The sequence below is a fragment of the Pseudoduganella sp. R-31 genome, assembly GCF_049913235.1.
Classification (GTDB): domain Bacteria; phylum Pseudomonadota; class Gammaproteobacteria; order Burkholderiales; family Burkholderiaceae_D; genus Rugamonas.
Window position 1 is genome coordinate 5,103,487 of sequence record NZ_CP183986.1, and the last position, 55,142, is coordinate 5,158,628.

57 protein-coding genes (1 of these 57 running past the window's edge) are annotated in these 55,142 nt (G+C 61.9%); 15 read left to right on the forward strand and 42 right to left on the reverse strand.

The features are described from left to right. Positions 1–57: 57 nt before the first annotated feature. The gene (locus tag ACN9MY_RS23200; protein WP_426163110.1) at positions 58–390 is read left to right on the forward strand and encodes a hypothetical protein; all 333 of its coding nucleotides are present in this window, start codon (positions 58–60) and stop codon (positions 388–390) included. A 3-nt stretch (positions 391–393) separates the two neighbouring features. Here ACN9MY_RS23200 and rlmD read toward each other — a convergent pair whose 3' ends face one another. The 7 genes from rlmD to ACN9MY_RS23235 form a co-directional block, all read right to left on the reverse strand. After that, complete coding sequence (gene rlmD / locus ACN9MY_RS23205) at positions 394–1,734, reverse strand: 23S rRNA (uracil(1939)-C(5))-methyltransferase RlmD (RefSeq protein ID WP_426336195.1); 1,341 nt, start codon at positions 1,732–1,734, stop codon at positions 394–396. Between the two features lie 156 nt (positions 1,735–1,890). Beyond that, a complete protein-coding gene (gene rpoS / locus ACN9MY_RS23210) occupies positions 1,891–2,904 on the reverse strand; it encodes an RNA polymerase sigma factor RpoS (protein WP_426163114.1) in 1,014 nt (337 codons plus the stop codon). Between the two features lie 10 nt (positions 2,905–2,914). Next, a complete protein-coding gene (locus ACN9MY_RS23215) occupies positions 2,915–3,811 on the reverse strand; it encodes a peptidoglycan DD-metalloendopeptidase family protein (RefSeq protein ID WP_426318753.1) in 897 nt (298 codons plus the stop codon). Between the two features lie 16 nt (positions 3,812–3,827). Then, positions 3,828–4,712: a protein-L-isoaspartate(D-aspartate) O-methyltransferase gene (locus ACN9MY_RS23220; protein ID WP_426318754.1), complete on the reverse strand. Its 885-nt coding sequence runs from the start codon at positions 4,710–4,712 to the stop codon at positions 3,828–3,830. Beyond that, a complete protein-coding gene (gene surE, locus ACN9MY_RS23225; protein WP_426318755.1) occupies positions 4,709–5,446 on the reverse strand; it encodes a 5'/3'-nucleotidase SurE in 738 nt (245 codons plus the stop codon). Before surE ends, ACN9MY_RS23220 begins: the two co-directional genes overlap by 4 nt. A gap of 54 nt (positions 5,447–5,500) precedes the next feature. After that, positions 5,501–6,553: a KGGVGR-motif variant AAA ATPase gene (locus tag ACN9MY_RS23230; protein WP_426163122.1), complete on the reverse strand. Its 1,053-nt coding sequence runs from the start codon at positions 6,551–6,553 to the stop codon at positions 5,501–5,503. A gap of 21 nt (positions 6,554–6,574) precedes the next feature. Further along, complete coding sequence (locus ACN9MY_RS23235) at positions 6,575–7,180, reverse strand: toll/interleukin-1 receptor domain-containing protein (RefSeq protein WP_426163124.1); 606 nt, start codon at positions 7,178–7,180, stop codon at positions 6,575–6,577. A 116-nt stretch (positions 7,181–7,296) separates the two neighbouring features. Between ACN9MY_RS23235 and ACN9MY_RS23240 the strand changes: the two genes are divergently transcribed. Continuing rightward, positions 7,297–8,271 carry an NADPH:quinone oxidoreductase family protein gene (locus tag ACN9MY_RS23240; RefSeq protein ID WP_426163126.1) on the forward strand — a complete coding sequence of 325 codons (975 nt, stop codon included), beginning with the start codon at positions 7,297–7,299 and terminating at the stop codon, positions 8,269–8,271. Here the strand turns inward: ACN9MY_RS23240 and ACN9MY_RS23245 are convergent. Genes ACN9MY_RS23245 through ACN9MY_RS23285 form a run of 9 tightly spaced genes read right to left on the reverse strand, consistent with a single transcriptional unit; the run spans position 8,261 to position 13,331 of the window. After that, entirely contained in the window at positions 8,261–8,668 is a 408-nt protein-coding gene (locus ACN9MY_RS23245; RefSeq protein ID WP_426318756.1) for a hypothetical protein, read from the reverse strand. The genes ACN9MY_RS23240 and ACN9MY_RS23245 overlap by 11 nt on opposite strands. A gap of 12 nt (positions 8,669–8,680) precedes the next feature. Beyond that, a complete protein-coding gene (locus ACN9MY_RS23250) occupies positions 8,681–9,412 on the reverse strand; it encodes a DUF899 domain-containing protein (RefSeq protein ID WP_426318757.1) in 732 nt (243 codons plus the stop codon). 2 nt (positions 9,413–9,414) lie between these two features. Next, on the reverse strand, positions 9,415–10,068 hold the full coding sequence (locus tag ACN9MY_RS23255; protein WP_426163132.1) for a glutaminyl-peptide cyclotransferase: 654 nt from the start codon (positions 10,066–10,068) through the stop codon (positions 9,415–9,417). Between the two features lie 48 nt (positions 10,069–10,116). Continuing rightward, the gene (locus ACN9MY_RS23260; protein ID WP_426163134.1) at positions 10,117–11,328 is read right to left on the reverse strand and encodes a helix-turn-helix domain-containing protein; all 1,212 of its coding nucleotides are present in this window, start codon (positions 11,326–11,328) and stop codon (positions 10,117–10,119) included. 6 nt (positions 11,329–11,334) lie between these two features. Further along, complete coding sequence (locus tag ACN9MY_RS23265; RefSeq protein ID WP_426318758.1) at positions 11,335–11,805, reverse strand: hypothetical protein; 471 nt, start codon at positions 11,803–11,805, stop codon at positions 11,335–11,337. Continuing rightward, positions 11,802–12,164: a GFA family protein gene (locus tag ACN9MY_RS23270; RefSeq protein WP_426163138.1), complete on the reverse strand. Its 363-nt coding sequence runs from the start codon at positions 12,162–12,164 to the stop codon at positions 11,802–11,804. Before ACN9MY_RS23270 ends, ACN9MY_RS23265 begins: the two co-directional genes overlap by 4 nt. Beyond that, positions 12,161–12,814 (reverse strand): DUF6683 family protein, encoded by a 654-nt coding sequence (locus ACN9MY_RS23275; RefSeq protein ID WP_426318759.1) that lies wholly within the window; start codon positions 12,812–12,814, stop codon positions 12,161–12,163. Before ACN9MY_RS23275 ends, ACN9MY_RS23270 begins: the two co-directional genes overlap by 4 nt. Further along, positions 12,811–13,194, reverse strand: a complete 384-nt coding sequence (locus ACN9MY_RS23280; RefSeq protein ID WP_426163142.1) for a hypothetical protein — start codon at positions 13,192–13,194, stop codon at positions 12,811–12,813. The genes ACN9MY_RS23275 and ACN9MY_RS23280 overlap by 4 nt, the downstream gene beginning before the upstream one ends. Then, a complete protein-coding gene (locus ACN9MY_RS23285; protein ID WP_426163144.1) occupies positions 13,191–13,331 on the reverse strand; it encodes a hypothetical protein in 141 nt (46 codons plus the stop codon). Before ACN9MY_RS23285 ends, ACN9MY_RS23280 begins: the two co-directional genes overlap by 4 nt. A 109-nt stretch (positions 13,332–13,440) precedes the next feature. On the opposite strand from ACN9MY_RS23285, the gene ACN9MY_RS23290 reads away from it, so the two are divergent. Then, positions 13,441–14,205 carry a hypothetical protein gene (locus tag ACN9MY_RS23290; protein WP_426163146.1) on the forward strand — a complete coding sequence of 255 codons (765 nt, stop codon included), beginning with the start codon at positions 13,441–13,443 and terminating at the stop codon, positions 14,203–14,205. 4 nt (positions 14,206–14,209) lie between these two features. Here ACN9MY_RS23290 and ACN9MY_RS23295 read toward each other — a convergent pair whose 3' ends face one another. The 3 genes from ACN9MY_RS23295 to ACN9MY_RS23305 are packed head-to-tail and all read right to left on the reverse strand — an operon-like array spanning position 14,210 to position 17,511. Beyond that, the gene (locus ACN9MY_RS23295) at positions 14,210–15,253 is read right to left on the reverse strand and encodes a DUF2157 domain-containing protein (RefSeq protein WP_426318760.1); all 1,044 of its coding nucleotides are present in this window, start codon (positions 15,251–15,253) and stop codon (positions 14,210–14,212) included. A 15-nt stretch (positions 15,254–15,268) separates the two neighbouring features. After that, a complete protein-coding gene (locus tag ACN9MY_RS23300) occupies positions 15,269–17,284 on the reverse strand; it encodes an ATP-dependent DNA helicase (RefSeq protein ID WP_426318761.1) in 2,016 nt (671 codons plus the stop codon). A 26-nt stretch (positions 17,285–17,310) separates the two neighbouring features. Next, positions 17,311–17,511, reverse strand: a complete 201-nt coding sequence (locus ACN9MY_RS23305) for a YdcH family protein (protein WP_055931517.1) — start codon at positions 17,509–17,511, stop codon at positions 17,311–17,313. 135 nt (positions 17,512–17,646) lie between these two features. Between ACN9MY_RS23305 and ACN9MY_RS23310 the strand changes: the two genes are divergently transcribed. Then, entirely contained in the window at positions 17,647–18,453 is an 807-nt protein-coding gene (locus tag ACN9MY_RS23310) for a PP2C family protein-serine/threonine phosphatase (protein WP_426163152.1), read from the forward strand. On the opposite strand, the gene ACN9MY_RS23315 is transcribed toward ACN9MY_RS23310, so the two are convergent. The 7 genes from ACN9MY_RS23315 to ACN9MY_RS23345 all read right to left on the reverse strand — a co-directional run bounded on the left by ACN9MY_RS23315 (position 18,450) and on the right by ACN9MY_RS23345 (position 27,513). Further along, positions 18,450–19,151 carry a hypothetical protein gene (locus ACN9MY_RS23315; protein ID WP_426336196.1) on the reverse strand — a complete coding sequence of 234 codons (702 nt, stop codon included), beginning with the start codon at positions 19,149–19,151 and terminating at the stop codon, positions 18,450–18,452. The two genes, ACN9MY_RS23310 and ACN9MY_RS23315, sit on opposite strands and share 4 nt — an antisense overlap. A 13-nt stretch (positions 19,152–19,164) precedes the next feature. Further along, positions 19,165–20,262, reverse strand: coding sequence for a cell division protein ZapE (gene zapE, locus ACN9MY_RS23320; RefSeq protein ID WP_426163157.1), 1,098 nt, complete (start codon positions 20,260–20,262; stop codon positions 19,165–19,167). A gap of 101 nt (positions 20,263–20,363) precedes the next feature. Next, positions 20,364–21,797 (reverse strand): dihydrolipoyl dehydrogenase, encoded by a 1,434-nt coding sequence (gene lpdA / locus ACN9MY_RS23325; protein WP_426163159.1) that lies wholly within the window; start codon positions 21,795–21,797, stop codon positions 20,364–20,366. 13 nt (positions 21,798–21,810) lie between these two features. Then, entirely contained in the window at positions 21,811–22,140 is a 330-nt protein-coding gene (locus ACN9MY_RS23330) for a PspC domain-containing protein (protein ID WP_426163161.1), read from the reverse strand. A 136-nt stretch (positions 22,141–22,276) separates the two neighbouring features. Then, the gene (gene odhB / locus ACN9MY_RS23335; protein WP_426318762.1) at positions 22,277–23,506 is read right to left on the reverse strand and encodes a 2-oxoglutarate dehydrogenase complex dihydrolipoyllysine-residue succinyltransferase; all 1,230 of its coding nucleotides are present in this window, start codon (positions 23,504–23,506) and stop codon (positions 22,277–22,279) included. Between the two features lie 76 nt (positions 23,507–23,582). Next, a complete protein-coding gene (locus ACN9MY_RS23340) occupies positions 23,583–26,438 on the reverse strand; it encodes a 2-oxoglutarate dehydrogenase E1 component (RefSeq protein WP_426163165.1) in 2,856 nt (951 codons plus the stop codon). 175 nt (positions 26,439–26,613) lie between these two features. Beyond that, the gene (locus ACN9MY_RS23345; protein ID WP_426336197.1) at positions 26,614–27,513 is read right to left on the reverse strand and encodes a LysR family transcriptional regulator; all 900 of its coding nucleotides are present in this window, start codon (positions 27,511–27,513) and stop codon (positions 26,614–26,616) included. A gap of 100 nt (positions 27,514–27,613) precedes the next feature. On the opposite strand from ACN9MY_RS23345, the gene ACN9MY_RS23350 reads away from it, so the two are divergent. The 3 genes from ACN9MY_RS23350 (at position 27,614) to ACN9MY_RS23360 (ending at position 30,338) form a co-directional block, all read left to right on the forward strand. Beyond that, positions 27,614–28,462 carry an MBL fold metallo-hydrolase gene (locus ACN9MY_RS23350; RefSeq protein WP_426336198.1) on the forward strand — a complete coding sequence of 283 codons (849 nt, stop codon included), beginning with the start codon at positions 27,614–27,616 and terminating at the stop codon, positions 28,460–28,462. A 192-nt stretch (positions 28,463–28,654) separates the two neighbouring features. Then, positions 28,655–29,026 carry a BlaI/MecI/CopY family transcriptional regulator gene (locus tag ACN9MY_RS23355; protein ID WP_426163171.1) on the forward strand — a complete coding sequence of 124 codons (372 nt, stop codon included), beginning with the start codon at positions 28,655–28,657 and terminating at the stop codon, positions 29,024–29,026. Between the two features lie 43 nt (positions 29,027–29,069). Next, positions 29,070–30,338 (forward strand): leucine-rich repeat-containing protein kinase family protein, encoded by a 1,269-nt coding sequence (locus tag ACN9MY_RS23360; protein WP_426318765.1) that lies wholly within the window; start codon positions 29,070–29,072, stop codon positions 30,336–30,338. A gap of 1 nt (position 30,339) precedes the next feature. On the opposite strand, the gene ACN9MY_RS23365 is transcribed toward ACN9MY_RS23360, so the two are convergent. Next, a complete protein-coding gene (locus tag ACN9MY_RS23365; RefSeq protein ID WP_426336199.1) occupies positions 30,340–33,681 on the reverse strand; it encodes a S41 family peptidase in 3,342 nt (1,113 codons plus the stop codon). A gap of 198 nt (positions 33,682–33,879) precedes the next feature. Here ACN9MY_RS23365 and ACN9MY_RS23370 point away from each other — a divergent pair, with 198 nt between their 5' ends. Both ACN9MY_RS23370 and ACN9MY_RS23375 read left to right on the forward strand, forming a co-directional pair. Next, positions 33,880–34,755, forward strand: coding sequence for a hypothetical protein (locus ACN9MY_RS23370; RefSeq protein WP_426318767.1), 876 nt, complete (start codon positions 33,880–33,882; stop codon positions 34,753–34,755). A gap of 13 nt (positions 34,756–34,768) precedes the next feature. Further along, positions 34,769–35,248 carry a hypothetical protein gene (locus ACN9MY_RS23375; RefSeq protein WP_426163180.1) on the forward strand — a complete coding sequence of 160 codons (480 nt, stop codon included), beginning with the start codon at positions 34,769–34,771 and terminating at the stop codon, positions 35,246–35,248. Here the strand turns inward: ACN9MY_RS23375 and ACN9MY_RS23380 are convergent. From ACN9MY_RS23380 to ACN9MY_RS23420, 9 genes are all read right to left on the reverse strand, one after another. After that, complete coding sequence (locus tag ACN9MY_RS23380) at positions 35,214–36,002, reverse strand: DUF6585 family protein (RefSeq protein WP_426163182.1); 789 nt, start codon at positions 36,000–36,002, stop codon at positions 35,214–35,216. The genes ACN9MY_RS23375 and ACN9MY_RS23380 overlap by 35 nt on opposite strands. A gap of 206 nt (positions 36,003–36,208) precedes the next feature. Beyond that, positions 36,209–36,769: a hypothetical protein gene (locus ACN9MY_RS23385; protein ID WP_426163184.1), complete on the reverse strand. Its 561-nt coding sequence runs from the start codon at positions 36,767–36,769 to the stop codon at positions 36,209–36,211. A gap of 106 nt (positions 36,770–36,875) precedes the next feature. Next, positions 36,876–38,180 (reverse strand): citrate synthase, encoded by a 1,305-nt coding sequence (gene gltA / locus ACN9MY_RS23390; RefSeq protein ID WP_426163186.1) that lies wholly within the window; start codon positions 38,178–38,180, stop codon positions 36,876–36,878. A 45-nt stretch (positions 38,181–38,225) separates the two neighbouring features. Next, a complete protein-coding gene (locus ACN9MY_RS23395; protein ID WP_057259569.1) occupies positions 38,226–38,507 on the reverse strand; it encodes a succinate dehydrogenase assembly factor 2 in 282 nt (93 codons plus the stop codon). A 7-nt stretch (positions 38,508–38,514) separates the two neighbouring features. Continuing rightward, positions 38,515–39,225 carry a succinate dehydrogenase iron-sulfur subunit gene (locus ACN9MY_RS23400; RefSeq protein ID WP_426163189.1) on the reverse strand — a complete coding sequence of 237 codons (711 nt, stop codon included), beginning with the start codon at positions 39,223–39,225 and terminating at the stop codon, positions 38,515–38,517. 16 nt (positions 39,226–39,241) lie between these two features. Beyond that, positions 39,242–41,020: a succinate dehydrogenase flavoprotein subunit gene (sdhA, locus tag ACN9MY_RS23405; RefSeq protein WP_426163191.1), complete on the reverse strand. Its 1,779-nt coding sequence runs from the start codon at positions 41,018–41,020 to the stop codon at positions 39,242–39,244. A 3-nt stretch (positions 41,021–41,023) separates the two neighbouring features. Next, positions 41,024–41,389 (reverse strand): succinate dehydrogenase, hydrophobic membrane anchor protein, encoded by a 366-nt coding sequence (gene sdhD, locus ACN9MY_RS23410; RefSeq protein WP_130311080.1) that lies wholly within the window; start codon positions 41,387–41,389, stop codon positions 41,024–41,026. Continuing rightward, complete coding sequence (gene sdhC, locus ACN9MY_RS23415) at positions 41,390–41,800, reverse strand: succinate dehydrogenase, cytochrome b556 subunit (RefSeq protein ID WP_426337656.1); 411 nt, start codon at positions 41,798–41,800, stop codon at positions 41,390–41,392. Positions 41,801–41,940: 140 nt separating this feature from the next. After that, the gene (locus ACN9MY_RS23420) at positions 41,941–42,717 is read right to left on the reverse strand and encodes a GntR family transcriptional regulator (RefSeq protein WP_426163196.1); all 777 of its coding nucleotides are present in this window, start codon (positions 42,715–42,717) and stop codon (positions 41,941–41,943) included. Positions 42,718–42,891: 174 nt separating this feature from the next. On the opposite strand from ACN9MY_RS23420, the gene ACN9MY_RS23425 reads away from it, so the two are divergent. The 5 genes from ACN9MY_RS23425 to ACN9MY_RS23445 all read left to right on the forward strand — a co-directional run bounded on the left by ACN9MY_RS23425 (position 42,892) and on the right by ACN9MY_RS23445 (position 49,571). After that, on the forward strand, positions 42,892–43,881 hold the full coding sequence (locus ACN9MY_RS23425; protein WP_426163200.1) for a malate dehydrogenase: 990 nt from the start codon (positions 42,892–42,894) through the stop codon (positions 43,879–43,881). A 93-nt stretch (positions 43,882–43,974) separates the two neighbouring features. Then, on the forward strand, positions 43,975–44,976 hold the full coding sequence (locus ACN9MY_RS23430) for an HpcH/HpaI aldolase/citrate lyase family protein (protein WP_426163202.1): 1,002 nt from the start codon (positions 43,975–43,977) through the stop codon (positions 44,974–44,976). Continuing rightward, positions 44,976–45,377, forward strand: coding sequence for a hypothetical protein (locus ACN9MY_RS23435; RefSeq protein WP_426163204.1), 402 nt, complete (start codon positions 44,976–44,978; stop codon positions 45,375–45,377). The genes ACN9MY_RS23430 and ACN9MY_RS23435 overlap by 1 nt, the downstream gene beginning before the upstream one ends. A 16-nt stretch (positions 45,378–45,393) precedes the next feature. Then, positions 45,394–48,102, forward strand: a complete 2,709-nt coding sequence (gene acnA / locus ACN9MY_RS23440; protein WP_426163206.1) for an aconitate hydratase AcnA — start codon at positions 45,394–45,396, stop codon at positions 48,100–48,102. Between the two features lie 203 nt (positions 48,103–48,305). Then, positions 48,306–49,571: a DUF2863 family protein gene (locus ACN9MY_RS23445; RefSeq protein WP_426336200.1), complete on the forward strand. Its 1,266-nt coding sequence runs from the start codon at positions 48,306–48,308 to the stop codon at positions 49,569–49,571. A gap of 16 nt (positions 49,572–49,587) precedes the next feature. Here the strand turns inward: ACN9MY_RS23445 and ACN9MY_RS23450 are convergent, their stop codons facing one another. The 6 genes from ACN9MY_RS23450 to ACN9MY_RS23475 form a co-directional block, all read right to left on the reverse strand. Further along, positions 49,588–49,863 (reverse strand): hypothetical protein, encoded by a 276-nt coding sequence (locus ACN9MY_RS23450; protein WP_426318769.1) that lies wholly within the window; start codon positions 49,861–49,863, stop codon positions 49,588–49,590. A 25-nt stretch (positions 49,864–49,888) separates the two neighbouring features. Then, a complete protein-coding gene (locus tag ACN9MY_RS23455) occupies positions 49,889–50,356 on the reverse strand; it encodes a CYTH domain-containing protein (protein WP_426336201.1) in 468 nt (155 codons plus the stop codon). Between the two features lie 4 nt (positions 50,357–50,360). Then, positions 50,361–51,485, reverse strand: coding sequence for a M14 family metallopeptidase (locus tag ACN9MY_RS23460; protein ID WP_426318771.1), 1,125 nt, complete (start codon positions 51,483–51,485; stop codon positions 50,361–50,363). 156 nt (positions 51,486–51,641) lie between these two features. Beyond that, positions 51,642–53,105 carry a catalase gene (locus tag ACN9MY_RS23465; RefSeq protein ID WP_426318772.1) on the reverse strand — a complete coding sequence of 488 codons (1,464 nt, stop codon included), beginning with the start codon at positions 53,103–53,105 and terminating at the stop codon, positions 51,642–51,644. An 86-nt stretch (positions 53,106–53,191) separates the two neighbouring features. Then, a complete protein-coding gene (locus ACN9MY_RS23470) occupies positions 53,192–54,253 on the reverse strand; it encodes a patatin-like phospholipase family protein (protein ID WP_426172277.1) in 1,062 nt (353 codons plus the stop codon). 8 nt (positions 54,254–54,261) lie between these two features. Next, positions 54,262–55,008 carry a transporter gene (locus ACN9MY_RS23475; RefSeq protein ID WP_426336202.1) on the reverse strand — a complete coding sequence of 249 codons (747 nt, stop codon included), beginning with the start codon at positions 55,006–55,008 and terminating at the stop codon, positions 54,262–54,264. Positions 55,009–55,070: 62 nt separating this feature from the next. Between ACN9MY_RS23475 and ACN9MY_RS23480 the strand changes: the two genes are divergently transcribed. Further along, positions 55,071–55,142, forward strand: the beginning of a protein-coding gene (locus tag ACN9MY_RS23480; RefSeq protein ID WP_426163220.1) for a VOC family protein. It continues 282 nt past the right edge of the window; 72 of the gene's 354 nt are visible here — the first part of the coding sequence; its start codon is at positions 55,071–55,073; the stop codon falls past the right edge of the window.

Here is a 55,142-nt window from a genome sequence, read left to right on the forward strand (position 1 = left end):
TCCGTACCCCACACGATTGGCAAACACTTATCGCATCGCCACCCGTGGGAGCCTATCATGGAAGCGGATTCCCCTGACCACGAAGAACGTATTCGCAAACTGGAGGAGAGAGTGCCTGACCTCGCCTGCGAAATCAAGCTTCTGAGTGAACGCCTGGACAAGTTCGCGATAGAGCTGCGGGCTGAGATCGCCAGTGCTGTCGCCGAGTCGGAAACGCGCATGCATGCCTATGTGGATGGGCGCCTGGCGGAACTGGAGCAGCGGCTGACCGCGCGCATTGTCGCGCTGGAGCAAGGGCAGCGCTGGATCATCGGACTCCTGGTCGCCATACTGCTCGGGATGGTCGGCCTGGCAAGCGGCATGGCGACCATCCTTTCCCGGCTGGCTTAGGCCTTACACGAGGTCGAACACCGCCATCGACTCCACGTGCGAGGTGTGCGGGAACATGTTCATCACGCCAGCTTGCGACATGCGATAGCCGGCGCGGTGCACCAGCACGCCGGCATCGCGCGCCAGGGTCGATGGCGAGCACGACACGTAGACGATACGCTTCGGCAGCATGTCCGGATTCGACTCCCTCAGCTCGGCCAGCGCCAGCGACAAGGCCATGGCGCCGTCGCGCGGCGGGTCGATCAGCATGCGGTCGAACTTGCCGAGGGCGATCAGGTCATCCTTGGTGATCTCGAACAGGTTACGGCACTGGAAAGTGGTGTGGCCGTCAACGCCGTTCACCTTGGCGTTCGACAGCGCGCGCTCAGTGAGCGCGGTGGAGCCTTCGATACCCACCACTTCGCGCGCCTGGGTCGCCAGCGGCAGCGTGAAGTTACCCAGGCCGCAGAACAGGTCGGCCACGCGCTCTTCCTTTTGCACGTCCAGCAGGCGCAGCGCCTTGTGCACCAGCACGCGGTTGATGTGGTGGTTCACCTGGGTGAAATCGGTCGGCTTGAACGGCATCTTGACGCCGAATTCCGGCAGCGTGTAATACAGCTCCTTGCCGGCCGGGTAGAACGGGTATGCCGTGTCCGGGCCTTTAGGTTGCAGCCACCACTGGATCTTGTATTCGTCGGCGAAGGCCTTCAGCTTGTCCTCGTCGCCTTCGCCCAGCGGTACCATATTGCGCATCACCAGCACGGTATTGTCTTCGCCGACGGCCAGTTCGATCTGCGGCACCTTGTCGAAGATGGTCAGCGAGTGGATCAGGGCGCGCAGCGGCATCATCATGTCCGACACGTGCTTCGGCAGGATCTGGCAGCTCTGGATATCGGCTACAAAGACCGATTTCTTTTCGTGGAAGCCGACCAGTACCGTGCCCTTCTTGGCCACGTAGCGCGAGGACAGGCGCGCACGATAGCGGTAGCTCCAGGTCGGTCCATACATCGGGCGCATCATGGTGTCGGACTTGACCTTGGACAGGTGCCACAGGTTATCTTCCAGCACGCGCTGCTTGATCGCCACCTGGGCCGACGCTTCCAGGTGCTGCATGGAGCAGCCGCCGCAAATGTCGAAGTGCTCGCACTTCGGCTTGACGCGCATCGACGATTCCTTGTGCAGCGCGGTCATGCGCCCCTGCTCCCAGTTCTTCTTCTTGCGCAGCAGCTCGAAGCTGACTTTTTCGCCCGGCAGCGCGCCTTCGATGAAGACCACCTTGCCCGGCGAGCCGTCTTCGTTCTCGATGTGGCCAACGCCACGGGCATCCATGTCCAGGGATTTGATTTCGACGATGTTGTCTTGCATAGCGATTAAGGTTGCAGCCGGCGCGTTGCGCGCCCAAAGCCCGCTATGATACCAAAAACCGGTACCCCGGTGTCAGACCCGCGGGGTCTGACACCAATCCACAGCAACTGCAGGCCAGGTGTCTGACCCTGCGGGTCAGACACCGCACTTCCGGTTTCAGAGAAGCGAATCGCGTACCACGCCGCGCGCCGCCATCGCCCGCTTCAGCTTGACCAGCGCTTCCTGCTGGATCTGGCGCACCCGCTCGCGCGTCACGCCCATTTCCTCGGCCAGGGTTTCCAGCGTCGCCGGATCGTCGTTATCGAGCCCGAAGCGGCGCATGATGACAATGCGCTGCTTGTCCGGCAGCTTGGTCAGCCAGTCGCGCACCAGCACCGTCATCTCATGGTGTTCGGCGCGCGCGTCGGGCGAATCCTCGGAATCGCCCGGCAGCATGTCCATCAGCGACGACTGGGGGTCGTTATCCAGCGGCGCATCGAGCGAGGTGGCATGCTCGGACAAGGCCAGGATATCCTGCACCTCTTCCACCGGCCGCCCCACCAGGTCGGCGATATCCTCCGCCGTGGCATCCTTGCCATTATGGTGCTGCGCCTCCAGGTGGTACTTGCCGCGCAGGATCTGGTTCAGTTCACGCACCATGTGCACCGGCAGGCGCACCGTGCGCGCCTGGTTCATGATGGCGCGCTCGATGCTCTGGCGAATCCACCAGGTGGCATAGGTAGAGAAGCGGAAGCCGCGCTCCGGCTCGAACTTGTCGATGGCGCGCATCAGGCCGATGTTGCCCTCTTCGATCATGTCGAGCAGCACCACGCCGCGATTGATGTAATGCTTGGCGATCGACACCACCAGCCGCAGGTTATGCTCGATCATGGTCTGGCGGGCGGCGAAATCGCCCTGCTTGGCCAGCGTGGCGAAATGCACCTCCTGCGGCGCCGTCAGCAGGGGACGGGTGCCGATCTGGTTCAGGTAGTGCTGGGTAGTGTCGGTGGAGAGCTCCGCCGCCAGCACCTTTTTCAGTTCGTCGACCGTTTCAAGGACGGCGCTGGCGCCTTCAACCGCAACCTCGCCGTCCGGTTCCATGGAATCGATGGCTACTTCATCGATCGGCTCGTCCGGGAATTCCTCAGGAATCGAGTCGTCTTCCAGTTGGTCATTCGGCGAGCGTGTCATGGGTGCTTATCTAGCGGTTAGGCAGGAATTTCGATGGATCCACCGGCTTGCCCTGCTGCCTTATCTCAAAGTGCAGCTTGACCGTGTCGGTATCGGAGTCCCCCATTTCAGCAATTGCCTGGCCCCTGCGCACTTCCTGCCCCTCCTTGACCAGGATGGAGCGGTTGTGGGCATAGGCCGACAACAGGCTGTTACTGTGCTTCACAATGACGAGATTACCATATCCGCGGATGCCGCTACCGGCATACATCACTTTTCCTCGTTCAGCAGCCAACACTTGTTGTCCGGCGCGCCCTGCGATGTCGATGCCCTTGTTCCTGCCCTCGTCGAACTGTGCCACCACGCGGCCATCGGAAGGCCAGGTCCACGACAGGTCGCGGTCTTCCGCGCTGACCGCAGCTGCCGGCGGCACGGCCGGCGCCGGGGTTGGGGCCAGGCTGGCCACCATGGCCGGCTTGTCGGCGCGTTCGTCGGATTTCTGCAAATCCGCCACCGCGGCATCGGAATACGGACGTTTCTCCCCCTTTGGCGTCGACTTGCGCGGCGGCGGCGGGGTCTTCTCGATCTGCGGCGGGGTCGGCACGGCCGCTACCTGCACGCCTTCGGGTTGGGTCAGGCGCAACACCTGGTCGACCTTGATGTCGTCCGGGTTCGACAAGTTGTTCCAGGCCGCCAGGTCGCGATAATTCAGGCCGCGGTCGAAGGCGATGCGGATCAGGGTGTCGCCCTTGTGGACGGTATAGTAGCCTTCCTTGTCTTTCGGCTCCTCCACCGGGGCCACTTTCGGCGCTGTGGTGGGGTGCGGTGTCGAACGATCTTCGACCGGGGCCTGGGTCGGCACGGTCGAACATGCGGTCAGCACGGCCAGCGAGGCCGCCATCAGGAAAAGGGAATAGTTCTTCGTCATTCTATTGATCTGTGTGTTAAACGGTGCCAGGGCGCAGCGGCACAAAATGGCAGTCTTCCAGCGTCTGGCGCACCCATTCGTTCTTGCTGACACGGGTCACCAGTTCGAGATGCTGGGTGCGAGCCCCGACCGGGGCGACCAGGCGGCCGCCGATATTCAGTTGATCCAGCAAGGCCTGCGGCACTTCCAGGCCAGCGGCGGCAAGGATGATGCCATCGAAAGGCGCCGCCTGCGGCAAGCCTAGCATACCATCTCCGTAGTGCAAACGCAGGTTCGGCACCCGCAGGGGCCGCAAGTTGGCCTTGGCCAGTTCATGCAGGGGCTTGATGCGTTCGATCGAAAACACCTCTTTCGCCACGCAGGCCAGCACCGCCGCCTGGTAGCCGCAGCCGGTGCCGATTTCCAGCACGCGGTGCAGATCCTGCCCGGCGCGCATCACCTCGATCATGCGCGCCACGATATAAGGCTGGGAAATGGTCTGGTGGTGGCCGATCGGCAGAGAAGCGTCGATATAGGCTTGCGGCGCCAGGCCCTCGTCCATGAACATATGGCGCGGCACGGTGTCGAGCGCGCCCAGCACTACCGGGTCGCTCACGCCCTGCTTCGCCACCCGCTGCACCATGGCGCGACGCACGCCGTCCGATACCAGGGCATTCTGGCGCGGCGCCGCCACGGGGCCAAGCTGCACCTGGGCGCGTTCCTGGGCATAGGAATGGGCGCGCGAGGGCGATGCCACCGGTTGCGGCGGGCGCCAGCCGCCCGGGCTGGCTGCGGCAGTGCGGGCGGCATTCTGGGTGGCGGTTTGGGGCGTGGCCACGGAGCTGTAGACCGGCTTTTTCGCCGGGCTCTTGTCGGTAACAGAAGACAGGGGCAGCGGGAAAGTGCGGGTCTTTTCGCTCATTCGATGGCCTTTGCCAGGGTAGCGAGTTGTTGGCGATGGGTCAGGTCGATCTGCAATGGCGTCAGCGAAACGCGGCCATTGGCGACGGCATGGAAGTCGGTGCCCTCGCCGGCATCCTTGCAGGCGCCGGGCGGGCCAATCCAGTAGATCTCCCGGCCGCGCGGGTCAAGCGCCTTGACCACGGGTTCGGCCTGGTGGCGGCGGCCGAGGCGGGTCGGGGTCAGTGGACCCAGCTGCTCATACGGCAGGTTCGGGATGTTCACGTTCAGCAGGTAGGGCCGCTCCAGCAGTCCCAGGTAGCGCTGCACCAGGTCGCGCGCCACGCGCGCCGCGGCATCGACATTCGCCCAACCGTAGGAACCCTGCGAAAAAGCCATCGCCGGCACGCCGAACAGGTAGCCCTCGGTGGCGGCGGCCACCGTGCCCGAGTACAGCGTGTCATCGCCCATGTTCGGGCCGTTGTTAATGCCCGACACCACCAGGTCCGGCACGTGGTCCAGCAGGCCGGTCAGCGCCACGTGCACGCAATCGGTCGGCGTTCCATTGACAAAATAGAAACCATTGGCCGCCTGCTGAACCGACAAAGGACGGTCCAGCGTGAGGGAATTGGAAGCGCCGGAACGGTTGCTGTCGGGCGCCACAACCACGATATCGGCAATTGGCTGCAGGGCTTCCGCCAGCGCATTGATGCCAGGCGCCAGGTAGCCGTCGTCGTTACTGATAAGGATTCTCATACAGGGAATTTTACCTGAAGCAACGACTGGCGCAGCGCGCCGGCGGCGACAAATTTACATTGCCGCCGGCATCGGCCAGTACCCTGCGCGCTCTTGCTCGAGCGGCAAGGCATGGTGGTTGTTCAGGGTGGCCGGCCCGGCAGCGGGCAGGCGCTGCCAGGGGCAGAGCCCATCGCCAAACCATTGCATAAATGCATAATAGCCTTGCTGCAGCGCCAGCGCCGGCAGCGGTTCGCCACTGGCCAGGCTGGCGCAGTGCGGCAATTGCACCGCATCGAAGTACTCTTCCAGCGACAGCCAGGGCAAACCGTAGGCCTGGCCCAGCATGCCTTCGAACAGGGGCTGGTAGCCGCCCTCCCCATCCTCGCCGCGGCGCCAGAACCTGCATTGCGCCTCGTCCGAGGTATCGATGCGCGATGGCAGCGGGTAGACCAGCAACTGGCGCTGTTCGTCCTCATGGCAACTGCGATAGCCGGTGGCGCGCGCCACCAGGTCCCGCAGGCCGTCCAGGTTTTGCCGGTTCGGCGCGAACACCAGCACCAGCCGTGTCGGCAGCAAGGTTGTGCAGATGGCGGCGCAGTCGGCGCGACCGCTGCGCGCATCGACCAGCACATGGCCGAAATGGCGCGCCAACCGCGCGGCAAAGGTGCGGAACAGCGCGGGGCAAGCGTCGAACAAGCTTTGCCAGTCCAGCATCGCCGCGCGTTCCGCATGGCTGCCATCGCACCGCCCAGCGCGCAGCAGCCAGAGCGGCCGGTCATCGCATGCCCTGATCAGGTACTGCTCCCAGCGTACCGCGTCGAACACCGCCTCGGCCAGCGCCTGCTCGCTGGCGTAGCGGCCGGCGCGCTCCTGGAGCTGCTCGCGGCATTCTTCGAACAGGTCCAGCACTCCCGGCGCCTCCGCCGCGCCGGGAAAGTAGTAATGCAGCCCCGGAGCCTCCAGGTCCCAGTCGACCAGCAACACCGGCGCCGTGCGGCGGCTTGCCAGGATGTGCCCAAGATTGGCCAGCGCCATGGTACGGCCTACGCCGCCCTTGTAGGAATAGAAAGTGGTGACTTCGCCGGCTGCGGGCAGCTCTGGCAGGTGCAGGCGTAGGTGTTCCATGGCGCTCTTTCAGAGGTTTTTCTAGCGAGGAAAGTGAGGCGGGGCCGGCGGGCGCCATTCCGGCGGCACCGGCGGCAGCACGAACTGCCTGCAGTCGTGGTCGGGCGGAATGCTCGCCTTCAGGCAGTGGTAGTGCATCGTGATGCGCTCGACGATGCGCCGGATATCGGGCAGGAAATCGGGATTGGTCTTCAGATCCCCGGTTGCCAGCGTATAGCGCGAAAAATCGACATACATGCCAGGCTCGCTGATCTGGCGCGGCAGGTTCAGCGGATGGCGGGTCATGATGACGGGGATGATCAGGTGGCTTGGCAGCTCGTACCAGCCGCTGCGCTCGGCCTCGATCATCTGCATGGCGGCGAATTCGCGCCGGGTATATGGGTGGGCTTCGTACTTGGGCGTGTAGATCACGATCATGGTGGCGCTCTGGCACATGGCCAGCGCAAGCCGGCGGTCGATATCGTCCCCGCCACCCAGTTGCTCGCTATCGACAAACAGCTCGGTCTCGTTGTCGAAGTGGGGCTCAAGATAGCACTTCAGGGCATCGACCAGGTCGTCCTTGAAGTGGCTCATATATGCGTGCTGGCCATGCGCGTAACTGAAAAAGCAGCCGTACCGGATACTCATGGCAATCGCCTCCCCTGCCTGCCAAATGTATTCCCCTCCCGCGCGATAAACTTTGTGCCGGCGCAAAGTGTTCTCGGGCATAATCGCACGATCGTTCCAAAAATGATGGAGACCATATGAAGGCTATCGTTTGCAAGGAGTGGGGCCTGCCCGACACGCTGGTGCTGGAAGATGTGCCCGACCCGCAGCCTGGCCCCGGCCAGGTGGTGTTGCAGGTAAAGGCGGCAGCAGTCAACTTTCCGGATGTACTGATCATCCAGGGCAAGTACCAATACAAGCCTGCCCTGCCCTTCACGCCGGGGAATGAAGTCTCGGGCGTGGTGCTGTCGGTGGGCGAAGGGGTGCAGGGCTTCAAGCCGGGCGACAAGGCGATTGCCTTCTCCGCGCATGGCGGCTTTGCCGAACAACTGCTGGTGCCCGCCGCTTCGCTGATGCCGATGCCGCCGGGGATGGATTTCGACACCGCCGCCGCGATCACCCTCACCTACGGCACCTCGCACCACGCCGTGGTGGACCGCGCCCGGTTGAAGGCCGGCGAAACCATGCTGGTGCTGGGCGCCGCCGGCGGCGTCGGTCTGGCGGCCATCGAGATCGGCAAGGCGCTCGGCGCGCGGGTGATTGCCGCCGCTTCCAGCGAGGAAAAGCTGGCCGTCTGCAAGGAGCATGGCGCCGACGTCCTGGTCAACTACAGCAGCAACGACCTGCGCGAAGCCATCAAGGCCGCTACCGACGGCAAGGGCCCGGACGTGATATACGACCCGGTCGGCGGTGAATACGCCGAGCCGGCCTTCCGCTCGATCGGCTGGCGCGGCCGCTACCTGGTGGTGGGCTTTGCCAACGGCGAGATACCGAAGCTGCCCCTGAACCTGACGCTGCTCAAGGGCGCTTCGCTAATGGGCGTGTTCTGGGGCGAGTTCGTCAAGCGCGAGCCGAAAGCCAACCTGGCCGGCATGATGCAGCTCCTGGGCTGGCTGGCCGAAGGCAAGATCCGCCCGCACATCTCGGCACGCTACGCCCTGGCCGACACGCCGCGCGCGCTCGAAGCGATGGCAGCACGCAAGGTCACCGGCAAGGTGATTGTCAAGCCTTAAGCCACTGCACGAAGCGAACGGCGAGATAAAGCATCGCGCCGTTCGCGGCAAGCATCGCCGCCAGGTGCAGCGCCATCGCCGCCAGCGTTTGCAGCAACGGCCCTGCGGCGCCACTGCCGCTGCCGCAGATCGTCATCAGCGCCGGCACGAGGATGAAGCCTGCGCCGTGCGCCGTGGATGTGATGAAAGTCCACAGCGCCATTCCCGCCTGGCCCGCCAAGGCGTGGCCTTTGCCGATGCGGCAGGCCAAAGCAACCAGCAGCAGCACGCCTGCGCCCCACTGCAGGGCCGGGCGGTCCAGCGGCAGCCGGAATGCCACCGCCGCCGCCACCGCCATCGACGCCGCATGGCCGCAGGCGATCGCCGTCACGGCCCGCCAGGGCCGGAAGATCGACATGGCATCCCCGCATCACGCCTGGGAGCCGCAGCATGACGCCGCCGGTTGCGCGTAGCGGTCATGATGCCTGACCCACGCCATCGTGTACGGCAAATCATCCTCGTGCCGCCCGAACGGCGTGAGATCGAGGAAGCGATAGGTATGCATCATCACTTCCACCCCGCGGCCGTAGGTCGAATAAGTGTGGTAGACCGTGCCCGCGTCGTCCTTGTAGAAAACGCTGACGCCGGGCGCATCTTCGTGCGGGAAAGCCTGGCCGGTGTAGTTGTAATAGACTTCGCCTGCAGCCATTTCTTCCGGCGCGAAACTGACGTGGAAGTCGTAATTGAAATCGCTGTCACCCGACGACACCCATTTGAACCGCCAGCCCATTTCCTTGCGCATGCGCTCCAGGCTGGCCAGCGGTGCGCGCGATACCGCCACCACGCTCACGTCGCGCTGCGCCAGGTGCGCCAGCGCGCCATCCGTATGGTCGGCCATGTAGGAGCAGTGCGCGCAGCCGCGCTCCTGCCCGGGCGCAAACATGAAATGCTGCACCACTAGCTGGCTGCGCCCTTCGAACAGGTCGGACAAGGAACGCTTGCCCTGCGGCGTGTCGAACACGTACTGCTTGTCAACGCGCACCCACGGCAGCGCGCGGCGGGCGCTGGCCAATTGGTCCTGCTGGCGCATCAACTCCTTTTCGCGCACCAGCAACGCCTTGCGCTGCGCTACCCATTGCTCCTGATTGACGATGGCGTTCATGATTACTCCCCTCGTGGGCGGCGCACTGCACGCACCTTGCCGCTATTCTCGCCGCCGGCATAGAACAAGCCGGCGCCATCGGATTCCAGGCCGCTGACGAAGACGCCCGGCGGCATTTCCAGCCGTTCCAGCACGGCCCCGCTGTGCGGATCGACATGGCGGATGTCGCTCTGGTCGCCCTCCCAGGTGCCATGCCAAAGCTCGCCGTCCACCCATGTCACGCCGGTGACGAAGCGGTTCGATTCGATGGTGCGCAGCACGGCGCCGGTCTCCGGATTGACCTGATGGATCTTGCGTTCGCGGTACTGCCCCACCCACAGGCTGCCTTCCGCCCACGCCAGGCCGGAATCCGCGCCTTTGCCGGGCGCAGGAATAGACGACACCACCGCTCCGCTGGATGGGTCGATCTTGTTGATCCGTTCTGCCGCGATCTGGTACAGGAACTTGCCGTCGAATGCCGTGCCGGCATCGGCGGCCACCTCCAGCGAGCGCGCCTGCTTGCCGCTCTCGGGATCAATGCCGATCAGGCGGGCGCCTGTTGCCGCCCATACCAGATGGCCGTCGTAAGTAACCCCGCCGACTTTGGTAACGCCGTCGAACGGGCCGTATTCGCGCAGGATTTCAGCCGTGCGCACCTTGCTTGAATTGTGTGTCATTGCCTGGCTCCTTATGAGGCGCGCCTCGATTGGCGCCGCAAATGAACTTTATTCCAACGGCAGTGCAGCAGGGAGTAACAAGATTGTCGTGAATCCGGCCAGCGGCGGCGACAGCCAGCGCCGCGTGCGGGCACTGCCGATCGAGCGCACCCGTCCCTCCGCCTCCAGTTCAGCCAGGGCGCGCTGGACGGTGCGCTGGCTGGCATCAAGCGCCAGGGCCAAGGCCGAAGTCGACCAGGCAGCGCCCTCGGACAAGAGCGCCAGCAACGCAGCCTGCTCGCCATCGATCGGCGGCTCCAGCATGGCCAGGCTGCGCCCATCACCAGGCCGGATCGCAAAGCCGAGCGGCGTTGCCTCGATGCCGGCCAGTCCCTTGAGGAGCGCGCGAAGGCGGCCGATCTCCACCCGCAACCGCGCGCGGTGGGTTTCGTCGGGGCGACGCGTGTTGAAGGCCCGTTCGATCAGCAGGTCTCGCCCGGCATCGCCCGGCCAGGCCTCAGCCAGGATGCGGGCCAGCGCAAACAATACCGGCCTGCGGGCCAGGGAACGCCAGGCCGCGCCGCAGCCCAGGCCTCGCCGGCAGGCATCCAGTACCAGTGTGCCCGATGCCAGCAGAGCTGCCACTTCGTCGAGCGACAGCGCGCCGCCACCGTGCAGGCGCGCGGCGGGACGATGCAGCGCAGCGCTGGCCTCCACTACCTCTGCCAGAAGCTCCGGCACGCCCGAGCGGGTGGCCGCCGCATGCGCGTGCGCAAGCGCGGCCCTTGCCTGCGCCGGGCGTAGCGTTCGCATTGCCAGTTCGGCCGCGGCCAGTTGCGCAACTGCCGCCAGAGACGGCGTCAGGGCACGGATATCGAGGCGCGACAGTTCAGTTGCAGCGGCTTCGAGGCGTCCAAGCAGGAGGAATTTACGGGCGGCGATCAAGCGCGCCTGCAAGGCATTGCCATAGTCGCCGTGCGCTTCCAGCACCGCCAGCGCGGCCGCCAGCGCGCGCGGCGGGGCTGCAAAATCACGCATGGCCATCGCCACTTCCGCTTCCGCGACAAGGCAGCGCGCGCGGGCCAGTTCTTCATGCGAGCCAAAGCCACGCGCGGCACGCCGCAGCAACTCGCGCGCCCTGGGAAAGTCGCCCAGCCGCGCCATGGCGATGCCGCGCAGGGCCAGCGCCGGTGGGTCGTCGCGCAGTGCCACATGTTTCAGGGCGCCCAGCACGTCACCGCTGGCAAGGGAACGGGCCGACGCGGTAATCAGGGAATCCATCGCGCTTCAGCCGGCCCTGCGCACGCGCGAGGCAGCGGCGCGCAACAGGATGCGTGAATAGAGCTGATGGAAGCCAAGCAGCGCGCGGAACAGGCCTCCCTGCCGCGAGTGCACGACTGCGGAGCCAAAATACAGCCGCGTGCCCTGCCCGGCCGGCGCCGCCATCAACCATGAACGCGTGCTGCCTGCGACATCGCACATCAGCAACTGATCCGGCGCCCGCCCTTCCACCGACCACGCGGAGAAATGCTGGCGCTGGCCGCGCGCCAGCTCACGCGCTTCCACATCGCGCGAAGGCCGCGCAACGAACAGCGCCAGCAGCAACCGTTCCAGCTTGAAGACGGCGGTGGTGTAGAAAGCCTCGACATAGGCTGCATGCGCGACCTGTTCCGGCACGTCGATGGCGAAACAATCGGTGTAAGCCCCCTGCTCGCGGTAACGCTGCAACAAGGCGTCCTCGGGCAGGTCGGCGATCACAAGTAGGTCCAGGTGTCGGCGCCGTCGAACTTGCGGACTTCCATTTCCGCCACGGCTTCCGGCGCGAAATTGGCCATGTTCACGCCCATGCGGCCATCGTCATTGGGCTTTAGCGACTTCCAGTGCGTGACACAGCCGCAGGTCCGGCAGCGCACCGTGCGCAGTGACTTGTCGCCCCAGACGTAATCCTCGGCATGCGCCGGATCGCCCTCGATGCGGACCCCGTCTTCGGGATAGAACGCCCACAGCGCCCGCGTGCGGCGGCAAATCGAGCAGTTGCAGTCGATCAGGTAGGCCGGCGCGGCCGGCACCTCGATCGTGATTGCGCCGCAGTGGCAGGAACCGGCAAGGATGGTCATTTGACAAGCATAACACCTCGCTCGTCGATCTGCAGGCGCTCGGGGTCGGCCCCCAACACCAGCTTCAAATTTTCTCGAGCGCTGTTGCGCAGGTTGGCAGCCGCGTGCTCCGGCTGCGCCTTTTGCTGCTGTGACTTGTAAGCCAGCGCCATGAAAGCGCCGACCATGGCGCTTTTCTCGTACAGGTTGCGGATTGTTTCCGCGCTTTGCTTCTCGGCCACCGCCGCGAATTCCTCGTCCGGCACCTCGCGGTTGGCGAAGACCATGTAATTGCCAACGATGAAGGCCGCCATTGCGCCGTCCAGGTCATCGCGCTGCCATCCCATTTTGGCAGCCACCTGCTGGTAGACGTCCATGCTCTGCTGGAAGGCTTGTGCCATCGCTGCCTGGCTCGACGCCGGAAACACCTTTGCCAGCTCCCGCGCGTTGCGCTGCACCGCCGGCGGCGCCTCCATGCGCGCCGCCTTGCCGCGTGAGTGGAGCCCGGTGTTCATGGAATTGTTGTTCATCACCGCCATGTTGGCGAAGTTGATCAGCGGCGCCGTCGTCATGGAGTAATCCAGCCCCAGGCCGACATAGCCCTGCGCGCGGGCCGCAGGCGCAGCGAGCAGCGCGGCGTACAGCATCAGGTGCGGCAGCAGCCGGTTCATGCGCTCATCACCTGGCTAGGCAGCAGGTCGCTCATATTGTCCGCCACATTGCGTGCATTGAAGCAGCGGAAACGGAACTCGCCGCCATCCTCCAGCTCGACTACCACGATGCCGGTCAGGATGCCGAACTCGCGCCGCACGGAACGCACTTCACGCAGCGGGATGTGCACCGGCTGCAAATCATCGTGCACGGCCTTGTTCATGATGTTCGGCACCCAGTCCAGCGCGTCGGCCGATACAGTGACGATGCCGCCCACCCACAATCCGCCAATGACGGCGCCGATCGCTTCCACGTTGCGCGCGGCCGCCCCGCCGAAACGGCGATTGACTACTGCATCGGTAATGAAGGCATTGCACAATTTCTTGATAAAGATCGTCATTGGAACCTCATGCCGTGTTTGTCGAGGAATAGGTTGGCGGGATCGCCCTTCAGCACCAGCTGCAGGTTTTCGCGGGCGGCGTTGCGCATGTTCTCGTACACGTCAGGCGGGGCACTCAGGATCAACTTGCACTTCATCGCGTCACCTCGACATTGCACAAAACGTTGTCTGAGAATATACAATTTTGCACAACGCGCCAACCGAATCGAGGTGCGTGAAAGTCACTCAGGGCGGGAGGTATCGGAAATGAAGATTCGCACGCTGGCCTGGCTGGCCATCGCACTGCACGGCTCCGTGCAGGCAGGCGAAGTACTGCTTGATATTCCCACGCGGCCAGGCGCCACCGTGCGCGTGCTCGAGATGACAGGCGAGCGCACCCCCAGCCATGTGGTGCTTTACCTCGCAGGCGGTTCAGGCCAGCGCGGTTTGCAAGGCGTATGGCCAGGCAGCCTGCCGGCCGATCCGGACACCTTGTTCGGCGCACAGCGCCAGATGGCGGACCAGGTGGGCGCCATGGTGGCGCTGGACACCGCCAGCGATCACGAAGTACTGGATATCGCCAGCCGTCAGGGATCCGCGCACGGCCAGGACGTCGCCGCTGTCGTCGATTTCATGCGCAAGCGCCACCCGCAGGCGCGCCTTGTCCTGATGGGGAGCAGCGACGGCGCCTTTTCCGCCGCCTTTCTTGCCAACCGCTTGCCGGCCGTGGATGCAGTGGTGCTGGTCAATGGCAGCGCCGACGCCTGGGCCGAAGCACCGCACCTGAAGCGCCCCGTGCTCGGCGTACACCACCGGCGCGACGCCTGCCTGCCCTTCCGCGACAGCTATCCGAAGGCGCGCTTCTTCCCGCTGATCGCAGTCGACAGCGAAGCCTTCCCGCAGGTCTTCGCCGGCACACGCCGTGACTGCAGCCGCGAAAGCGCGCACGGTCTGCAAGGCCAGCGCTCGCAAGTCTACCGGGCGATCGGCAACTGGCTGCAGAGCGGCGAGGCGCCGCCGGAACTGCGCTAGCGATTCATGCCGCCCGGCGTTCGACCAGCAGGCGCACAGGGCCGGGCAGCCATTGGCGCAGGCTGGCGCCGATCGCGGCTTCCCGCCGCTGCCAGAACACGCCGGCGGCGATAATGGCGATGCCGATAGCCGTCAGGGCTACCGGGAACAGCAAGCTGTCGCGGAAAACGGTGTATGACAGGTGGCCCAGGTAGCCAGCCAGGCCAAAACCGCCAAACACCGCGAACACGCGGCGCGACAAGGCGGCGCCGATGCCGATCATCAGGACGTTGATCAAGCAGTAGACCAGTTTGCCCAATTCGCTGCCCGAATCCATCGACGACAGGGCGCCCCAGAACGTCAGCACGCCCCAGATGTACAGCCAGAACGCATAGTCCTTGTCGCTGCGGTTGCGCAGGTCGATCCACAGCGCGAGCAGCGTCATGGCAATGCCGAATAGCGCCGAAATCACTTTGCCTTCGTGGGAAAACAGGCTGTAATGGCCAAGCAGCATTTCCGTCACGTCCATGCTCATGTACCACAGGGTCACCGCCAGCGGCATCACGGTAAATGGCATGCGGTAGCGCCATAGCACCACGGCGCCGGCGCCCAGCGTGGCCAGCTCCATGAGAATCCAGCGCCAGTCGATGAAGTAGTGATAGTTGCGATAAGTGCTGCCGGCGCCGCCGTCCGCCCACAGGCCGAGCATATGCTGCAGGCCGTATACTGCCACCGGCACCAGCACCACCGCGAAAGCGGCCAACACACCGGCCGGCAGCATCATGCCGCGGGCGCGCAGCCACTCGACCGCTCCCAGTGCGGCCACCATATAGCAAATCGAAATGAACAGCAGGCCGGTGCCGCCAAACGACTCCCAGCCCAGCGTCATGAACAGCGACATGGCGCCGATGGCGACCAGGCCGCCCAGGTAGTACAGGATGTGCGCCGGTTTGAAGCCGGGCGTATGCTGCTCACGCTCCACCAGGAACTGCCACAACCGCCCTGCCTGGCCTTCGTCCAGCAGGCCCTGGCCTGCTGCTTCGTCCAACATCGCGCGTGTCAGTTTCATGACGTCTCCCTGGGGTTAATGGCCTTTGAAGAATTCGATGACTTCCGCCGCTTCGCGCGTACGCTTGAAAGGCGGCAGGCTTTGCCAGATGCGGCGGCCATACGGCTTGGAAATCACGCGCGGGTCGCACAGCATCAGCACGCCGCGGTCGCCTTCATCGCGAATCAGGCGGCCGGCCCCCTGCTTCAGGTTGATGATTGCTTCCGGCAGGGTATGGCCCATGAAGCCGTTCAGGCCCTGGCGCTCCATCACCTCGATGCGGGCGGCCAGCACAGGATCGTCCGGCGGCGCGAATGGCAGCTTGTCGATGATTACCAGCGACAGCGCTTCGCCGCGCACGTCCACGCCTTCCCAGAAGCTCTGGGAGCCGATCAGCACGCCGTTGCCGGCCTTGCGGAACTGGTCGAGCAGTTCGGTGCGGCCACGGTCGCCCTGCACGAACAGCGGGAACTTCAGGCCGCGCTTGTCGAATTCGTCGCGCAGGCGGTCGGCGGCGCGCTTGACGGCGCGCAGCGTGGTGCACAGCAGGAAGGTGCGGCCGCCGGCCGCCTCGATCACCGGCAGCGCCGCATCCAGCACGGCGTCGGTATAGCCCATCGAATTCGGGTCCGGCAAGCCTTGAGGCACATACAGGATGCCCTGCTCCTCGTAGTTGAACGGGCTTGGCCAGTTGCGCGCGACTTCATTCTCCAGGCCCAGTTGCTGGGCGAAGTGGGTGAAGTCGTTTTTCACCGCCAGCGTGGCGGAAGTGAAAATCCAGCTGCGCGGCACGCCTTCGCGCTGGCCGTTGAAGATCGGCGCTATCGACAGCGGCGTTTTATGCAGTTGCAGTGAGCTTTGGAAGGCCTCCACCCAGAACACCGCTTCTTCGCCGGCAGCCACCTTGGCCTTCGGATCGAACTTCCAGGCTTCCAGGCGGGCCGACAGCTCGTTGCCGCGCACGCGGCATTGTTCTATGGTCTCGGCGCGCTCGGCATTCTTTTCCAGCACGGCCACCATGTCGTTCAGTTCATCCTTCAGCGTCTGCAGCGCCGGGAAGAAATCGCTGGAGGGGGCGATCTGCGGCAGCGACATGCGCACGATGTCTTGCGAGAACGTCAGGCGCAGGTCGCGCGCTGCTTTTTCCACCGGCGTGACCACCTTGGCCCACTCGGCGCCGTCGCGCGCATGGGCCAGGCCCTCGGCCAGCACATCGCGGCACAGTTCAAGGATCTGCGAGGTGGATACGCTGTCGCCGAAGAACAGCGTGGCAGTATCGGGCAACTGGTGCGCCTCGTCGAAGATCACGGTGTTCGCGGAAGGCAGCAGTTCGGCCACACCGGTATCCTTCAGCGCAACGTCGGCGAAGAACAGGTGGTGGTTGACTACCACCACGTCGGCCTGCTGCGCCTCGCGGCGCGCCTTCATCACGAAGCAGTCCTGGTAGTACTGGCACTCCTGCCCCATGCAATTCTCGCGGGTCGACGTCACCAGGTTCCACACCAGGGCGTTTTCCGGCACGCGCGCCAGTTCGGCCTTGTCGCCGGTGCTGGTCATTTTCAGGAAGCGCGAAATCTCGCGCAGGTAGCCAACGTCCTCGCGCGAAGTCATGCGGCCGTTTTGCAGCGTGCGTTCCAGGTGGTAGTGGCACAGGTAGTTGGAGCGCCCTTTCAGCAGCGCGACCGAGACCGGTGCCTGCAGCGCGGCGCGAATGGTCGGAATATCGCGCAGGAACAACTGGTCCTGCAGGTTCTTGGTACCGGTGGAGACGATGGTCTTGCCGCCCCACAGCAGCGCCGGTACCAGGTAGGCAAAGGTCTTGCCGGTGCCGGTACCGGCTTCGGCGATCAGGGTCTGCTGCTTGGCGATGGCATCGGCGATCGCCTTGGCCATCTCGGTCTGCGATTTGCGTGGACGAAAGCCACCCACCGCCGGGCCGAGGGGGCCGCCGGGTCCAAACAGGCGCTCAATATCGGCGTCGTGCGCCCCCGGAGGAAAAACCGGATCGCTCGGCGCGCCGGAAGCGGCGGTCGGCTGTTGTGTATCAGTCAAGTTATTCGAAGAATGAGTGGCCCTGCTCAGGCCGGTACGTCGGGCACCAATTGCATTTTCAGCAGGGTGATATAGTCTTTCAATTGCAGCTTACGCTTCTTGAGGCGGCGCAACTGAAGTTGATCGTGGTGACCATCCAGGGTCAACATTTCAATGACTGCATCCAGGTCGCGGTGCTCGACGTCGAGCTCAACGATGCGACGCTGGATTTCTTCTTTGTTGATCATAAATGGGAAGTCTGCACGATTTCGATTAACGTTTGCTTACAGTTTCGTAGGGACAACAGGCTATACTTGCAACAAAACTGCATACTGTGCATAGTTTAACTCAGGTAGTCATTGGAAAGAAGCTGTCAAGTCCCTATGAGCACGTACAAGATCGAGGCTGGAACCGCCCAACATATCGGTAGCCGGCCCCTACAAAATGACCGTGTCGCGCTGTTTACAGCGCAGAAAGCACCCGGCTATGTGCTGGCCGTGCTGGCCGATGGCATCAGTGGTGGCGCTACTGGCGCTGAACAGGTGCTGCATACGGCCAAACAATTGTTTGACGATTACCGGGCGTCGGAGACCGTCCACCTGGGGCGTCTGGAGGAATTGCTGCGAGAAATAGCGCACGATGTCCACCAGATCCTCGTCATGGACCCGCGAACGGGCGCCAGCGAGCCCCAATCGAGCATGGTGCTGATGGTGCTGACGCCGGAGCGCCAGGCCGTCTGGGCCGTGGTTGGCGACTCGCGTCTGTATCGTTTTGACAACAAGGAGTGCCTGGCCCGCACCAGCGACGCCGAGTATGTCGCCCACCTGATGGAGAAGGAAAACTTGCCGGAAGAAGCGGCGCGCAAGCATCGCCAGGCCAAGCTGCTCAGCAACGCCCTGGGCAACAAGCATAGGGAACCGTTTGTCACGTTCGGGGTACAGCACGACCTGAAGGCAGGCAACTCATTCCTGCTCTGCTCGGACGGGCTGTGGTCGTATTTTGCGGATGTGGAACTGGCGAGCGCGATCGCCAAGAAGTCGCCGCGCGAAGCGGCGGAACTGCTGATCAACAAGGCCCGCGAACGTGCCCAGGGCAAGGGCGACAACTGCTCGATGGCGATCATCAAGCTGGTGGCCCCGCCAAAGGAAAAGGTCAATTACACGGTGCAGAAGCTGCGTAAAGCTGTTTAAGGCTTTTTCGAGGCTGCAACCTTGGCTGCGGCCTCGGCTTTTGCTGCTTCGGCCTTCTGCGCTTCCGCAGCACGGCGCTTCTTCTCTTCCTTCTCGGCCATCTTGGCCTTGACTTCCGCCTGCCGCTTCTCCGACTCGGCTTTCTTGCGTTCGAATTGCGCCGCCTTGGCAGCGCGTTTCGGCGCGTCGGCAGCTTCCTGGGCGACGCGGGCCTGTTCGCGGGCATCATGCTCCGCCTGGCGCTGCTGCACCGAGACCGCAGCCGGCTTCGGTGCCGGCTTCGAAGCAGGGTCGACTTTTGGCGGCTTGGGATGGGCGGCGTTGTAGGCCGCTTCCGCGGCATCCTTCTGGGCGCGGTCTTCCAGTTCTCGGTCGCGCGCTTCCACCGCATTACGGCGCTTGAAGTAATTGGCTTCCACTTCCACCGCGCGCAGTTCGGCCAGGCGCAAGCGGCGCTGTTCCTTGGCTTTGTCGATACAGGCATTGACGAAGAACTTGTCGTAGCAAAGCGCTTCGCTGGCGCTGAACTCCGCCTCCACCGCTTCGCGGTCCTTCTTCACTTGCGCCAGGCGCGCGTCAGCCTGCTCGACCGAATGGGTTTCCGGGATGCCAGGAGCACCAGTCGTTGCCGGACGGCCGATGTCCTGCGCCAGCACGGCGCTTGGCAGCATCACGGCCAGCCAGATCCAGTTCTTCAAATTATTCTCCTTGTCAGGACAGCTTTTCGGCAGCGCCGCGCTGTTCCTTTTCCATATATTCGCGCGATTGCATCTCGACGATACGCGACACGGTGCGGTGGAATTCATTGGACAGCACACCGGACGTGTACAGCTCCTCCGGCTCCACTTCGGCCGACATGATCAGCTTGACCTTCTGGTCGTAGAACACGTCGATCAGCCAGGTGAAGCGGCGCGCTTCGGACGATTGCCCGGCCGACATCATCGGAATACCGGACAATATCACGGTATGGAAGCGGCTGGCGATTTCCAGATAGTCATTCTGCGAGCGCGGGCCGCCGCACAGCGTGGCGAAATCGAACCAGATGATGGTGCCGGCGCGGCGCAAGGCTTTCAGCTCACGGCCTTCCACATGGATGCGAGGGTCTTCGTCTGAAGTTTCGGCCACGCGCGCGAAGGCTTCGCGCAACTGGTGGTCGGTATTGGCGTTGAGCGGCGTGTAGTAGGCATCCACCTGCTCCAGCGCCCGCCCGCGGTAGTCGACGCCCGCATCCACGTTCAGCACGTCCATCTTTTCCTTCAGCAGGGCGATGGTGGGCAGGATGCGGTCGCGGTGCAGGCCGTCGGGATACAGGGTGGACGGCTCGTAGTTCGAGGTCATGATGAAGGACACGCCGTTGTCGTACAACGCCTTCATCAGGTTATACAGGATCATGGCATCCGCCACGTCCGATACGTGGAATTCATCGAAGCAGATCAGGCGGTATTTTTTCGCGATCCGTTTTGCCACTTCGTCCAGCGGGTCTTCCACGCCGCGCAGTTCGTCCAGCTGCATGTGGACGTCGCGCATGAATTCGTGGAAGTGCAGGCGCGTCTTGCGCACCAGCGGGATCACCGAATAGAACGAATCCATCAGGAAGGACTTGCCGCGCCCTACCCCGCCCCACATGTACACGCCGCGCGGAGGCGTTGGACGGTTGATCAGGCGTTTGAAGGAATTGGAGCGCTGGGCCTTGTAGGCGACCCATTCGTCGTAGCACTGCTGCAGGCGGTCGACGGCGCGCTGCTGGGCGGCGTCGGCTTTGAAGTCGCGCTGCGTGAGCGCGTGCTGGTAAAACTCTTGGACGTTCATTTTCTTAAACCGGTAGACCGGTGTCTGACCCACAGGGTCAGACACCTGCAGGCCTGGTGTCTGACCCTGCGGGTCAGACACCGCTTTGCCGGTTTTCCGGTTTAGAAGTTCAGCGTACGCTTATCAACAGCCAGCGCCGCTTCCTTGGTCGCTTCGGACAGCGATGGGTGTGCGTGGCAGATGCGCGCGATGTCTTCGGCCGAAGCCTTGAACTCCATCGCCACCACGGCTTCGGAGATCAGCTCGGAAGCCATTGGACCCACGATGTGCACGCCCAGGATCTCGTCGGTGGTTGCATCGGCCAGGAACTTCACCATGCCGTTGGTATCGCCCAGCGCGCGTGCGCGGCCGTTAGCCAGGAACGGGAAGGTGCCGGCCTTGTATGCCACGCCTTCGGCCTTCAGCTGCTGCTCGGTCTTGCCCACGGAAGCGATTTCCGGATGGGTGTAGATGACGGATGGCAGGGTGTTGAAGTTGGTGTGGCCATGCTGGCCGGCGATGCGCTCAGCCACGGCTACCGCTTCTTCTTCCGCCTTGTGCGCCAGCATCGGGCCGCGCACCACGTCGCCGATCGCCCATACGTTCGGCAGGTTGGTCTTGCAATCTTCGTCCACGGTGATCATGCCGCGCTCGTCGACAGCCAGGCCCACTTTGTCGGCGCCCAGGCCGATGGTGTTGGCGGTACGGCCGATCGACACGATCAGCTTGTCGAAGGTCGCCTTCTGCGCTTCGCCCTTGGCGTCGGTGTATTCAACGGTGACGTTGTTCTTGCCGGCTTCGACCTTGGTGATCTTGCAGGACAGGTTGATCGACAGGCCCTGCTTGGTCAGCAGCTTCTGTGCTTCCTTGGCGATCTGCTCGTCGACTGCGCCCAGGAAGGTCGGCAGGCCTTCCAGCACGGTCACTTCCGAACCCAGGCGGCGCCACACGGAGCCCAGTTCCAGGCCGATCACGCCGGCACCGATCACGCCCAGCTTGGCCGGCACGGTTTCGATGTTCAGGGCGCCGGTGTTCGACAGGATCAGTTTCTCGTCGAATGGTGCGCCTGGCAGTGCACGCGGGTTGGAGCCGGTAGCAACGATGATCTGCTTGCCGGTGATGGTTTCGGTGGTAGGACCGGAGATGGCGATCGGGTAGCCTTCGGCACCAGCGGCGCCGGCGAATGCGCCGCGGCCGTGGAAGAAGGTCACCTTGTTCTTCTTGAACAGGAACAGGATGCCGTCGTTGTTTTGCTTGACCACGGTGTTCTTGCGCTTCAGCATCTGGGCCACGTCGAAGGACAGGCCTTCCACATTGATGCCGTGCTCTTTGAAGCCGTGCGATGCGTGTTCGAAGTGCTCGGACGATTGCAGCAGCGCTTTGGATGGAATGCAGCCTACGTTGGTGCAGGTGCCGCCTGGGGCTGGCTTGCCGGCGTCGTTGCTCCACTCGTCGATACAGGCTACGGAGAAGCCCAGCTGCGCTGCGCGGATGGCCGCGATGTAACCGCCAGGACCGGCGCCGATAACTACTACGTCAAATTGTTTGTTGCTCATGTCTTTTCCCAAATCATTGGTCGTCCGTGGGGACGAAAATCCACATAAGGATGTAAATCAGCCCGCCGAAGCCGAGGCATGTTGCGACCAGGACGAAGATCAGGCGCCAGATCCAGGACTCGATGCCGGATTGTTTGGCGATGCCGCCGCACACGCCGCCTAGCCAGCGGTCGGTGGTGGAGCGGCGCAGCTTGCCCACTTCGGTGGCGAAATCGCCGCCGGGCTGCTGGCTGGTACCGCCGCTTTGCAGCAGCTTTTCCTTGGCACGGGCGAATTCTTCATCGCTCAGGGCACCGGCCTGGTGCAGTTCGTGCAGGCGCTTCAGTTCTTCGGAGACGCTCATGTGACTCCCTTCGTGTTTTCTAAACCGGTAAACCGGTGTCAGACCCGCAGGGTCAGACACCAGCCGGTAACAGTCGCTGACTTGCAGTGAGGGACGGGGGCTGGACCTAGGGCCAGTCCCCGCCGCTTTACCGGTTTTACAGGTCCAGCAGCAGGCGCGCAGGATCTTCCAGCGCTTCCTTCATTGCCACCAGGCCCAGGACAGCTTCGCGGCCGTCGATGATACGGTGGTCGTAGGACATCGCCAGGTAGTTCATCGGGCGAATCACGATCTGGCCGTCAACGACAACAGCGCGGTCCTTGGTGGCGTGCACGCCCAGGATTGCGGATTGTGGCGGGTTGATGATCGGGGTCGACAGCATGGAGCCGAAGGTACCGCCGTTCGAGATGGAGAAGGTGCCGCCGGTCAGGTCTTCCAGGGTCAGCTTGCCTTCCTTGGCTTTCGCGCCGAACTCGCCGATCTTTTTCTCGATCTCGGCGATGCTCATCTGGTCTGCGTTGCGCAGGATAGGCACCACCAGGCCGCGCGGGGAACCCACGGCGATACCGATGTCGAAGTAGCCGTGGTAGACGATGTCGTTGCCGTCAACCGAAGCGTTCAGGATCGGGTACTTCTTCAGTGCGTGCACAGCGGCCTTCACGAAGAAGGACATGAAGCCCAGCTTCACGCCGTGTTCTTTCTCGAACTTGTCCTTGTACTTGTTGCGCAGGTCCATGACCGGCTTCATGTCCACTTCATTGAAGGTGGTCAGGATCGCGTTGGTGGACTGGGACTCAACCAGGCGCTCGGCGATACGTGCACGCAGGCGGCTCATTGGCACGCGCTCTTCCGGACGGTCGCCCAGGTTGGCAACGGCTGGAGCAGCAACCTTCTGCAGTTGCGCTTTAGGAGCGGCTGGCGCCAGCGGTGCTGGAGCGGCTGGCTTCGGTGCAGCGGCAGCGGCCAGGGCGTCGCCCTTGGTCACGCGGCCGTCCTTGCCGGAACCGGCAACGTCGGAAGCGGCGATGCCGGCTTCGGAAAGGATCTTGGCAGCGGCTGGCATGGCAACGCCGGACTTGTCGGCGGCAGCGGCTGGGGCGGCAGGAGCGGCGGCGGCAGGAGCCGATGGGGTCGCGCCGGCAGCGGCTTCGGTATCGATGATGGCGATCACTTCGCCGGCAACCACGGTGGCGCCGTCGGCCTTGATCACTTGCACAACCACGCCTGCGGCTGGTGCTGGCAGTTCCAGGACAACCTTGTCGGTCTCGATGTCGATCATGTTTTCGTCGCGGGCCACTGCCTCGCCGACTTTCTTGTGCCAGGACAGCAGGGTCGCTTCAGCGACGGATTCCGACAGTTGAGGAACTTTGACTTCGATTTGTGCCATTTGTTTTTTACTCCGAATTTTGTGTGTTTTTCGCGCCGCCCGCTTGACGCGGGCGGCTCACCCGCTAATGCGTGAATTACTTGGTCAGGATGAAGCCCTTCAGCTTCGAGAACGCGGTTTCCAGCAGGTCTTTCTGCTGCGCGTAGTGCTTGTCGTAGTAACCCACGGCAGGCGAAGCGGAAGCAGGACGGCCGGCGTATGCCAGCTTCTGGCCCGATTCCATGGCCTCGAAGATGTTGTGCTGGATCTGGAACCAAGGACCCTGGTTCTGCGGCTCGTCCTGCGCCCACACCACTTCGGTCAGGTTCGGGAACTTCTTCAGTTCAGCAGCGAATGCCTTGTGCGGGAATGGGTACAGCTGCTCGATACGCACGATGGCGGTATCGGTCACGCCGCGGGTCTTGCGGGTGTTCACGATGTCGTAATACACCTTGCCGGAGCAGGCGATCACGCGCTTGACCTTCTTGGCGTCGATGGACTCGTCCACTTCGCCGATCACGGTCTGGAACGCGCCCTTGGCCAGTTGCTCCAGCGGGGAACCTGCATCCTTGTTACGCAGCAGCGACTTAGGAGTCAGGATCACCAGCGGCTTGCGGAACTGGCGCACCATCTGGCGGCGCAGCACGTGGAAGATCTGCGATGCGGTGGTCGGCTGCACCACTTGCATATTGTTGTCAGCGCACAGCTGCAGGAAACGCTCTGGGCGGCACGACGAGTGTTCTGGGCCCTGGCCTTCGTAGCCGTGCGGCAGCATCATGACCAGGCCGGAAGCGCGGCCCCACTTCACTTCGCCGGAGCTGATGAACTGGTCGATCACAACCTGGGCACCGTTGACGAAGTCACCGAACTGGGCTTCCCAGATGGTCAGGGTGTTAGGCTCGGCGGTCGAGTAGCCGTATTCGAAGCCCAGCACTGCCTCTTCGGACAGCACGGAGTCGATCACGGTGAACGGTGCCTGGCCTTCTGCGATGTTCTGCAGCGGAATGTAGGTGCCGGCATCCCAACGCTCGCGGTTCTGGTCGTGCAGCACGGCGTGACGGTGGGTGAAGGTGCCGCGGCCGGCGTCCTGGCCGGTCAGGCGCACTGCGTAGCCGGAGGAAACCAGGGACGCGAAGGCCAGGTGTTCGCCCATGCCCCAGTCCAGGTTCATCTCGCCCTTGCCCATGGCAGCGCGGTCAGCCAGCACTTTCTCGACCAGCGAGTGCACCTTGAACGATTCAGGCACGGTGGTGATGGCGGTCGCCAGGCGCTTCAGCTCAGTCATCGGCACGGCGGTATCGGCCGCGTCGGTCCACTTGCGGTTCAGGAACGGCAGCCAGTCAACGGCGTACTTGTTCTTGAAGTTGGAGATCACCGGATCGATGGTGTGCTTGCCCTGGTCCATCGCAGCGCGGTAAGCGGCCACCATGGCGTCGCCGCCGTCGGCCGGGATCACGCCCTGGGTAATCAGCTTGTCCGCGTACAGCTTGCGGGTGCCTGGGTGCTTGGCGATCTTCTTGTACATCAGCGGCTGGGTCAGCGCCGGGGTATCCTGCTCGTTATGGCCCAGTTTGCGGTAGCAAATGATGTCGACAACGATGTCTTTCTTGAACTGCAGGCGGTAGTCCAGGGCGATCTGGGAAGCCAGTACCACGGCTTCAGGATCGTCGGCATTCACGTGCAGCACAGGCGCTTCGATCATCTTCACGACGTCGGAGCAGTAGATGGTGGAACGTGCATCGCGCGGATCGGAAGTGGTGAAGCCGATCTGGTTGTTGATCACGATGTGCACGGTGCCGCCGGTGCCGTAGCCGCGGGTCTGCGCCAGGTTCAGGGTTTCCATCACAACGCCCTGGCCGGCGAATGCCGCGTCGCCGTGCACCAGGATCGGCAGCACCTGCGCGCCGTGCGCGTCGCCGCGGCGGTCCATGCGGGCCTTCACGGAACCTTCAACCACCGGGTTGACGATTTCCAGGTGGGACGGGTTGAACGCCAGCGACAGGTGGACCGGGCCGCCTGCGGTGGAGATGTCGGAAGAGAAGCCCTGGTGGTATTTCACGTCGCCGGCCGGCAGGTCGTCGGCGTGCTTGCCTTCGAATTCTTCGAACAGGTCCTTAGGCGCCTTGCCCAGGGTGTTTACCAGCACGTTCAGGCGGCCGCGGTGGGCCATGCCGATCACGATTTCCTGCACGCCTTTTTCGCCGGCGCGCTGGATGATTTCGTCAATCGACGCGATGAAGGTCTCGCCGCCTTCCAGTGAGAAGCGCTTCTGGCCGACGTACTTGGTGTGGAGGTAGCGTTCCAGGCCTTCAGCGGCGGTCAGGCGCTCCAGGATGTGCTTTTTCTTTTCGGCGGTGAAGTTCGGGGTCGAACGGATCGACTCCAGGCGCTCCTGCAGCCAGCGCTTTTCGGCCGGGTCGGAGATGTACATGTATTCCGCGCCGACGGAACGGGTGTAGGTGTCCTTCAGCAGGTTGGTCAGGTCGCGCAGGGTCGCGGTCTCTGGGCCGAAGTAGGTGTTGCTGATGTTGAAGACAGTGTCCTGGTCGGCATCGGTGAAACCGTAGAAAGATGGCTCCAGTTCAGGGATGCTCGGACGTTCCTGGCGCTGCAGCGGGTCCAGGTTTGCCCAGCGAGAGCCCAGGTAGCGGTAGGCTGCGATCAGCTGGGTGGCGGCCACGCGCTTGCGGCCCATTTCGGCGTCGGACGAAGCGACGATGGTGCGGATCGGACCTGCTTTCGCGCGTTCGGCGAAGGAGGCGATGACGGACGAGTGAACGACGTCTGGCTTGGCGCTGCCGTCGACTGCCGGCACGTTCTGCATGGCGTCGAAGTACTGGCGCCAGTTGTCTGGCACGGAGCCAGGATTTTCGAGGTACGCCTCGTACAGTTCTTCTACGTACGGCGCGTTCCCACCAAACAGGTAGGAATTGGACGTCTGTTGTTGCATCATTTCTTTGCTCACCTTTCTTCGCGCTTCGCGAGGAATTAGCGGGTTGTTCAAACCTTCCGCGACACGGCCTGACCGGTTAGCGGATTGCACATCAAGTTGTGGGGGAAGGGCTCTGTTGTTTCCAGATTTTCCAAAAACGGTCGCCTAGCATAGCACTGTCATTGAACTGAAACAACTAAAACTCCGATCCGTGCCGGGCGAACCAGTCGGCCAGATAGTCCAGCAAGGCCCGCAGCGCAGGCGGCATGTGCTGGCGCGATGTATAAATGGCATGCATTCCCAGCGCCTGCGGTTGCCAATCCGGCAAGACTTCCACCAGCCGGCCCGCCGCCACTTCCGGCATGACCACAAAACGCGGCTGCATGGCGATGCCGGCCCCCTGCCCGGCGGCCGCCAGCAGCGCCATCGATTCGTTCGACGACAGGTTGCCGCCGACCGGCACCTCCACCAACGCCGCGCCGGCGCCGGCCAGGGTCCACACGCTCTTGCCAAAGTAGCTATAAGCCAGGCAGTTATGCCGCGCCAGATCCTGCGGGTCGGCGGGCGTGCCATGCTGCGCCAGGTAGGCCGGCGCCGCGGCCAGCATCGAACGGCATTCACCAAGCTTGCGCGCGATCTGGTTCGGCTCCAGCGCATTGGTGATCCGGATGGCAAGGTCGATGCGCTGCTCGACCAGGTTGACGGCACGGTTATCGACCTGCAGGTCCACCGTCACCTGAGGGTAGCGGCGCAGGAAGCCCGCCAGCGCATCGGCCAGCGCCGTCTGCGCCAGGAACTGCGCGCAGGCCACGCGCAGCAAGCCGCGCGGCGCGCCAGCTCCGGCATCGCCCGCAGCCGGAATCGCCCCGGCCAGCGCCAGCAATTCGCGGCAACGCGCCAGCGTCACCTCCCCCGCCGCAGTCAGCCCCAGGCGGCGCGTAGTCCGGTGCAGCAGGCGTGCCCCCGCCCACTCCTCCATTTCCGCCAGGTAGCGCGTCACCATGGCGCGCGACATATCCAGTGCTTCAGCCGCAGCGGCCAGGCTGCCGCGTTCGGCAATGGTGACAAAGACGTTGGCAGAGGCAATACGGTCCATATGAGCGATTTAAGCAATAAACAGTTTCAATATAACCTATTTTTCGAACATCTCCAGCGTCCTACACTGGCGTCATCTACTCACCGAAAGGAATTCAGACATGATCAAGCACACCCTCGCCGCAGCCGCCCTCGCAGCAAGCACCGCCGGCGCCATTGCTGCCCCGCTGACACTGGAAGTCTTCAATCCAGGCGAAGCCGCCATCTTCCCGGTTGCCTCCGTGCTGGTGAAAGGCGAAAAAGACGCCGTGCTGGTCGACGCCCAGTTCTCGCGCGCCGAGGCCGAAAAGCTCGCCGCCCAGATCAAGGCCAGCGGCAAGCGCCTGACGACTATTTATGTGAGCCACGGCGACCCGGACTTCTACTTCGGCCTGGACGTACTGAAAGCAGCCTTCCCGACAGCCCGCATCGTGGCACGCGGCACCACGATCGCTGCCATGGAAAAGAAAGGGCAAGCCAAAGTGGCCTACTGGGGCCCGATCCTCGGCGCCAACGCCCCAAGTGGCGTAGTGATGCCGGAACTGCTGCAAGGCGATATCCAGCTCGAAGGCAAGAAGCTGGAAATCAAAGGCCAGGGCGACCGTAGTTATGTGTGGATTCCATCGATCAAAGCCGTGGTCGGCGGCGTGGTGCTGTTCAAAGGCCTGCACGTCTGGGTTGCCGACACCCAGACACCCGAATCGCGCGCCCAATGGCTGTCGGTACTCGACGACATGGCCAAGCTGAAGCCGGTCACCGTGGTGCCCGGCCACTTCGCCCCCGGCGCCGCCCTCACCCCGGACGCCATCAGCTACACCGCCGACTACCTGCGCCGCTTCGAGGCCGCCACCCCAGCCGCCGCAGACAGCGCAGCCCTGATCGCAGCAATGAAGTCCGCCTACCCGCAAGCCGGCCTCGAAAGCGCCCTGCAACTAAGCGCCAAAGTCGCCAAAGGCGAGATGAAGTGGTAATACAGCCCAGCCCGTGTCACACCTTGGGGTCACACCCGAAGTGTGACACGGGCTCGACTGCGCGACGCTTGAGCCCGTGTCACGTTTGGGGTGTGACCCCAAGGTGTGACACGAGGCCAGCAGTTTGCGGGTGTAGACTTTTCTGTCTAGATCATTTATTCTAGATCCATCAACGCTCTTCCTGGATCTATCATGGCCTTGCCGAAACCTACTCCTAGCGAACTGGAAATGCTGCGCCTTTTGTTTGCACTAGGTCCGGCGACCGCGCGGCAAGTGCATGAGGCGGCCATGCAGACGCGGCCGGATATGCAGTACGCGACCGTGCTTCGCCTGCTGCAAGTGATGCACACCAAGGGTTTGCTGAACCGCGACGAAAGCCAGCGCGCCCACATTTATTCGCCTGTAGAGCAGCAAGACTCGATCCAGACTTCCTTGCTGAAGGACTTGATCCACAAGGCTTTCGCCGGTTCCGGCAAGGCCCTGGTGATGGCGGCCCTGCGCGGCGGCCACGTCTCGCCCAAGGAGCGCGCCGAGATCCAGAAAATGCTGGACGAGGAAAGCTAGCCGCAAGCTATACTGCGCCCGCCAAAACTCTTCATGTAAATCGATGCAAACGCTTCAACAACTGCGCTCCGGCGAGCTGGCCGGCGCAGTGCGGCTGCAGTTGCGCTGCGGCCTGACTGAATTCCCACGCGAGATCTTCGGCCTGGCCGACACGCTGGAGATCCTGGACCTTACCGGCAACGCCCTGTCCTCCCTGCCGGACGATCTTCCACGCCTGCATCGCCTGCGCATCATCTTCTGTTCCGAAAACCAGTTCACGGAACTGCCGCCAGTGCTGGGCCGCTGCGCTTCGCTGACCATGATCGGTTTCAAGGCGAACCGCATTGCGAGCGTGCCCGCTGACGCCCTGCCCGCCCGGCTGCGCTGGCTGATCCTGACGGACAACAGCTTCGAACAGCTTCCTGCCGAACTTGGCCGCTGCACCGACATGCAAAAGCTGATGTTATCGGGGAACCGCTTGCGCGCATTGCCTCCGGCGCTGGCAAATTGCAGCAAGTTGGAACTGCTGCGCATTTCGGCCAACCGTCTTCCGCAACTGCCAGCCTGGCTGACCTCGATGCCGCGGCTTGCCTGGCTGGCTTTCGCCGGCAACCCTTTCAGCGAGGCGCCATTGCCGCCTGCGGCCAGCATTTCCTGGAACGCGCTGCAAATCCAGGACAAGCTGGGCGAAGGCGCGTCCGGCGTGATCCACCAGGCCACGCTCGATGGCAAGCCGGTGGCGGTCAAGGTGTACAAAGGGGCCATGACCAGCGATGGCTTGCCAACGCAGGAAATGGCCGCCTGCATTGGCGCCGGCACGCACCCCAACCTGATCCCCGTACTCGGCACGATCCCCGATCATCCCTCACAGCTGCCCGCCCTGGTCATGCCCCTGGTCGACCCCGGCTTGCGCAACCTGGCCGGCCCGCCAAGCTTTGCAAGCTGCACCCGGGACGTTTATGCCGAGGGCCAGTTTTTCAGCACAGAAGCCCTGCTGGGCATCGCACGCGGCATTGCCTCTGCCGCCGCGCACCTGCATGCGCGGGGCATCATGCATGGCGACCTTTATGCGCACAATGTACTGAACTGCGGCAAAGGGAATGCAGTGCTGGGCGATTTCGGCGGGGCCTCGCGCTTCGAACCAGGCACCGCGCTCGCATCTGCGCTGGAGCGCCTGGAAGTGCGGGCCTTCGGCTATCTGCTGGAAGAACTGCTCGAGCGCTGCGAAGAAGAACTGCCTCACGTGCGGTCACTGGCAATTGATTGCCTGCGCCCGGCACCTGGAACCCGCCCTGCATTTGCCGAAGCGGTGGCAAGGCTGGCTGCAGCTTGAGCTAGCGGCTCTTGTCCGGATAGGCCGGACGCGCCGGTCGGCTTGGCGGCGACTTCGCCAGTTCGGCCTTGATCACCTCAATCGCCTTCTCCAGCTGCGGATCGCGGCCCGCAATCACATCCGCCGGATTCTGGTCTACTTCAATATCCGGCGGCACGCCCTCGTTCTCGACACCCCAACCACCTTCGCGGGTCCAGAAAGCCAGGTTCGGCGCGGTGATCGTGCCGCCATCCAGCAGCACCGGGAAACCAAGAATGCCAACCAGTCCGCCCCAGGTCCGCTTGCCAATCAGCGGACCAAGCTTATTCTTGCGGAACATCCACGGCAGCAAGTCGCCTCCCGAGCCTGCGGTTTCATCGATCAGCATCGCCCGCGGCCCCTGGATCGAGGCGGAAGGCGTCTTCATATCCGCGCCATAGCGCATGGCCCACCAGGCGATCTCCTGCTTTTGCAGCAGCTCGATATAGTAGTCGGCCAGGCTGCCGCCGCCATTGAAGCGTTCATCGATGATGATCGCGTCCTTGTAGGCTTGCGGGTAGAAATAGCGCTTGAAATAGGTATGCCCCAGCCCCGCTGTATTCGGCACGTAGACATAGGCGACGCGCCCGCCGGTTGCAGCGTCGACTTTGCGGATATTCCCTTCCACCCAATCGCGGTTGCGCAGCGCATCTTCGCTCGCCACCGGCACCACCGTGATATGGCGCGCGCCCTTGCCATCTGCGTTCGGCCCGACCGTGATTTCAATCGAGCGGTTGGCGGTATTTTCGAACGCGCTGTACAGGTTGGTCGGCGGCGTCAGCGGACGTCCGTCGACGGCCAGCAGGTATTCGCCCGCTTTCACATTCAGCCCTGGTTCGGTCAATGGCGCACGCAGCGTCGGGTTCCAGTTCAGGCCGCCGTAGATTTTCTTGAAGCGATAGTGGCCGTTGGCGACCTCGTAGTCAGCGCCCAGCAAGCCGCCCGGCACCGGCTTGACATCGATGAAGTTGTCACCACCACCACCGCGATGGTGGCCAACCGCCAGCTCGCTGCACAGCCACTGGATCACGCGATTCAGGTCACTGCGCGTAGCGACGTCGGGCAGGAACTGGGCATATTTATCGCGCATCGCTTTCCAGTTCACGCCATGCATGTGCGGGTCGTAGAAATAGTCGCGATTGATGCGCCAGACTTCGTCGTAGATCTGCTTCCACTCCACGCGCGGATCGGCCCTGGTTTCGATGGCTTCCACACGCAGCTTGCCTTCCGAGGGCGACAGCAGCTTGCCGGTGGCGGAGCCGGTATTCCACTGCTCCTTCAGGCGCCAGGCGATCTTCTTGCCGTCAGCGCTGATTTCAAAGTCATCCGCGTCGGCGACGATGGTTTCGGTCTTGCGGTCTTTCAGGTCGAAGCGCTGGACCTGGCGTTTGCCGTCCACCTCGCGCAGGAAGAAGATCTGGCCTTCCGCACCTGCCTCCAGGTCGAAGTATGGCGAAACCGGCGGCGGCATGTCGATCACGCGGGTCGATATGCCATCCCAGTCGATGCGCATCGGCACAGGCGGCTTGGCCGTGGCAGCGGCGGCTTTCGCTTTGGCGTCCGCACCGCGGCTGGTCGAGGTATCGGCCACTACGCGTTCCTCGCTCTTGTCGCCGGCGGCGCCTTCCTTGGGCGGCTCCTTTGGCGCAGGGGGTGCAGTTGGCGCCCCTTTCTCCTCATCGCTTTCGCGCACCAGTGGCGACGGGACATCATTACGCAGCACCATCAGCCAGAGCGAGCGAGTTGGGCGGTTGTCCTGGTTCTGCAGCGAGAACCAGTTGTTGCTCGGCCCCGCGTCGGTGGATGCGAAGAAGTAAAGGTATTTGCCGTTGCGATCAAAGACCGGATTGGCGACGTCGGACAGGCCATCTGTCACCGCATGCGATTTATCCTCGTCCAGGGCGTAGATATACGCCGTGCGCGTATAGCTCAGCGAATTGAGCGTATAAGCGATAAAGCGCGAGTCCGGCGACCAGACGCCACGCAGCGACTTGTCGATACCGTACATTGGCTCGGTGGCCACTTTCTTTTGCACACCAGTCGCCAGGTCGATGTAGTACAGCGTCCAGGAGTTGTCGATGAAAGCGATTTTCTTGCTGTCCGGCGACCACGCTGCACGTTCAAAGAATCCGGAACCGTTCAGCTTGAACTTGCGCAATTCGCCCTTGCCGTCCTGTTGCCTGACATGCAAGGCGTATTCACCGCTTTCATCGGAGAAGTAGGCGACTTGCCGGCCGTCCGGCGACCAGGCTGGGCCGCGTTCATGGGCGCCAGGCGTTTGCGTCAGGTGACGAATATCCCCCTTCTCTGCCGGGAGTGTAACGATATCGCCGCGGAACTCGAACGCCACGCGCGCCCCCGATGGCGATAGTGACGAATTGCGAATATATTTTGCCCCGCGCACCCAGCGCTCACGCGACAGTCCCAGGTCGGCACTGACGCCAATCGCCAGCCTCCTGCCAACAGTCGCGCCGGTATCAAGGTTGAGCATATGAAGGTAACCGGCTTGTTCGTACAGAATCTGTCCGCCGGATAAAGCCGCATTCAGCACAGGAAAATCCGAATGACGGGTCAACTGCTTAATGGCCTTGCTGCGGGTGTCGTACACATACAGATTAAACTCGCCATCGCGATCAGAGCGGAAATAAACCTGATCGCCAACCCACATTGGATCGACATCATTCACCCGGCTTGGCGGTTGTGGAATACGTTCGACAGCTTGCGTGTCGCGATTGAACAGCCAGATAATCGAATTCAAACCGCCGCGATAACGCTTCCATTGCAGGAAAGCCGGCGAAGTCGGGTTATAGGCGATTTTCCGGCCATCCGGCGAGAAAGTCGCACGCGCGGCATTCGGGATTTCCAGCCGGGTTTCAACACCACCACCCACCGGCACCGTGAACAGGTTGCGATAGCGGTTATTCGACGCCACGCGTGGAGAGGTGAATAAAACCTGCGCGCCGTCGGGCGTAAAGCCTTGCACGAGATCCTGGCCCGGATGCCAGGTCAGGCGGCGCGGAATGCCGCCTGAAATCGGCAGGATAAATACATCGATATTGCCATCGATATTCGCGCTGTAGGCAATCGACTTGCCATCGGGCGAAAAGAACGGATTCGATTTCTCTCCCAAATCCGAAGTCAAGCGCCGGGCATCCTGGCCATCCTGGCCGGCCAGCCAAACATCGCCGGCATAAATTAACGCAATGTGGTCTTTGGAAATTGCCGGCTCGCTGAGCAGGCGGGTGTCGGCAGTATTTGGTATGGCATGTGCTGCAATGGGGAGCAGCAATGCAGTGGCGAGAATAAGGTTAGGGCTGGTGAACAAGCAGGACTCCTTGAAAGGAAAGCACTCGTGTCTTCACTGACTCATAAACACGATATCAGAACTTCATCTCCGGCGGGGCATCTGAATGTCCGTCAAGCCAATTTATAGCGCGTTCATGCCGATATTTAGCTCAACGCCGGGCTTGTCTTCGTCGTCCAGCAAGCCCATACTTGCTCCCGATGGGCGATAACACTAAAGGTGACTCAAATAGCACTCCAGGATTATTCGGACGACGACGATTTTTACGGCCAGGGCTTTCAGCGACAAAACAAAGTTTCGGTCTGGGTTGGCCTTGATGGCAGCCGGGGCGAACCGGAACTCGATGTCCTCCAAGATTTATGTGGCGTCGGCTATTACAGGCTGAGCGACCAGGAACATTACAACTTCGATTTCGCAGCCGTCGATTTGCGTGACTTAATCGCCCCCCTCTCGTATTCGGCCACTTTTATTGGCGCCGCTATTGCTACGGCACGCAAGCGGGGCCTGGAGAAAGCGCGCTGGGTTACCGTGCAATACGATTTCGAATACGATCCGTTAAAGGTGACACGGCAGATTTCCAGCGATCCAATATTCGTTGGCAGCTTTTTCTATACAGCCGACAGCGTGGAATCCTTGACCCACATTCGCCAGGACGGCAACAGGATTGAAGAAGGCATGGGTGTGGGAGCGCTCCTTGAAAAGGGATGGGAGCCTCAGCCCGTCGTGCGGATTGAATGGAAATCAAATGGCCATTTTTATGGCCTCGATTTTCCCGATGGGGTTCTGGCAATAGTACTTCCCGGCCGCAGCCGAATTGCATCTTTCGAGCCGGCAGTGCAAGGCGGGCCACTGCGCAATCGCCTGGTTGTTAGAAGCGCGCAAGGCGAACAGCTTTATGTTATCGATGGCCGGCTGCCATTTGAAGGCATTCCGCCGAATGGAAAATTCGTCTGGTTCGAGCCATCGCCACAGCAACCCGAACAGTGGTTCGGTGCCGTCCTGGAGGCGAATGGCCGGGATGGCATGGAGCAGTTCCTGCTCAGCTTCGAGATCGAAACTGGCGAGTTGAGAAGCGTGCAGCCCTTGCAACGCTAACCAAACATTAATAATGACAGCACAAATAGCCGACCGACTGATCAATGCCTGCCCGGACCTGAAGCTACCCGGATACCAGCTTTTTGGTATATTCACCGGCGCATTCGCAGGGGCGCCATCAGTGTCGTCCAGGGACTTGATGAGAGAACGCGCCGCACAACGTGAGTTCGCTCGCAGCGCGACTGTCCGAGTGCTGTGCGCGGAAGATGCGCTATTTGGCCTCTCGAAATTCAGCATCTATATCGATGGCAACGGCCACCGAACACCGCCGCGGCTCAAGCACCTGGCTTCGCCAAGCCTTGAAATCATCCCCGTCGAGCCGGGCAAACATCGCATCGTCGTCCGCGAAGCTGACGTACGCAAGCCCGACCGGGCCGAATCGAACACAGAACACTTCGAGCTCGCTTCAGGCGAAGAGGCGATATTTGCCTTGCAACTGGACGGCGAGGCCCTCCTTCTCAAGCCATTGCAACCATTTGTTGCGGCACCTTAGTCGCCCCAACATCAATCTGAGTGAAGTGTTCGAGCACGGCCAGAAACACGAAGAGATTCTTGATCTGGAAGGAGTGAGGCCTTCCCCAAGGAATCCGGCGCCCCTTTCTCTTGATAATGACTTGCCCCGACCTGAGTTCGGCATCACCGACTTCCGACCAGGGAAGCTTGGCGAAACGCCTGTTAAGCCCGGCCCGGCTGACCTCGATTGCACCAAAATCCACAGTTTCACCACGCTCCAGTTTGGCAATCACGAGCGGAACCATCTCCGCCGCAGTCAGCGTCAATAAATTGATGCCGAGGGAGAAAACCTCCTTATAGTTGTCGGTGAATTTCAACGTCGTTTTCGGCGCCAGTTTTATCTTCACCCATGTACTTCGAATCAGGAAGTTATGCATTCTTGTAGCGCGAACAGTCACATCCTGCACCTCGCGCCAGCGGAAGAAAGTGGTTCTCCCCCTCATCCGATGGGCAATTCCCTTCTCGAAGACCGTCAGGCTTGAGCCTTTGAGCCTATACCAGCGAATGACAACGACTATTCCGAGCAAACAGGATATTCCAGCAGCTATGGCCAAGAATACAAACAGGTTCGTACCCATCACCGCCACCTGAACGTCAGCGACGATGAAGGCCAGTGTAGTAGCTGCGGCAATCAGCGCGATCGCAAGCACAGGATAGAGCAAGCCCAGCCCTCTGATCGGATGGGTACTGACAATTTTCCCGCACTGGCTCACTGAACGAACTTTCGCAGACAAAATGATTCCTTAAACACAGAGCAAAACCAAACAAGCAATATTTTCGATAGTATTATTGAAATCTTTCGACTTGGCAACTTTCTGTCTTCATCGGGAATAAAAAAACGAGCCCGCGAAGCTCGCTTTTTGTATGAGGCGCGCCGTCTGAAATGGTTGGACACTTTGAGAACCACCACCGAAGCGCCACCGCCCACTAATTGAACAAGCTACAAAAGCATGAATTCTTTCGAACAGTAGCTCGAATAGCTAAGAATCTGCCGCTCAGCGCAGTAAGGACTACCCATCACTCGGAGCGCCTTACCTTGCTCATCAAGCAGAATCCGCGTTTGCAAATCCAGTCCTGCCAGTATGGTCTTTGCCCTCAGTCGTCTTCGCTTCGTTTTCATTGTTCCAGTTACCGCATGTCTCAACGTCAACGTGCTTCCATCAAGCGGCCGATATGGGATTTCGGAACTCGACAAGAAGGTCTTGAACATATTTACATCGTCAAAGACGGAGGTATCCAAGTCCCCAACATCAAACCACCAGCCATGCTCTTCTAACTCACTGACCGCACAAGTTACAGCGTCCAAAGCCCCCCCCACGAACCATAGAGTCCAGATTCCATATCCCCATAAGTCGGCGTCCATGTAATTTTGAACTTCATCGGGCGTGGCAGTGCTGGCCCAACCGGCTGGCTCAGCAAGTGCCCTGAGTATGGTCACTTTATTGCTCCCCAAACTGGCCAGACCAAGTTTTCCCGTCTTGATCCAAGATGCAACATCCACTTTCGACCTTACGCCCATTCCTAATACTCTCTTTTAAAGCGACATGCGGTCGTACTGTTCGAAAAAAAAGCGAGCCGAAGCTCGCTTTTTCGTGCATCAGCAAGGATTACTTGCGGTCTTTCAGCGGAGGAACGTCGCGCACTGCCGAGCCAACGAACAGCTGGCGTGGGCGGCCAATCTTCTGCTCTGGGTCGGCGATCATTTCGTTCCACTGGGCGATCCAGCCGATGGTACGGGCCATGGCGAAGATACCAGTGAACAGGGACACCGGGATGCCCAGGGCCGACTGCACGATGCCGGAGTAGAAGTCCACGTTCGGGTACAGCTTGCGGGACACGAAGTACTCGTCGTTCAGCGCAATCTTTTCCAGTTCCATGGCCAGCTTGAACAGCGGGTCGTCTTGCAGGCCCAGTTCGTTCAGCACTTCGTGGCAGGTTTCGCGCATCAGCTTCGCACGCGGGTCGAAGTTTTTGTACACGCGGTGACCGAAGCCCATCAGCTTCACGCCGGAGTTCTTGTCTTTCACCTGGGCGATGAACGCAGGGATGTTGTCGACGGTGCCGATTTCCTTCAGCATGTTCAGCGCAGCTTCGTTAGCGCCGCCGTGGGCAGGGCCCCACAGGCAGGCGATACCGGCAGCGATACAGGCGAACGGATTGGCGCCGGACGAACCGGCCAGGCGGACGGTCGAGGTCGAAGCGTTCTGCTCGTGGTCTGCGTGCAGGATCAGGATGCGGTCCAGGGCGCGCACCAGCACTTCGTTGACCTTGTACTCTTCGCATGGATTGCCGAACATCATGCGCATGAAGTTGGCGGAGTACGACAGGTCGTTGCGCGGGTACACGAACGGCTGGCCGATCGAGTACTTGTATGCCATGGCGACCAGGGTCGGCAGCTTGGCGATCAGGCGGATTGCCGAGATTTCACGCTGCTTGGCGTCGTTGATGTCCAGCGAGTCGTGGTAGAACGATGCCAGCGCGCCGACGGTACCAACCAGTACCGACATCGGGTGCGCATCGCGGCGGAAGCCGCGGAAGAAGAATTGCATCTGCTCGTGCACCATGGTGTGCTTGGTCACGGTGTCGACGAACTTCTGCTTGTCCACGGCGTTCGGCAGTTCGCCGTTCAGCAGCAGGTAGCAGGTTTCCATGAAGTCGGCGTTCACGGCCAGTTGCTCGATCGGGTAGCCGCGGTATTGCAGCTCGCCCTTGTCACCGTCGATGTAGGTGATCGAGGAGTTGCACGACGCAGTGGACATGAAGCCTGGGTCGTAGGTGAATTTGCCGGTGGCGCCGTACAGCTTGCGGATGTCGATGACGTCCGGGCCCACGGTGCCCTTGTAGATCGGCATTTCTACCGATGGGCTGCCGTCGGAGAACGATAGCGTTGCTTTGGTATCAGAGATGTTCATGGACTCTTCCTTTGGGAGAGATGCAGCAAATAAAAAAACTTAAACTCAGGCTTGGCGCAGGCGTGCCAGTAACGCATGTACATGCGGCAGGTCTATTTCGCCTTCCGGCTCCTTACGGGCCAAGACCAGATCCATCAGTGCATTGTCCGACAAATCGAGGAGCCGCGTGAACGCGTCCACTTCTTCGTCGGTCAATTCAGCCTCGTGCGCATCAAGGAAACGAGTCAGGATAATGTCGTTTTCCAACAGGCCCCGGCGTGCGCGCCAGCGTAGGCGCGCACGGTTGGTGGGATCAGCCTGGTGCGCTCGTTTTTCGAGTTCCGCCATTTTTGTATTAAATCGCGCGGCGAACCATCAGTTCCTTGATCTTGCCGATTGCCTTGTTTGGATTCAGGCCTTTCGGGCACACATCGACGCAGTTCATGATCGAGTGGCAGCGGAACAGACGATATGGGTCTTCCAGGTTATCCAGGCGCTGGCCGGTGGCTTCGTCGCGCGAGTCGGCGATGAAGCGGTAGGCTTGCAGCAGACCGGCTGGGCCGACGAACTTGTCCGGGTTCCACCAGAACGATGGGCAGGAAGTCGAGCAGCAGGCGCACAGGATGCACTCGTACAGGCCGTCCAGTTCTTCGCGTTCCGCAGGCGACTGCAGGCGCTCTTTCTCCGGAGGGATCGAGTCGTTGATCAGGAACGGCTTGATCGAGTGGTATTGCTTGAAGAACTGGGTCATGTCGACGATCAGGTCGCGCACCACCGGCAGGCCTGGCAGCGGACGCAGCGTGATTGGCTCGGTCAACTCGTTCAGGTTGGTGGTGCAGGCCAGGCCGTTCTTGCCGTTGATGTTCATCGCGTCGGAACCGCACACGCCTTCGCGGCAGGAGCGGCGCAGCGACAGCGAATCATCCACGTCGGACTTGATGCGCTGCAGTGCGTCCAGCAGCATCTTGTCGGTGTCTTTCAGCTCGACCGTCAGGTCTTGCATGTACGGCTTGGCGTCCTTGTCCGGATCGTAACGGTAAATCTTGAATTTGAGAGTGCGTGCCATGTTGTGAGGCCCTTGCTTAGAAAGTACGTGCTTTTGGCTTGAAGGTTTCGACCGTCAGCGGCTTGGTGACGACTGCCTTGTATTCCAGGCGGTTGCCTTCGGAGAACCACAGGGTGTGCTTCATCCAGTTTTCGTCGTCGCGCTTCGGATGGTCGTCCTGTGCGTGTGCACCGCGCGATTCCTTGCGCGCGTTGGCCGACACGATGGTCGCTTTTGCGGTTTCGATCAGGTTGTCCAGTTCCAGCGCTTCCACGCGGGCGGTGTTGAACACCTTGGACTTGTCCTTGAAGGAGACGTGCTTGCGGCGCTCATCCAGCTGCATGATCGCTTCCACGCCCTTGGCCAGCATCTCGTCGGTACGGAACACGCCGCAGTATTTCTGCATGCTGGCGCGGATGTCGTTGGCGACGTCCTGCACGCGCTCGGAACCGGTGGAGGTTTCCAGCTTGTTCAGGCGGTTCATTGCGAAGTCGGCGGCGTCCTTCGGCAGCGGCTTGTTTTCCTTCTGCTTCAGGTTCTGCGCCACCACGTGGTTGCCGGCTGCGCGGCCGAACACCACCAGGTCCAGCAGGGAGTTGGTGCCCAGGCGGTTGGCGCCGTGCACGGAGACGCAGGCACATTCGCCGATGGCGTACAGGCCGTTCACCACCTTCTGGCTGCCGTCGCCGGCAGGCACGACCACCTGGCCGTGGATATTGGTCGGGATACCGCCCATCTGGTAGTGGATGGTCGGCACGACAGGGATCGGTTCCTTGGTCGCATCGACGTTGGCGAACTTGTGGCCGATTTCCAGGATGGACGGCAGGCGCTTCTGGATGGTCTCGGAGCCGATGTGGCGCAGGTCCAGCAGCACGTGGTCTTTATTAGGACCGCAGCCGCGGCCTTCCTTGATTTCCTGGTCCATGGAACGGGACACGAAGTCGCGCGGCGCCAGGTCTTTCAGGGTCGGAGCGTAGCGCTCCATGAAGCGTTCGCCGTTCGAGTTGATCAGGATGCCGCCTTCGCCGCGCACGCCTTCGGTGATCAGCACGCCCGCGCCGGACACGCCGGTCGGGTGGAACTGCCAGAATTCCATGTCCTGCAGCGGCAGGCCGGCGCGTGCCGCCATGCCCATGCCGTCGCCGGTGTTGATGAAGGCGTTGGTCGATGCTGCGAAGATACGGCCTGCGCCGCCGGTTGCGAAGATGGTGGTCTTCGCTTCCAGGATCATGACTTCGCCGGTTTCCATTTCCAGTGCAACCACGCCAACGACGTCGCCGTCGGCATCGCGCACCAGGTCCAGGGCCATCCACTCAACGAAGAAGTGGGTACGGGCGCGCACGTTGCGCTGGTACAGGGTGTGCAGCAGTGCATGGCCGGTACGGTCAGCCGCGGCGCAGGCGCGCTGCACAGGCTTCTCGCCCAGGTTGGCGGTGTGGCCGCCGAACGGACGCTGGTAGATGGTGCCGTCAGGGTTACGGTCGAAAGGCATGCCGAAGTGTTCCAGCTCGTACACGACCTTAGGTGCTTCGCGGCACATGAATTCGATTGCATCCTGGTCGCCCAGGTAGTCGCCACCCTTGACGGTGTCGAACATATGCCAGTACCAGTTGTCTTCCGACATATTGCCCAGCGAGGCGCCGATGCCGCCCTGCGCTGCCACGGTGTGGGAGCGGGTCGGGAACACCTTGGACAGCACGGCCACGTTCAGGCCGGCTTCCGCCAGTTGCAGGGAGGCGCGCATGCCGGAACCGCCGGCGCCAACGATCACCGCGTCAAAGCGGCGGGTAGGGATTGCAGATTTGATAGCTGCCACGATTTACACACTCCACAGAATTTGCAGCGACCAGGCGGCGCAGGCGATCAGCCAGCCAATGGTTGCGATTTGCAGGAACAGGCGCAGGCCGACCGGCTTGATGTAGTCCATCCAGATGTCACGCACGCCAACCCAGGCGTGGTAGAACAGGGCCAGCAGGGTCACGGCGCTGAACAGCTTGAACCACTGCTTGGCGAACAGGGCCGCCCAGCCTTCGTACGACGGCGTCGACGAGGTGAAAATCATGAAGAACAGGACGGCGGTGTACACCACCATCAGGACAGCGGTCACGCGCTGAACCAGCCAATCCTTGACGCCGTAGTGGGCGCCGACAACCAGGCGTTTTGGGCCGATGTTATTGTTAGCCATTTAGAACACTCCAAACAATTTCAGTGCAACCAGCACGGTCACGATGACGGTGATCACAACCACCGCAGTGGCGGACTTGCGTGCGGAATCCTTGTCCAGGCCGACGTGGGTATCCATGATCAGGTGGCGCACGCCGGCGCAGAAGTGCTGGGTATAGCCCCAGGCCAGGGCCAGCATGACCAGCTTGGCGATCGGGTGGGAGGCAATGATCATGAAGTTGGCGAAGGTGTACTCGGAGCGCAGCGATTCCTGCAGCAGGTACAGCACGAACGGCAACAGCAGGAACATCAGTGCGCCGCTGATGCGGTGCAGGATGGAGACGATGCCGGCCATCGGCAGTCGGTACTTCACAATGTCCGTAACGTGGATGTTACGGAATTCTGGCCGCTCTTTTTTCGGTGCTTCCCGCACGGCTTCAGTCATATACAACCTCCCTATGCTTTATTACAAAGTGTTTTGCCAAACTTGGCGAAGCTACGATTTTCGCCGATTTTTGCTCTTACAACCAATATGTATTGTTACATATCACCAAAATATTATTGCAGCGCACCCTAACTGAGATCATTTTGATAATGATGGCGCTCCGTTAAGTACAGACCGCGGCGCAACTCGACCGGTTTGTCGCCATAAGTGAAGGAGACGCGCTCGGCGCACAGCAGCGGCGTGCCTGCCGCAATTTTCAGCAGCTCGGCGTCCCCCTCCTCCGCGCAGACGGCACGGATCTTTTCTTCGGCGCGGATCATGCGGGTACCAAACTCGGATTCGAACAGGCCGTACATCGGGCCCTTGTACTCATTCAGGCGTTCCGCCGTCAGGCCTTTGAAGATCAGGCCGGGCAACCACAGTTCTTCCACAATGGTGGGCACGTTGTCGAAGCTTTGCACGCGCTTGATGTAGACCACGGCGTCGCCCGACTTCAGGTCGAGCAGGCGCGCCACTTCGGCCGGGGCGCGCAGGCGCTTGACTTCAATAAACCGGGATTCCGGATAATGCGGCACACCTTCGTCCGGCACCAGGCGCAGGAAGCGGAAATGCGCGCGCGCCTCGTGGTGGGTCGATACAAAGGTACCCTTGCCCTGGCGGCGCACCACCAGGTTTTCCGCCGCCAGCTCGTCGATCGCCTTGCGCACAGTGCCCTGGCTGACCTTGAAGCGGTTGGCCAGTTCAACTTCGCTGGGGATCATTTCGCCCGGCTTCCATTCGCCGGACTGCAGGCTCTGCGTGATCAGGCCTTTGATCTGCTGGTACAGGGGAGAGAAAGTCGGGGACGGAGCGCCGGCCGCGCCTGGGGCGTCAGAAGTGGTCTGGTTGGGCGTGACGGGATTCATAGCCCGCTATTCCACCACATCCAACCCCTCGCGTCCAGAAAAATCCTATAACTTATATGTCTTATATAAGACATAAGATAGGATTGACAGGCAGTCGACAGGAGCCTACACTCGCCCGAATTGTCGTATCATTACGAGCTTACACCGTTTTCACGTCCACTTTGGAGATTCACCATGGCTAAAACCCCAATGCGTGTTGCCGTTACCGGCGCCGCCGGCCAGATCGGCTATTCCCTGCTGTTCCGTATCGCCAACGGCGACATGCTGGGCAAAGACCAGCCAGTCATCCTGCAACTGCTGGAAATCCCTGACGAGAAGGCCCAGAAAGCGCTGAAAGGCGTGATGATGGAAATCGACGACTGCGCGTTCCCTCTGCTGGCCGGCATGACCGCCCACTCCGACCCGATGACCGCCTTCAAGGACGCCGACGTGGCCCTGCTGGTTGGCGCCCGTCCTCGCGGCCCAGGCATGGAGCGTAAAGACCTGCTGGAAGCCAACGCACAGATCTTCACCGTGCAAGGCAAGGCGCTGGACGCCGTCGCTTCGCGCAACGTTAAAGTCCTGGTGGTCGGCAACCCAGCCAACACCAACGCCTACATCGCCATGAAGTCCGCTCCTTCCCTGCCAGCGAAGAACTTCACCGCCATGCTGCGCCTGGACCACAACCGCGCCCTGTCGCAAGTCGCTGCCAAGACCGGCAAGGCTGTCAAGGACATCGAAAAGCTGTGCGTATGGGGCAACCACTCCCCAACCATGTACGCCGACTACCGCTTCGCCACCATCGACGGCGCATCGGTAAAAGACATGATCAACGACCAGGAATGGAACGCCAACACCTTCCTGCCAACCGTGGGCAAGCGCGGCGCAGCGATCATCGAAGCGCGCGGCCTGTCTTCCGCAGCTTCCGCAGCCAACGCTGCGATCGACCACGTGCACGACTGGGTGCTGGGCACCAACGGCAAGTGGACCACCATGGGCATCCCATCCGACGGTTCCTACGGCATCCCTGAAGGCACCATGTTCGGCTTCCCAGTGACCTGCGAAAACGGCGAATACAAGATTGTCCAGGGCCTGGACATCGACGCCTTCTCGCAAGAGCGCATCAACATCACGCTGAAGGAACTGACCGAAGAGCGTGAAGGCGTGAAGCACCTGCTGCCATAATCGTCTTTGACAGTGGAACCGGTTAAACCACCGATCCGCCGTACCCGCCGCGCTGCCGATGGCAGCGCGGCTGCTGTTTCATCTAACGTACCAATGCATCCATCCGAGGTTTTATTCCAGGGCACACGCCAGCCGCTGCTGCTCCCTGCCTGCGACCACTACGCCGGCAGTGAAAAGCTGATGCGCAAATCCATGGCCCTGCAACAAGAGCTTGGTCCCCTGTTCGACATCACCTTCGATTGCGAGGACGGCGCCGCCGCCGGCAACGAAGAATCCCACGCCAAGCTGGTCGCCCTGCTACTGCTGGACGAAGCCAACGCCTTCAACCGCATCGGCGCCCGCGTGCACGACGTGAACAGCCCGTTCTTCGAGCGCGACGTCGAAATCATCTGCACCGAAGCGGGCCACAAGCTGGCCTACATCGTGATCCCCAAGCCGGAAAGCGTGGGAGAAGTCTCGCGCGCCATCGACCTGGTGAACAAGCATGCCGCCAAGTCCGGCCGCGCCACGCCGGTGCCGGTGCACGTGCTGATCGAAACCCACGGCGCACTGCGCGACGTGCACGATATCGCCGCCCTGCCCCAGGTTGAATGCCTGTCCTTCGGCATCATGGATTTCGTCTCGGCCCACTATGGCGCCGTGCCGGGCAGCGCCATGCGCACGCCGGGCCAGTTCACGCACCCGCTGGTAGTGCGCGCCAAGCTGGAAATCGCCGCCGCCTGCCACGCGCACGGCAAGGTGCCGTCGCATAACGTGACCACCGAAATCAAGGACTCCGCCGTGGTGGCGACCGATGCCCAGCGCGCAGCCGCGGAATTCGGCTTCACCCGCATGTGGAGCATCCATCCAAGCCAGATAAAACCTGTCATAAAAGCATTCACCCCGCGTGCATCCGAAGTCAATGAGGCTGCAACCATCCTGCATGAGGCAGAGAAGGTACAGTGGGGCCCGATTAACCAGCATGGTCGCTTGCATGACCGCGCGAGCTATCGCTATTATTGGACGGTTCTGCAGCGAGCCAAGCTCGCAGGCCTGCCGCTGCCGGACTCCGTTGCCGCCCTAGTCGGGGCGGCCGAATCAAAAGGAGCCCAATAATGTCGTTTATGAAACTGATCACCGCCTGCGCCATGGCCCTCGCCATCGCCGCCCCTTCCGCACACGCAGCCCCCAAGAAAGCCGCCAAACCAGCCGCCACCCAAGGCGAGCCGGAATCGAGCGTGAGCGGGCGCACGGCCACCAACTACGCCTGCGAACTGGGCAACAAGATCACCATTTACAGCAGCGCCGACGATGGCAACAGCATCGTCATGCGCTGGAAGAACCGCCTGCACCGCCTGACTCGCGAAGCCACCTCCACCGGTGCGCAACGCTTCGAGAACAAGATTGCAGGCTTGATCTGGATCGGCATCCCTGCCAAGGGCATGCTGCTGGATTCCAAGGTGAACCGCCAACTGGCGAACGAATGCAAGACATCTGATCAAGCGCTCGGACTTTAATCAATAAGGAGAGGACATGTCCCGCAACACACTGAATACGCTTAAGGATTTCCCGATCGGGGCAAAGAAGGGTAAGTTCTACTCCCTGCCAGCCCTGGAAAAGGAACTGGGCGCCAAGATTTCCCGCCTGCCGGTATCGATTCGCGTCGTACTGGAATCCGTTCTGCGTAACTGCGACGGTAAGAAAGTGACCGAAGAGCACGTCAAGCAGTTGGCTAACTGGGGCGCTACCGCTGCCCGCACCGACGAAATCCCATTCGTCGTAGCCCGCGTTGTGCTGCAGGACTTCACCGGCGTTCCGCTGCTGGCCGACCTGGCTGCCATGCGTAACGTCGCCTCCAAAATGGGCGTCAACCCTAAGAAGATCGAACCGCTGGTTCCAGTTGACCTGGTGGTCGACCACTCGGTCACCATCGACCACTTCCGCGAGCCTAAGGCCCTGGACCTGAACATGAAGCTGGAATTCTCGCGCAACAACGAGCGCTACCAGTTCATGAAGTGGGGCATGCAAGCCTTCGACACCTTCGGCGTGGTTCCTCCAGGCTTCGGTATCGTTCACCAGGTCAACCTGGAATACCTGGCACGCGGCGTGCACAATGCATCCGGCGTGTACTACCCTGACTCGCTGGTCGGCACCGACTCCCACACCACCATGATCAACGGTATCGGCGTTGTGGGCTGGGGCGTGGGCGGCATTGAGGCGGAAGCCGGCATGCTGGGCCAGCCAGTGTACTTCCTGACCCCGGACGTGATCGGCGTGAACCTGACCGGCGCGCTGCGCGAAGGCTGCACCGCAACCGACCTGGTGCTGACCATCACCGAAATGCTGCGTAAAGAGAAAGTCGTGGGCAAGTTCGTCGAATTTTTCGGCGAAGGCACCGAGTCCCTGTCCGTGACCGACCGTGCAACCATCGCCAACATGGCGCCTGAATACGGCGCGACCATGGGCTTCTTCCCGGTTGACGACGCCACCATCGAATACTTCGAAGGCACCGGCCGCACCAAGGACGAAATCGCCGCATTCCAGTCCTACTTCAAAGCGCAAGGCATGTACGGCGTGCCGAAGAAAGGCGACATCGACTACACCCGCGAACTGCACCTGGACCTGTCCACCGTTGCACCGTCGCTGGCCGGTCCAAAGCGTCCGCAAGACCGTATCGAAATCGGCAACGTGAAGTCGACCTTCACCGAACTGTTCTCCAAGCCAACCACCGAGAACGGTTTCAACAAGAAGGCCGACGACCTGACCAACACCTACACCACCAGCAACGGCGTGCACGTGAAGAACGGCGACGTCCTGATCGCCGCCATCACCTCCTGCACCAACACCTCGAACCCGAGCGTGCTGCTGGCAGCCGGCCTGCTGGCCAAGAAAGCTGTGGAAGCCGGCCTGACCGTCGCTCCGCACATCAAGACCTCGCTGGCTCCTGGCTCGCGCGTGGTGACGGAGTACCTGACCGCTGCCGGCCTGCTGCCATACCTGGAAAAACTGGGCTTCGGCGTGACCGCTTACGGCTGCACTACCTGCATCGGCAACGCCGGCGACCTGACCCCGGAACTGAACGCCACCATCACCGGCAACGACATCGTTGCTGCTGCCGTGCTGTCCGGTAACCGTAACTTTGAAGCGCGCATCCACCCGAACATCCGCTCCAACTTCCTGGCATCGCCACCGCTGGTCGTCGCTTACGCGATCGCCGGCAACGTGACCCGCGACCTGATGACAGAACCGGTCGGCCAGGGCAAGGATGGCAAGGACGTGTACCTGGGCGACATCTGGCCGACCTCGAAAGAGATCGCCGCCCTGATGAAGTTCGCGATGAACTCCAAGGTCTTCAAGTCCAACTACGCCGACGTCAAGGGCAACCCAGGCAAGCTGTGGGAAGCCGTATCGTCGACCGAAGGCCAAGTGTACAACTGGCCTGATTCGACCTACATCGCCGAGCCGCCATTCTTCGACGGCTTCGAGATGAAGCCTAAGGCAGCGGAAGCCGGCATCAAGGGCGCGCGCGCACTGGGCGTGTTCGGTGACTCCATCACCACCGACCACATCTCGCCAGCAGGCTCGATCAAGGAAGACGGCCCGGCAGGCAAATGGCTGAAGGAAAACGGCGTGATGAAGGCCGACTTCAACTCCTACGGCTCGCGCCGCGGCAACCACGAGATCATGATGCGCGGCACCTTCGCCAACGTGCGTATCAAGAACAAGATGATCCCTCCGAAAGCCGACGGTTCCGCGGTTGAAGGCGGCATCACCCTGCACCAGCCATCGGGCGAACAACTGTCGATCTACGACGCGGCAATGCGCTACGTTGAAGAAGGCACCCCGACCATGATCTTCGGCGGCGAAGAATACGGTACCGGCTCCTCCCGTGACTGGGCAGCCAAGGGCACCCAGCTGCTGGGCGTGAAGGCCGTGATCTGCCGTTCCTTCGAGCGTATCCACCGCTCCAACCTGGTGGGCATGGGCGTGCTGCCGCTGCAATTCATCGGCAACGACTCCGTTGAATCGCTGGGCATCACCGGCAAGGGCGAAACCTACGACCTGAAGGGCCTGGAAGGCGAGATCAAGCCTCAACAGCAAGCCACCCTGGTGATCCACCGCGCCGACGGGTCGAGCAAGGAAGTGCAAGTGCTGCTGCGTATCGACACCCCGATCGAAGTGGACTACTACAAGCACGGCGGCATCCTGCCATTCGTGCTGCGCCAACTGCTGGCTGCTTAAAACCGGTAAACCAGTGTCTGACCCTCGGGGTCAGACACTGCTGCTCTGCCGTCAACGAACGCCTGGCCTGTGCCCGGCGTTTTTGCTTTTAAGGTGTCAGACCCAATGGGTCTGACACCGGTTTACCGGTTTAAAACGCCGAGTCTTGCCGAATCCACTACAATAAGGGTACCAAGGTCTCCTTTTTCACTAAGAAAAGCGCTATGCGTCGCCCATCCAAAGATTCAACCCATAAATTATCTGCCGACAGCCAGCGCCTTATCTCCCTCGCCCAAGCCCTGGGCCAGGCCGCCAGCCGCATTGAAGAGCGTAACTGGGAACGGGTGCTGGATGCCCAACTGCACAAACTGCTGCGCACAGGACATCAGGATACTGTCGACTCGGCACTGAACTCGCTGTTCAGCGTGGACTTGCCTGCCTACGACATCCTGATGGACAGCGTGGAAGCAGTCAGCGAATCCGACTCCATCGTGGTGGAAGTCGACGGCGAATCGCGCGAATACGACATCCTGCTGGTGGCCGCTCCGGTGCTGGCCTGGACCCGTTTCTCGATCGCCTCGGGCCAGATCCCGGCCGACATCCTGAACACCCTGTCAGCGCATTTCTCGGCCCACCTGCTGGCTGATGGCACGCATATGGCGATGTCGTCCACCCTGTACTCGATCGACCAGCTGCCGCGCACCCACGCCGAGGCCTATTCCAAGGTGCATAAACTGGCACAGGCCGCGTTGAAGGGACAGGCCCTTAAATCGGAAGCCAAAACGCCTGAAACCGCGCCCTTCCTGGCCGATACCCGCTACCTGATGGTGGCCGTGGTGGCGCCGCACAATGGTCCGATGTTCCGCTGGCAGATGCCTGCGCACCATGCAGCACAAGCCGAAGCCCGCCGCGATGCGCTGGCAGCATGGACCACGCAGGCTACGCCGACCGTGGCACGCTTGCTGCCAGGCTGCGGCGTCGAGTTGCTGCTGCCGGAAGCCTATTACACCGGCTGCCGCGAGGCCGACAAGCTGATCCGCCCGGTCTCGATCCGCGCTGCCGTGCATTACCTGACGCACTCGCTGGCTTGCGAGCCCTCCGACCTGCGCGCCGTGATCGCCGGTTTCGGCGATGAGTCGGCGCCAGATGGCCAGGTCGACGAATACCGTGTCGCTTTCACCCGCCGTTCCGACAGCGATGTGATGTACGGCGTGGTGTGGCCGCTGTATGGCCAGGAAGACGAGGAAGGCACGCCGGCCGAAGGCCTGTCCGGCAGCATGGCCGAACTGCTCAAGCCGCGCACGCCTGTCGAGGAAATCGTCGAGCACCTGAATGCCGCCGGCGTGTCCCAAGTGAAGAAGCTGGGCGAGAAGTATGTCGCGGAATACTGCGATGACTGCGGCGCTCCCCTCTTCGCCGATCCGTCAGGCGAGCTGGTCCACGCAGAAATGCCGGAAGACGCCGCCACCGGTACCGAGCACTTCCACTAATGCAAAAAGCCCGCGGTCAACGCGGGCTTTTTTCTTGAGGCGCCGCCGGTTGCGGTACCGGACACGGCTGACATGCCGCAGTTCGCGCAGGCGGTGGTGCCGGTGCGGCAGTTGGCGTGCGCGTTAGCGCGACGATCAAACCAGAGAAGCTCAGGAACAAGCCAACCATCGTTCCCAGCATCCAACGAGTAAACTCTGCGCGCATCGCTTCGAGGTCGGCTTTGGTTGCCAAAGTCGGCAAGATCGCCTCGACCCGCGCCTTGAATTCGATAAATTCGTTTTCGATGCCCATGCATCCAGCATACGCCGGACCCCGATCACTTCCAAGTGGAATACGGCTGCCTAATCAGGTTGGAATTGAGGTAGCGCAAATCGTGTGTGACGTCTTCGCCTGCCCAGTCCGGCTTATCGAACTTGGCGTCCTCTGCCGGCAATTCGATCTCGGCGACGACGAGGCCGGCATTCTCGCCGAGGAACTCGTCCACTTCCCACACGAAGCCGCCGTAAGGAATTCGGCGGCGGTACTTCTCGATCAGCGGCCGTTCGCACAGCCGGTCCAGCAGCTCGGCGGCGTCGGCGACAGGAACGGGATACTCCCATTCGCCGCGTGCCGCGCCCACGTTCTTGCTCTTGATCGTCAAGACCGCCCGCTCACCCTCGATCCGCACGCGCACGGTGCGCTCTGCGTGCGAGGACAAATAGCCCTGGCGCAGCAGCACCGGCTCGCCTTGCGTACGCCAGCCATCGCCCTTTACCAGGAACTTGCGTTCGATCTCGACGCCCATCTGCTTACTCGTCCAGCGACAGCAGGATCGGCTGCAGGATCGCAGCGCCCAGTGCCGCACTGCGGGCACCATTCCAGCCCACGGTCGGAACCGGCAGGTCGGCGTTGTCCTTGAACGGCATCTCCAGCGTCAGCGACAATACCTTGAAGTGGTGGCCGATGTACTTGGAGGCCAGGGTCAGCATGTCTTCCTTGTACTTGGAAGGCGCGTAGCCCACGGCGTCCTGGAAGTCCGGCGAAGCATTCTTGTAGCGGTTGATGAAGTTCTTCTGGCGCGCCATCTGTTCCGGCGTGAAGTTCTCCAGCATTTCGTTACCGGCCACGAAGTTGTAAGGCAGCGCTTCGTCGCCGTGGATGTCGAAGAACATGTCGACGCCGGTTTCGTGGATCTTCTCTTTCACGCACAGCACTTCCGGCGAGCGCTCCGCCGAAGGCGTCATCCATTCGCGGTTCAGGTTGGCGCCGGCTGCGTTGGTACGCAGGTTGCCGCGGATCGAGCCGTCAGGATTCATGTTCGGCACGATGTAGAAGCAGCAGCGCTGCAGCAGCTTGCGCGAAATCGGGTTGGCGTCGTCCAGCAGGGAGTCGATCAGGCCTTCGGTGAACCATTCGGCCATCGATTCGCCCGGGTGCTGGCGAGCGATGAACCAGATTTTCTTTTCAGCTTCCGGCTCGCCGATCACGACCAGGTTCATGTCGCGGCCATCGACGGTGGAGCCGATATCCAGCACGCGGGCGATCGGGTTTTCGGCCACTTCGCCCAGCAGGCGCAGGTGGCGTTCCCACGAATATGGCTCGAAGTATGCGTAGTAGACGCTGTCGTTGTGCGGCGTGTGCTTGATGGTCATGACCTGGCCATCAAAGGAAGTCGGGACACGGAACCAGTTCTCGCCATCGTAGCTGGCTGCAGCGTTGTAGTCTTCGAAGCCTTTGGCGTAGGTGGCGTCGCCGGCGTTCAGGAACTTCATCGTCACCGCTTCGCCACGCGCGCCTTGCAGGCGGAAGTGGAACCACTGGTGGATGTCGGCGGCGTTGTCCTTGCGGAGTTTCAGTTCGATGTTCGCGGCGCTGTCGGCGCGGACTACTTCGATGGCGCCAGAGTCGAAATTCTGGCTGATTTTGATGGTCATTACGGTCCCGTTCAGAGGCTTGGGTTGATCGGAACCGATATTGTACACACCAAAACCGGTAACCCGATGTCTGACCCACAGGGTCAGACACCGGTACGCGACGGCCACCGGCCAAGTGTCTGATCCTGTGGGTCAGACACTGGTGTTCCGTTTTTTTTAATCGACGTTGCGCCCACGCACCTTCAACGCCGCCCGCACCCCGGCGCCATACGCCGCATCAGCCTTGTCGAAATGGCCGAGCTGCCGCTGGATGATCTCGTCGCTGACCTGGCTCAACGGTCCGGCAAAATTGTCAAACAGGTTCTGCTTCTCCTGTTCAGGCAACAAACGGAACAGGTTGCCCGCCTGGGTGTAATCGTCCTCCTTGCCCCGTCCATCGTAGCGCCCTGCCCCGCCGTCCAGCGCCAGCGCTGGTTCGCCGTGGCCCATGCCCTGCGGATTGGTTCCCGCCGCTTCCACTGGCGCATAGTTCTGCTCCGCGCCGCCAAAGCCGGCCGCCATCGCGCCATCACGCTGCTGGTGATGGAATGGGCAGCGCGGCGCATTCACCGGCAGGTGCTGGTGATTGGTGCCAACGCGGTACAACTGCGCGTCGTGGTAGGCAAACAGGCGCGCCTGCAGCATCTTGTCCGGCGAATAGCCCATGCCCGGCACCACATTGGCCGGCGACAGGGCCGCCTGCTCCACCTCGGCGTGGTAGTTGACCGGATTGCGGTTCAGTTCCAGCACGCCGACGGGAATCAGCGGGAAGTCAGCATGCGGCCAGACCTTGGTCAGGTCGAACGGGTTCCAGCCGGTGCGTTGTTCCCACGCCGCCAGTTGCTGGTCGGTCGCCACCTGCACCTTCACCTCCCATTGCGGGAAGTCCCCCGAAGCGATGGCGTTGTACAGGTCGCGCTGCGCATGGTCGGGATCGGCGCCCGCCAGGCGCGTCGCTTCGGCCGCGCTCAAGTTCTTGATGCCCTGCCTGGTCTTGAGGTGCCACTTCACATAAACGCGCTCGCCGGCTGCGTTGACCAGGCTGAAAGTATGGCTGCCGAAACCGTCCATGTGGCGGTAGCCGTCCGGCGTGCCGCGATCGCTGAACAGCATGGTGACCTGGTGCAGCGATTCCGGCGTCTTGCTCCAGAAGTCGAACATCATGGTCGGCGATTTCAGGTTGGTTTGCGGGTCGCGCTTCTGGGTATGGATGAAGTCGGGGAATTTGATGCCGTCCTTGATGAAGAACATCGGGGTATTGTTGCCGACCAGGTCCCAGTTGCCTTCCTCGGTGTAGAAACGCACCGCGAAGCCGCGCGGATCGCGCTCGGTATCGGCGCTGCCGCGCTCACCGCCAACGGTGGAGAAGCGCACGAAGGTCTCAGTCTGCTTGCCAATGGCCGCGAACAGCTTGGCCTTGGTGTACTTGCTGATGTCGTGGGTGACGGTGAAGGTGCCGTAGGCGCCGGAGCCTTTGGCGTGGACCACGCGCTCGGGAATGCGTTCGCGGTTGAAATGCTGGAGCTTCTCAATCAGGTGGAAGTCCTGCAGCAGGACGGGGCCACGCGGGCCGGCAGTCAGGGAGTTCTGGTTATCGGCGACTGGAATGCCGGATGCGGTGGTGATAGGGGTCTGGCTCATTTACTGGCTCCTTCATGTGATCGGTGAAATCATTCTAAAGAGACACGAGCAATTAATGAATTTGATTAATTCTATGAAATCGATAGTCAAAAGCGTTCATGGATGGCAATCCCCTCAAAGGTGTCCGACTCGCCAGCCCACGGCTTGGCCTTGAAGGCCCGCTGCGCATCCGCGTAGCCAGCCTGCCAGCGCTGGTTGATGCCAGCGCTCGAGAAGTCGATGTCCTTGGTGTGGTCCTCGCAGTTCAGATGCGGCGCCTTGAGCAGCACGACGTGCATCGAGGTACCGCAGCCCCATAGCGCCAGCTCGCGCGCTTCCGGACTCGCGCGCACGTCCTCCGGCAGCTTCATCGCCAGTTCGCGGATCACGCGCCGCAGGCGGTGCAGCTTGCGCTGCTGCTCGATATGGCTGGCGCGGCTGGCATACTGGATCTCCTTGTGCTTCTCCAGCACGTCCAGCACGCTTTGCGGCTCGCTGCCGTCCGGATTCCACACCTGGACCGAGAAGATCACCGAGTCGCGGCGCGGTTCGTCGTCGAGCACCGCCTCGATCGGCGTGTTGGAATAGATGCCGCCATCCCAATACGGCTCGCTACCGATGCGCACCGCCGGAAAGGCTGGCGGAATGGCGCCGGATGCAATCACGTGCGACAACTCGAGCGCCTCCTTGCGCGAATCGAAGTAGCGCATGACGCCATTGCGGGCGTTCACAGCTCCCACGGTCAGCCGCGTATGGCGCTCGTTCAGGTAGGCCATGTCGACCAGGCCTGCCAGTGTATTGCGCAGCGCATTGGTGCGGTAAAACGATGCATTCTCCACGCCTAGCGGCGCGGCCGGATTCCACCACGCGAGCGGATTGGGATCAAAGAAGGCGGGAATGCCTTGCGCCAGCGTGAGCGCGTTGGCGAACGCGGGCGGCAGGCTGCCGAATGGGTCGTGGCGCTCCATCGCCTCCCAGAATGCGCGCAGGCGCGGCACGCGCTGTTCGGGTGGATTTCCCGCGATGATGGCGCCGTTCAGGGCTCCGATCGAAGTGCCGATCACCCAGTCCGGCTCCACGCCCGCTTCGTGCATGGCCTGGTAGACGCCAAGCTGGTATGCGCCCAGCGCCCCTCCGCCCTGCAGCACCAGCACCACCTGCCCCGGCATGCCCTTCTTCACAAGCGCACCGACAGGCCGACGGTGAATGCCAGGTCCGGCGTACGCCGGTTCAGGCCAAGCATGACGCCGGCATCGACGTGCAGGTCGCGCGTGAACGAATAGCCGCCGCCGAAGTCGAAGCTGGCGGTGGTCCCGCCGTCGCGCGCGCGGGCAATGCGCGGCGTGGCCACTTCAACGAAAGTGTAGGCGCGTTCGCCCAGGTTTTTTGCCAGCGTGATGCCGAATTGTCCGGTGGAGACATGGCGTCCGGATTCATCGCGATCGAGGTAGTAGCCGGGCATGACGCCCAGCTCCAGGTCGTGCGGCAGCTCCCATTCGATTGGCACGCGGAAGGACGGCCTCGTGCCATTGCCTTTGAATTCGCGCGACCCGGTCGCGAAGTCCGCTTGCATGATCAGGCCAACCGACGGCGCGCCGCCCTTCCCCTCGCGTACCTGCCACTTGAAGCTTGCGGCTGCGTCGCCCCAGCCGCGCGTGCGGGCCGGATCGCTGCGGTCGGTCAGACGTCCGTCCGACTCCAGGCGCAGCTCCAGGTCGTCCGTCACGCCCACGCGCAGCAGCAACGGGGTGCTGCGCGCCTCCTTCGACTGCAGCAGGCCGGTCTCAAGCTGTATGCGTCCCTTGCCGACCACCTCCGGCGCATCCACGAAATCGGGACGGTCGGTGGTTATCCAGCTATCGGATTCCGCCGCCGCGCAGCACAAAGGCAACGCAAGGGCAGCGCACAGGACGCGTTTCGGCATTTTGCTCTCCAGGGCATTTACGGCTTAGGATAGAAATATGCCACTAATACCGGAGATCAACAATGAAGCTTAACCATATTGATTTGCCCGTAACGGACCTGGAAGCAGCAGCCGGCTACTTCCAGCGCGGTTTT

What these genes read in the sequence shown, in the direction of transcription:
- ACN9MY_RS23200 (WP_426163110.1), top strand. Translation starts at nt 58, where the DNA reads ATGGAAGCGGATTCCCCTGACCACGAAGAACGTATTCGCAAACTGGAG.
- ACN9MY_RS23460 (WP_426318771.1), bottom strand. Translation starts at nt 51,485, where the DNA reads ATGACCATCAAAATCAGCCAGAATTTCGACTCTGGCGCCATCGAAGTA.
- ACN9MY_RS23260 (WP_426163134.1), bottom strand. Translation starts at nt 11,328, where the DNA reads ATGGATTCCCTGATTACCGCGTCGGCCCGTTCCCTTGCCAGCGGTGAC.
- lpdA (WP_426163159.1), bottom strand. Translation starts at nt 21,797, where the DNA reads ATGAGCAACAAACAATTTGACGTAGTAGTTATCGGCGCCGGTCCTGGC.
- ACN9MY_RS23240 (WP_426163126.1), top strand. Translation starts at nt 7,297, where the DNA reads ATGAAGGCTATCGTTTGCAAGGAGTGGGGCCTGCCCGACACGCTGGTG.
- zapE (WP_426163157.1), bottom strand. Translation starts at nt 20,262, where the DNA reads ATGAACGTCCAAGAGTTTTACCAGCACGCGCTCACGCAGCGCGACTTC.
- ACN9MY_RS23290 (WP_426163146.1), top strand. Translation starts at nt 13,441, where the DNA reads ATGAAGATTCGCACGCTGGCCTGGCTGGCCATCGCACTGCACGGCTCC.
- surE (WP_426318755.1), bottom strand. Translation starts at nt 5,446, where the DNA reads ATGAGAATCCTTATCAGTAACGACGACGGCTACCTGGCGCCTGGCATC.
- ACN9MY_RS23350 (WP_426336198.1), top strand. Translation starts at nt 27,614, where the DNA reads ATGATCAAGCACACCCTCGCCGCAGCCGCCCTCGCAGCAAGCACCGCC.
- ACN9MY_RS23475 (WP_426336202.1), bottom strand. Translation starts at nt 55,008, where the DNA reads ATGCCGAAACGCGTCCTGTGCGCTGCCCTTGCGTTGCCTTTGTGCTGC.
- ACN9MY_RS23420 (WP_426163196.1), bottom strand. Translation starts at nt 42,717, where the DNA reads ATGAATCCCGTCACGCCCAACCAGACCACTTCTGACGCCCCAGGCGCG.
- ACN9MY_RS23255 (WP_426163132.1), bottom strand. Translation starts at nt 10,068, where the DNA reads ATGACACACAATTCAAGCAAGGTGCGCACGGCTGAAATCCTGCGCGAA.
- gltA (WP_426163186.1), bottom strand. Translation starts at nt 38,180, where the DNA reads ATGAACATCTCTGATACCAAAGCAACGCTATCGTTCTCCGACGGCAGC.
- ACN9MY_RS23470 (WP_426172277.1), bottom strand. Translation starts at nt 54,253, where the DNA reads ATGCCGGGGCAGGTGGTGCTGGTGCTGCAGGGCGGAGGGGCGCTGGGC.
- rlmD (WP_426336195.1), bottom strand. Translation starts at nt 1,734, where the DNA reads ATGCAAGACAACATCGTCGAAATCAAATCCCTGGACATGGATGCCCGT.
- ACN9MY_RS23345 (WP_426336197.1), bottom strand. Translation starts at nt 27,513, where the DNA reads ATGGACCGTATTGCCTCTGCCAACGTCTTTGTCACCATTGCCGAACGC.
- ACN9MY_RS23295 (WP_426318760.1), bottom strand. Translation starts at nt 15,253, where the DNA reads ATGAAACTGACACGCGCGATGTTGGACGAAGCAGCAGGCCAGGGCCTG.
- ACN9MY_RS23430 (WP_426163202.1), top strand. Translation starts at nt 43,975, where the DNA reads ATGCATCCATCCGAGGTTTTATTCCAGGGCACACGCCAGCCGCTGCTG.
- ACN9MY_RS23330 (WP_426163161.1), bottom strand. Translation starts at nt 22,140, where the DNA reads ATGAGCGTCTCCGAAGAACTGAAGCGCCTGCACGAACTGCACCAGGCC.
- ACN9MY_RS23340 (WP_426163165.1), bottom strand. Translation starts at nt 26,438, where the DNA reads ATGATGCAACAACAGACGTCCAATTCCTACCTGTTTGGTGGGAACGCG.
- ACN9MY_RS23280 (WP_426163142.1), bottom strand. Translation starts at nt 13,194, where the DNA reads ATGACGATCTTTATCAAGAAATTGTGCAATGCCTTCATTACCGATGCA.
- ACN9MY_RS23270 (WP_426163138.1), bottom strand. Translation starts at nt 12,164, where the DNA reads ATGACCATCCTTGCCGGTTCCTGCCACTGCGGCGCAATCACGATCGAG.
- ACN9MY_RS23285 (WP_426163144.1), bottom strand. Translation starts at nt 13,331, where the DNA reads ATGAAGTGCAAGTTGATCCTGAGTGCCCCGCCTGACGTGTACGAGAAC.
- ACN9MY_RS23355 (WP_426163171.1), top strand. Translation starts at nt 28,655, where the DNA reads ATGGCCTTGCCGAAACCTACTCCTAGCGAACTGGAAATGCTGCGCCTT.
- ACN9MY_RS23375 (WP_426163180.1), top strand. Translation starts at nt 34,769, where the DNA reads ATGACAGCACAAATAGCCGACCGACTGATCAATGCCTGCCCGGACCTG.
- acnA (WP_426163206.1), top strand. Translation starts at nt 45,394, where the DNA reads ATGTCCCGCAACACACTGAATACGCTTAAGGATTTCCCGATCGGGGCA.
- ACN9MY_RS23465 (WP_426318772.1), bottom strand. Translation starts at nt 53,105, where the DNA reads ATGAGCCAGACCCCTATCACCACCGCATCCGGCATTCCAGTCGCCGAT.
- ACN9MY_RS23450 (WP_426318769.1), bottom strand. Translation starts at nt 49,863, where the DNA reads ATGGGCATCGAAAACGAATTTATCGAATTCAAGGCGCGGGTCGAGGCG.
- rpoS (WP_426163114.1), bottom strand. Translation starts at nt 2,904, where the DNA reads ATGACACGCTCGCCGAATGACCAACTGGAAGACGACTCGATTCCTGAG.
- ACN9MY_RS23455 (WP_426336201.1), bottom strand. Translation starts at nt 50,356, where the DNA reads ATGGGCGTCGAGATCGAACGCAAGTTCCTGGTAAAGGGCGATGGCTGG.
- ACN9MY_RS23305 (WP_055931517.1), bottom strand. Translation starts at nt 17,511, where the DNA reads ATGATCAACAAAGAAGAAATCCAGCGTCGCATCGTTGAGCTCGACGTC.
- ACN9MY_RS23445 (WP_426336200.1), top strand. Translation starts at nt 48,306, where the DNA reads ATGCGTCGCCCATCCAAAGATTCAACCCATAAATTATCTGCCGACAGC.
- ACN9MY_RS23275 (WP_426318759.1), bottom strand. Translation starts at nt 12,814, where the DNA reads ATGAACCGGCTGCTGCCGCACCTGATGCTGTACGCCGCGCTGCTCGCT.
- ACN9MY_RS23425 (WP_426163200.1), top strand. Translation starts at nt 42,892, where the DNA reads ATGGCTAAAACCCCAATGCGTGTTGCCGTTACCGGCGCCGCCGGCCAG.
- ACN9MY_RS23245 (WP_426318756.1), bottom strand. Translation starts at nt 8,668, where the DNA reads ATGTCGATCTTCCGGCCCTGGCGGGCCGTGACGGCGATCGCCTGCGGC.
- ACN9MY_RS23435 (WP_426163204.1), top strand. Translation starts at nt 44,976, where the DNA reads ATGTCGTTTATGAAACTGATCACCGCCTGCGCCATGGCCCTCGCCATC.
- odhB (WP_426318762.1), bottom strand. Translation starts at nt 23,506, where the DNA reads ATGGCACAAATCGAAGTCAAAGTTCCTCAACTGTCGGAATCCGTCGCT.
- ACN9MY_RS23220 (WP_426318754.1), bottom strand. Translation starts at nt 4,712, where the DNA reads ATGAGCGAAAAGACCCGCACTTTCCCGCTGCCCCTGTCTTCTGTTACC.
- ACN9MY_RS23215 (WP_426318753.1), bottom strand. Translation starts at nt 3,811, where the DNA reads ATGACGAAGAACTATTCCCTTTTCCTGATGGCGGCCTCGCTGGCCGTG.
- ACN9MY_RS23250 (WP_426318757.1), bottom strand. Translation starts at nt 9,412, where the DNA reads ATGAACGCCATCGTCAATCAGGAGCAATGGGTAGCGCAGCGCAAGGCG.
- ACN9MY_RS23235 (WP_426163124.1), bottom strand. Translation starts at nt 7,180, where the DNA reads ATGAGTATCCGGTACGGCTGCTTTTTCAGTTACGCGCATGGCCAGCAC.
- ACN9MY_RS23400 (WP_426163189.1), bottom strand. Translation starts at nt 39,225, where the DNA reads ATGGCACGCACTCTCAAATTCAAGATTTACCGTTACGATCCGGACAAG.
- ACN9MY_RS23395 (WP_057259569.1), bottom strand. Translation starts at nt 38,507, where the DNA reads ATGGCGGAACTCGAAAAACGAGCGCACCAGGCTGATCCCACCAACCGT.
- ACN9MY_RS23310 (WP_426163152.1), top strand. Translation starts at nt 17,647, where the DNA reads ATGAGCACGTACAAGATCGAGGCTGGAACCGCCCAACATATCGGTAGC.
- ACN9MY_RS23360 (WP_426318765.1), top strand. Translation starts at nt 29,070, where the DNA reads ATGCAAACGCTTCAACAACTGCGCTCCGGCGAGCTGGCCGGCGCAGTG.
- ACN9MY_RS23230 (WP_426163122.1), bottom strand. Translation starts at nt 6,553, where the DNA reads ATGGAACACCTACGCCTGCACCTGCCAGAGCTGCCCGCAGCCGGCGAA.
- sdhD (WP_130311080.1), bottom strand. Translation starts at nt 41,389, where the DNA reads ATGGCTAACAATAACATCGGCCCAAAACGCCTGGTTGTCGGCGCCCAC.